Annotated in this window: 48 protein-coding genes (2 of these 48 running past the window's edge); 2 read left to right on the top strand and 46 right to left on the bottom strand. The window is 33.8% G+C overall.

The genetic code is table 11. The features are described 5' to 3' along the window. On the bottom strand, positions 1-387 hold the 5' end (the start) of the coding sequence (gene dnaE, locus AC3B6G_RS00890; RefSeq protein ID WP_489848579.1) for a DNA polymerase III subunit alpha. 2961 nt of this gene lie to the left of the window's left edge; 387 of the gene's 3348 nt are visible here — the first part of the coding sequence; its start codon is at positions 385-387; its stop codon lies beyond the left edge, outside the window. Positions 388-516: 129 nt separating this feature from the next. Here dnaE and AC3B6G_RS00895 point away from each other — a divergent pair, with 129 nt between their 5' ends. Beyond that, positions 517-702 carry a DUF2929 family protein gene (locus AC3B6G_RS00895; RefSeq protein ID WP_489848580.1) on the top strand — a complete coding sequence of 62 codons (186 nt, stop codon included), beginning with the start codon at positions 517-519 and terminating at the stop codon, positions 700-702. A 53-nt stretch (positions 703-755) separates the two neighbouring features. Here AC3B6G_RS00895 and clpB read toward each other — a convergent pair whose 3' ends face one another. From clpB to rpsU, 14 genes are all read right to left on the bottom strand, one after another. Then, positions 756-3338 (bottom strand): ATP-dependent chaperone ClpB, encoded by a 2583-nt coding sequence (clpB, locus tag AC3B6G_RS00900; protein WP_489848581.1) that lies wholly within the window; start codon positions 3336-3338, stop codon positions 756-758. 129 nt (positions 3339-3467) lie between these two features. Then, complete coding sequence (locus AC3B6G_RS00905) at positions 3468-4271, bottom strand: Nif3-like dinuclear metal center hexameric protein (RefSeq protein WP_489848582.1); 804 nt, start codon at positions 4269-4271, stop codon at positions 3468-3470. Beyond that, positions 4268-4966: a tRNA (adenine(22)-N(1))-methyltransferase gene (locus AC3B6G_RS00910; RefSeq protein ID WP_489848583.1), complete on the bottom strand. Its 699-nt coding sequence runs from the start codon at positions 4964-4966 to the stop codon at positions 4268-4270. The genes AC3B6G_RS00905 and AC3B6G_RS00910 overlap by 4 nt, the downstream gene beginning before the upstream one ends. A gap of 71 nt (positions 4967-5037) precedes the next feature. Then, positions 5038-6144, bottom strand: a complete 1107-nt coding sequence (gene rpoD / locus AC3B6G_RS00915; protein ID WP_489848584.1) for an RNA polymerase sigma factor RpoD — start codon at positions 6142-6144, stop codon at positions 5038-5040. A gap of 19 nt (positions 6145-6163) precedes the next feature. Next, complete coding sequence (dnaG, locus tag AC3B6G_RS00920) at positions 6164-7999, bottom strand: DNA primase (protein ID WP_489848585.1); 1836 nt, start codon at positions 7997-7999, stop codon at positions 6164-6166. A gap of 128 nt (positions 8000-8127) precedes the next feature. Beyond that, positions 8128-10206, bottom strand: coding sequence for a glycine--tRNA ligase subunit beta (glyS, locus tag AC3B6G_RS00925; RefSeq protein WP_489848586.1), 2079 nt, complete (start codon positions 10204-10206; stop codon positions 8128-8130). Position 10207: 1 nt separating this feature from the next. Beyond that, the gene (gene glyQ, locus AC3B6G_RS00930) at positions 10208-11134 is read right to left on the bottom strand and encodes a glycine--tRNA ligase subunit alpha (protein WP_489848587.1); all 927 of its coding nucleotides are present in this window, start codon (positions 11132-11134) and stop codon (positions 10208-10210) included. A gap of 274 nt (positions 11135-11408) precedes the next feature. Beyond that, complete coding sequence (recO, locus tag AC3B6G_RS00935; protein WP_489848588.1) at positions 11409-12167, bottom strand: DNA repair protein RecO; 759 nt, start codon at positions 12165-12167, stop codon at positions 11409-11411. Next, positions 12167-13075, bottom strand: coding sequence for a GTPase Era (gene era, locus AC3B6G_RS00940; RefSeq protein ID WP_489848589.1), 909 nt, complete (start codon positions 13073-13075; stop codon positions 12167-12169). Before era ends, recO begins: the two co-directional genes overlap by 1 nt. A 13-nt stretch (positions 13076-13088) precedes the next feature. Next, positions 13089-13478 carry a diacylglycerol kinase family protein gene (locus AC3B6G_RS00945; RefSeq protein ID WP_489848590.1) on the bottom strand — a complete coding sequence of 130 codons (390 nt, stop codon included), beginning with the start codon at positions 13476-13478 and terminating at the stop codon, positions 13089-13091. Further along, positions 13462-13941, bottom strand: coding sequence for an rRNA maturation RNase YbeY (ybeY, locus tag AC3B6G_RS00950; RefSeq protein WP_489848591.1), 480 nt, complete (start codon positions 13939-13941; stop codon positions 13462-13464). The genes AC3B6G_RS00945 and ybeY overlap by 17 nt, the downstream gene beginning before the upstream one ends. Next, positions 13941-14951, bottom strand: coding sequence for a PhoH family protein (locus AC3B6G_RS00955; protein ID WP_489848592.1), 1011 nt, complete (start codon positions 14949-14951; stop codon positions 13941-13943). The genes ybeY and AC3B6G_RS00955 overlap by 1 nt, the downstream gene beginning before the upstream one ends. 105 nt (positions 14952-15056) lie before the next feature. Further along, positions 15057-15500: a GatB/YqeY domain-containing protein gene (locus AC3B6G_RS00960; RefSeq protein WP_489848593.1), complete on the bottom strand. Its 444-nt coding sequence runs from the start codon at positions 15498-15500 to the stop codon at positions 15057-15059. Between the two features lie 66 nt (positions 15501-15566). Beyond that, a complete protein-coding gene (rpsU, locus tag AC3B6G_RS00965) occupies positions 15567-15755 on the bottom strand; it encodes a 30S ribosomal protein S21 (protein WP_260116339.1) in 189 nt (62 codons plus the stop codon). A 157-nt stretch (positions 15756-15912) separates the two neighbouring features. On the opposite strand from rpsU, the gene AC3B6G_RS00970 reads away from it, so the two are divergent. Then, the gene (locus AC3B6G_RS00970) at positions 15913-16740 is read left to right on the top strand and encodes a pyruvate, water dikinase regulatory protein (RefSeq protein ID WP_489848594.1); all 828 of its coding nucleotides are present in this window, start codon (positions 15913-15915) and stop codon (positions 16738-16740) included. On the opposite strand, the gene AC3B6G_RS00975 is transcribed toward AC3B6G_RS00970, so the two are convergent. The 31 genes from AC3B6G_RS00975 to AC3B6G_RS01125 form a co-directional block, all read right to left on the bottom strand. Further along, positions 16737-17651 (bottom strand): deoxyribonuclease IV, encoded by a 915-nt coding sequence (locus tag AC3B6G_RS00975; RefSeq protein WP_489848595.1) that lies wholly within the window; start codon positions 17649-17651, stop codon positions 16737-16739. The genes AC3B6G_RS00970 and AC3B6G_RS00975 overlap by 4 nt on opposite strands. Further along, complete coding sequence (locus AC3B6G_RS00980; protein WP_489848596.1) at positions 17644-18870, bottom strand: CDP-glycerol glycerophosphotransferase family protein; 1227 nt, start codon at positions 18868-18870, stop codon at positions 17644-17646. Before AC3B6G_RS00980 ends, AC3B6G_RS00975 begins: the two co-directional genes overlap by 8 nt. Before the next feature lie 16 nt (positions 18871-18886). Then, a complete protein-coding gene (locus tag AC3B6G_RS00985; protein ID WP_489848597.1) occupies positions 18887-19696 on the bottom strand; it encodes an ABC transporter permease in 810 nt (269 codons plus the stop codon). Positions 19697-19715: 19 nt separating this feature from the next. Further along, complete coding sequence (locus AC3B6G_RS00990; RefSeq protein WP_489848598.1) at positions 19716-20864, bottom strand: CDP-glycerol glycerophosphotransferase family protein; 1149 nt, start codon at positions 20862-20864, stop codon at positions 19716-19718. Positions 20865-20936: 72 nt separating this feature from the next. Continuing rightward, positions 20937-21815 (bottom strand): YitT family protein, encoded by an 879-nt coding sequence (locus AC3B6G_RS00995; RefSeq protein WP_489848599.1) that lies wholly within the window; start codon positions 21813-21815, stop codon positions 20937-20939. Between the two features lie 111 nt (positions 21816-21926). Next, positions 21927-23720, bottom strand: a complete 1794-nt coding sequence (aspS, locus tag AC3B6G_RS01000) for an aspartate--tRNA ligase (RefSeq protein WP_489849548.1) — start codon at positions 23718-23720, stop codon at positions 21927-21929. A gap of 8 nt (positions 23721-23728) precedes the next feature. Next, entirely contained in the window at positions 23729-25024 is a 1296-nt protein-coding gene (hisS, locus tag AC3B6G_RS01005; RefSeq protein ID WP_489848600.1) for a histidine--tRNA ligase, read from the bottom strand. A 277-nt stretch (positions 25025-25301) separates the two neighbouring features. Next, positions 25302-25934 (bottom strand): HAD hydrolase-like protein, encoded by a 633-nt coding sequence (locus AC3B6G_RS01010; protein ID WP_489848601.1) that lies wholly within the window; start codon positions 25932-25934, stop codon positions 25302-25304. A gap of 8 nt (positions 25935-25942) precedes the next feature. Continuing rightward, positions 25943-26389, bottom strand: coding sequence for a D-aminoacyl-tRNA deacylase (dtd, locus tag AC3B6G_RS01015; RefSeq protein WP_489848602.1), 447 nt, complete (start codon positions 26387-26389; stop codon positions 25943-25945). A 17-nt stretch (positions 26390-26406) separates the two neighbouring features. Further along, complete coding sequence (locus AC3B6G_RS01020; RefSeq protein WP_489848603.1) at positions 26407-28623, bottom strand: RelA/SpoT family protein; 2217 nt, start codon at positions 28621-28623, stop codon at positions 26407-26409. Between the two features lie 11 nt (positions 28624-28634). Continuing rightward, positions 28635-29375 (bottom strand): 16S rRNA (uracil(1498)-N(3))-methyltransferase, encoded by a 741-nt coding sequence (locus tag AC3B6G_RS01025; protein ID WP_489848604.1) that lies wholly within the window; start codon positions 29373-29375, stop codon positions 28635-28637. A gap of 6 nt (positions 29376-29381) precedes the next feature. After that, positions 29382-30257, bottom strand: a complete 876-nt coding sequence (gene prmA, locus AC3B6G_RS01030; RefSeq protein WP_489848605.1) for a 50S ribosomal protein L11 methyltransferase — start codon at positions 30255-30257, stop codon at positions 29382-29384. An 86-nt stretch (positions 30258-30343) separates the two neighbouring features. After that, positions 30344-30703 carry a hypothetical protein gene (locus AC3B6G_RS01035; protein WP_489848606.1) on the bottom strand — a complete coding sequence of 120 codons (360 nt, stop codon included), beginning with the start codon at positions 30701-30703 and terminating at the stop codon, positions 30344-30346. A 130-nt stretch (positions 30704-30833) separates the two neighbouring features. Next, a complete protein-coding gene (locus AC3B6G_RS01040) occupies positions 30834-31610 on the bottom strand; it encodes a DUF6198 family protein (RefSeq protein ID WP_489848607.1) in 777 nt (258 codons plus the stop codon). 127 nt (positions 31611-31737) lie between these two features. Then, positions 31738-36762 (bottom strand): CDP-glycerol glycerophosphotransferase family protein, encoded by a 5025-nt coding sequence (locus AC3B6G_RS01045; protein WP_489848608.1) that lies wholly within the window; start codon positions 36760-36762, stop codon positions 31738-31740. A gap of 12 nt (positions 36763-36774) precedes the next feature. Then, a complete protein-coding gene (locus AC3B6G_RS01050) occupies positions 36775-39078 on the bottom strand; it encodes a bifunctional glycosyltransferase/CDP-glycerol:glycerophosphate glycerophosphotransferase (RefSeq protein ID WP_489848609.1) in 2304 nt (767 codons plus the stop codon). A gap of 4 nt (positions 39079-39082) precedes the next feature. Further along, on the bottom strand, positions 39083-40039 hold the full coding sequence (locus AC3B6G_RS01055; RefSeq protein ID WP_489848610.1) for a hypothetical protein: 957 nt from the start codon (positions 40037-40039) through the stop codon (positions 39083-39085). Positions 40040-40083: 44 nt separating this feature from the next. Then, on the bottom strand, positions 40084-41922 hold the full coding sequence (gene lepA / locus AC3B6G_RS01060) for a translation elongation factor 4 (protein WP_489848611.1): 1839 nt from the start codon (positions 41920-41922) through the stop codon (positions 40084-40086). 117 nt (positions 41923-42039) lie between these two features. Next, the gene (gene dnaJ / locus AC3B6G_RS01065) at positions 42040-43221 is read right to left on the bottom strand and encodes a molecular chaperone DnaJ (RefSeq protein ID WP_489848612.1); all 1182 of its coding nucleotides are present in this window, start codon (positions 43219-43221) and stop codon (positions 42040-42042) included. Between the two features lie 112 nt (positions 43222-43333). Next, the gene (gene dnaK / locus AC3B6G_RS01070) at positions 43334-45196 is read right to left on the bottom strand and encodes a molecular chaperone DnaK (protein ID WP_489848613.1); all 1863 of its coding nucleotides are present in this window, start codon (positions 45194-45196) and stop codon (positions 43334-43336) included. 28 nt (positions 45197-45224) lie between these two features. Further along, on the bottom strand, positions 45225-45791 hold the full coding sequence (grpE, locus tag AC3B6G_RS01075) for a nucleotide exchange factor GrpE (protein WP_489848614.1): 567 nt from the start codon (positions 45789-45791) through the stop codon (positions 45225-45227). Positions 45792-45805: 14 nt separating this feature from the next. Next, positions 45806-46849, bottom strand: coding sequence for a heat-inducible transcriptional repressor HrcA (hrcA, locus tag AC3B6G_RS01080; RefSeq protein ID WP_489848615.1), 1044 nt, complete (start codon positions 46847-46849; stop codon positions 45806-45808). A gap of 88 nt (positions 46850-46937) precedes the next feature. Next, on the bottom strand, positions 46938-47876 hold the full coding sequence (gene ribF, locus AC3B6G_RS01085) for a riboflavin biosynthesis protein RibF (RefSeq protein WP_489848616.1): 939 nt from the start codon (positions 47874-47876) through the stop codon (positions 46938-46940). Between the two features lie 9 nt (positions 47877-47885). Next, positions 47886-48791 carry a tRNA pseudouridine(55) synthase TruB gene (truB, locus tag AC3B6G_RS01090; RefSeq protein ID WP_489848617.1) on the bottom strand — a complete coding sequence of 302 codons (906 nt, stop codon included), beginning with the start codon at positions 48789-48791 and terminating at the stop codon, positions 47886-47888. 67 nt (positions 48792-48858) lie between these two features. Further along, positions 48859-49215: a 30S ribosome-binding factor RbfA gene (rbfA, locus tag AC3B6G_RS01095; protein WP_489848618.1), complete on the bottom strand. Its 357-nt coding sequence runs from the start codon at positions 49213-49215 to the stop codon at positions 48859-48861. Between the two features lie 17 nt (positions 49216-49232). After that, entirely contained in the window at positions 49233-51626 is a 2394-nt protein-coding gene (infB, locus tag AC3B6G_RS01100) for a translation initiation factor IF-2 (RefSeq protein WP_489848619.1), read from the bottom strand. A 17-nt stretch (positions 51627-51643) separates the two neighbouring features. Beyond that, positions 51644-51952, bottom strand: coding sequence for a L7Ae/L30e/S12e/Gadd45 family ribosomal protein (locus AC3B6G_RS01105; protein WP_489848620.1), 309 nt, complete (start codon positions 51950-51952; stop codon positions 51644-51646). Further along, entirely contained in the window at positions 51942-52241 is a 300-nt protein-coding gene (gene rnpM, locus AC3B6G_RS01110; RefSeq protein WP_489848621.1) for an RNase P modulator RnpM, read from the bottom strand. Before rnpM ends, AC3B6G_RS01105 begins: the two co-directional genes overlap by 11 nt. Positions 52242-52264: 23 nt before the next feature. Next, positions 52265-53362, bottom strand: a complete 1098-nt coding sequence (gene nusA / locus AC3B6G_RS01115; RefSeq protein ID WP_489848622.1) for a transcription termination factor NusA — start codon at positions 53360-53362, stop codon at positions 52265-52267. 16 nt (positions 53363-53378) lie between these two features. Beyond that, complete coding sequence (rimP, locus tag AC3B6G_RS01120) at positions 53379-53852, bottom strand: ribosome maturation factor RimP (protein WP_489848623.1); 474 nt, start codon at positions 53850-53852, stop codon at positions 53379-53381. Between the two features lie 109 nt (positions 53853-53961). Next, positions 53962-57671, bottom strand: the 3' portion of a protein-coding gene (locus AC3B6G_RS01125; protein ID WP_489848624.1) for a PolC-type DNA polymerase III. 607 nt of this gene lie beyond the right edge of the window; 3710 of the gene's 4317 nt are visible here — the last part of the coding sequence; the start codon falls outside the window, past its right edge; it ends in the stop codon at positions 53962-53964.

Here is a 57671-nt window from a genome sequence, read left to right on the forward strand (position 1 = left end):
ACCATCTAGGGGTGTTATAATACTTAAACCAGCTAAAGTGTTTTTAATTTCATCCCAAATTAAAGGGCGATCTTCTTTTTTCATTTTTAACGTTGAAAGTTTAAGCAGATTATGATAACCAGTTTGATTCTGAGCAATTAAAATCAAATCAAAATCACGAGTATCAATTACTAAGCCCTGTAAAGTTAACGTTAAACCGATAATTGGATGAATACCATTTTGTATGCACTGATTATAAAATTCGACAGTTCCATACATCACATTCCGATCGGTCAAAGCAAGGGATTCATAACCTCTATCCCTAGCGATTCGTATCAAATCATAGATTGAAATGGTGCTGTGTAATAAACTATACGAACTCATAATCTGAAACGGTACATATTTCAATTTTATCATCCTTCCTTGAATGTTATTATAACAGAGTTTTTCTTAATTTGATTTATTTTAAAACTAACTCATTCAATTGTATTTTTTAATATTTGTGATAGAATTTAAGCATACTTAAGTGAGGTGGATATGATGCGTTCTATTACTTCAATTATTGTAGCTGCTGTTTGGGCATTCCTACTTGGAGTTGTCATCGGCTACATTGGTAATCAACTATTAGGCCAAAGCTATAATGTAATGACCATGGGTTGCATGGGAATTATCGTTTCATTTATTGCTATTTTTGGTACTAGATTAATTAGCAAAAACTCATAATTAAATTATTGAATATAAAAGCAATCAACCGTTTGGTTGATTGCTTTTTATTTTTATTCAACATTAAACTGTAACTTATTATCGACTAATTGAATCTTAACTGTAGAATGTGGTTTTAATTTATCCCCAACAATTAATTTTGCTAATGGTGTTTCTACATAATTAGTGACAAATCTTTGTAATGGACGAGCTCCATACTCAGGTTCATAACCATTCTTGGCAATCCAATTAGTTGCATCAGAATCAATTTTAACTTGAATTGCTTGATCATTAAGACGACTTTCGACTTGTTTGATCAATTTAACGACAATTTGTTCAACATCTTTAAGTGTTAATGGTGTGAACAAGATTTTATCATCAATTCGGTTTAAGAATTCTGGTTTAAACCTTGTCGTTAATAGTTTATTAACCTGTTCTTTTGCCTCAGGACTAATCTGGCCCTTATCATTTGTGCCCTTCAATAAAATATCAGAACCTAAATTAGAAGTCATAATTAAAATGGTATTTTTAAAGTCAACCGTTCTGCCCTGGCTATCAGTTAAACGACCATCATCTAATACTTGTAATAAAATATTAAAGACATCAGGATGAGCTTTTTCAATTTCATCAAATAACACGATTGTATAAGGATTTCGACGAACTGCTTCTGTTAATTGGCCACCTTCTTCATAACCAACATATCCAGGAGCTGCTCCAACTAATCGAGAGACAGATTCTTTTTCCATATATTCAGACATATCAATTCTTACCATATGATTCTCTGAATCAAATAAATCATCGGCTAATGCTTTTGCTAATTCTGTTTTACCAACTCCAGTTGGTCCTAAGAATAAGAATGAACCTAATGGCCGACTAGGATCTTGTAATCCAGCCCGCGAACGAATAACTGCATCAGCAACAGCGTTGACAGCTTGGTCTTGACCAATTACTCGTTTGTGGAGATTATCCGCTAAATGAAGTAATTTTTCTCGTTCACCCTTCACTAGTTTAGTAACTGGGATTCCAGTATGACGGCTAACGACCTCAGCGATTTCATTACTAGTAACAGATTCCTCAACTAACCAATCTTTAGAATTATCTTGTGATTCCAAATCAGCTAATTCCTTCTTTAACTTTGGAATAACTCCATTTTGAAGTTCACCAACTTTATCGTAATCACTTTTACTTTCAGCTTGTTGAAGATCATTCTTGGCTTGGTTCAATTGACGTTTCTTATCACCAACGGTTTTAATCGCGTCTTTTTCACGTTGCCAACGAGCTGTTAAATTATTGACCTTTTCTTTTGTTTCAGCAATTTCAGGCTGCAAATCAGTTAACCGCTTCTTAGATGCTGCATCTGTTTCATTCTTTAAAGCTTTTAATTCTACTTCTTGACGAAGTAATTGACGTTTACTTTGGTCTAATTCTGTTGGACTAGAATTCATTTCAACTTCAATCGTAGAAGATGCTTCATCAACTAAATCAATTGCTTTATCAGGTAAGAAACGATCAGTAATATAGCGATCGGATAATTTTGCTGCAGCTACTAGGGCATTATCATGAATCCGCACACCATGATGAATTTCCAAACGTTCCTTTAATCCCCGTAGAATCGTAATTGTATCGTCAACAGATGGTTCATTAACGGATACTCTTTGGAAACGTCTTTCTAAAGCTTTATCCTTTTCCAAATACTTCCGATATTCATCCCGGGTCGTAGCTCCGATTAAATGTAAATCTCCACGAGCTAGCATTGGTTTCAAGATGTTTCCAGCATCCATACTACCTTCAGTCTTTCCAGCTCCAACGATTGTATGGATTTCATCAATAAACATGATGATATCACCATTTGATTTTTGAACCTCTTTAAGAACCGCTTTTAGACGTTCTTCAAATTCTCCACGATACTTAGCTCCCGCAATTAACGAACTCATATCCAATTCAAAGATAGTCTTGTTCTTTAAATTATCAGGAACATCGTCAACCGCAATTCGTTTAGCTAATCCCTCAACAATAGCAGTTTTTCCAACTCCAGGATCACCAATTAAAATTGGATTATTCTTGGTCATGCGAGATAAGATTCGAATAACACTCAAAATTTCATTATCACGGCCGATAACTGGTCCTAATTTACCACTTCTTGCTGCTGCAACTAAGTCAGTACCATACTTCTTTAATGCTTGAAAATTATCTTCTTGATTTTTAGATGTCACTTTTTCACCTCCACGAATTTTTTCAACTTCGTTCATGACTTTTTGTTCTGTAATATCATGTTGTTTTAAATAATCAGTTAATTTAGTATCAATTTTCATTAACGCTAAAGTAAGTGTATCAATTGCAACGAATTGGTCACCTAACTTTGTTTTAATTTGGTCAGCATTTTGGAGTAATTGATATAAATCATTACTTACTCCTTGACCATATTGAACATTTCCTTCGACAGTTGGTAAACTATCAATTTCATTATCAATTTCATGTTCTAAATCATCAATATTTAATCCCAGACTAGAATAGATTTGACGAGCTAATTCACCTGGTTGAATTAAGAATTTAAATAACTGTGGAATATCGATTGATTGAATCTTTCGATTTACACATACTTTTTGTGCTTCAGCCAAAGCCTGACTAACAGCATCAGTTAAGTTTTCTGGATTCATAATTTCACTCTCTTTTATAAAAAATACTTAGTAATTAATTTATTAATTACTAAGTATAATAGCAGAAAATATTACAAATTTAAAACATTTTGACCTTTATTGACCATTAATTATCAATCTAAGTATTATTTAGATAAAAGTAAATGGATCTGTATTAACTTTTGATTCGATTACTTCAATTTTCCAGTTATTTTCTTGGGCCCATTTATCAAATAGTTGATGTAAGTGAGGAATACAAATTTTTTCAATATTATGTCCAGGGTCTACAACACTCAACCCATCAGCAAGCATATCATGACCAGTATGATAATAAACATCACCCGTAACATAAACATCGGCATGATGCTTAATTGCTTCATGGTAGAATTTTCCTCCATCACCACCTAAAATTGCTACTCTATGCACAATTTTATCTGGTTGATGAGAAACCAATCGTAACCCTTTAACATGAAACCATAACTTACATTGCTCTGCAAATTGTTTAACAGTAATTGGATTGGGTAAGTCTCCCACTCGCCCCATCGAATAAGGATTATTATTATAAACACCAAATGGCACTAACCCTTCAGGATTTAATAAGTCCATTTGTTCAACGAACCAATCATTCATACCACCATCTGCGTTATCAAGATTAGTATGGGCAGCATAGACGGTAATATGATGTTCAATTATTTTAGCATACATTCTGTTCTGAGGATTACTTAAATCTAAATTTTTAGCTGGTCGAAACATAACTGGATGATGTGCAAAAATAAAATCAACATTATTATCAATTGCTTCATCAACCACTTCAGGACGTACATCTAAAGTTGTCATGACTTTTTTCACCGGTCTAGATAAATCACCAATTTGTAATCCAACTGGGTCATTTCCCACCTTTATATCTTGTGGAGCAAATTGCTCGAATCGTTCAACTAAATCTTTTCCAATCATTGATTTAACACTCCTTTGATTGTATCAATCTGCACTTTAATTTTATTAACATTAGCTTCTGGAACATCAGCAGCCTTATTCATTTGAACCAAAACCTTGTTCAAACGTCGTAATTTATCTTCCCATTTAGCTACGAAGGTTGCTGAATGTTTTTTTAGTAGGAATGGTCCAAAAGTTAATTCTTCTTCACTATATTTTTTAGGAACATCAACGCCGTCAGCAACTAGAATTTCATAAATATGACCGTCTTCTTCCAAGATAAATTCATTACTAAGTTGATAATGATGATGAATTAACCAACTACGAATTGATTTAGCATTTACATTTGGTTGCAAAATTAAACGGGGACGATGAACTAACTTTTCTTGACCGTTTTCTAAAATAGAAGTAATCAATGTTCCACCCATTCCAGCAATTGTAATCACATCAACAGCATCGGTTTTCTTAATTGCAGCTAGTCCATCCGCCAGTCTAGGCATTAATACATTATCCAAATTAGCATTTAAAATATCCTCTTTTGCATTATCTAATGGACCAGCAGCAACTTCTCCAACAACCCCATATTGAATTTGCTTATTTTCAGCCAAATAAATTGGTAGATATGCATGATCAGAACCAATATCTGCAAGCCGACTATTAACAGGGACTTGTTTCGCAACTGCCATCAAACGTTTTGACAAATGATTTATATTCAAGATTTAAACTCCTACTCATATTAATATAAAAGAAAAGAGCGTCTTACCGCTCTTAAATGAACATATTTAGATTATAAGAAATCCTTTAATTGTTTACTTCTTGAGGGATGACGAAGTTTTCGTAATGCTTTTGCTTCGATTTGACGAATTCTTTCACGGGTAACCCCAAAGACTTTCCCGACTTCTTCTAAAGTCCGGGTTCTTCCATCATCTAATCCAAAACGAAGCCGTAAAACATTTTCTTCACGATCAGTTAAGGTATCTAATACCCCTTCTAATTGTTCCTTCAATAACTCATAAGCCGCGTGATCAGCAGGACTAGTTGCATCTTGATCCTTAATGAAATCACCAAGATGGGAATCGTCCTCTTCACCAATAGGTGTTTCCAAAGAAACGGGTTCTTGAGAAATCTTTAAGATACTACGAACTTTGGCAGTAGGCATATCCATTTCTGCCCCAATTTCTTCAGGTAAAGGTTCTCGTCCTAAATCTTGAAGCAATTGACGTTGAATTCGAATCAATTTGTTAATTGTTTCAACCATATGAACTGGAATCCGAATTGTTCGGGCTTGGTCAGCAATAGCACGCGTGATAGCTTGACGAATCCACCAAGTAGCATAGGTAGAAAATTTAAATCCCTTACGGTAATCAAATTTTTCAACAGCCTTCATTAATCCCATGTTTCCTTCTTGGATTAAATCAAGAAATTGCATTCCACGACCAACATATCTTTTAGCAATTGAAACAACCAAACGTAAATTAGCTTCTGCCAATTCTTGTTTAGCTCGTTCATCGCCCTTTTCGATTCTTAACGCTAAATCAACTTCTTGATCAGCAGTCAATAAAGGAACTCGTCCAATTTCCTTTAAGTACATCCGAACAGGATCATTAATTTTAACCCCGGTAGGAGCAGAAGCAGTATTACTAAGTTCCTTCTTAGTAACTTTCTTTGCTGCCTTTAAGGCTCTAGGATCAGGATCACCATTTTTATCAACAACACTAATTCCCGAATCTTCAATTTTTTCTAATAAATCATCCGTTTTAGTTTCATTTAATTTCAGTGGAATAATGACACTATCATTTATTTCATCATACAAAACGTGTCCCGTTTTTTTGTATTTTTTAATTAAAGCCTTTACTGAAGCCTTAATTTCAGCATTTTGTTCTTTTTTTGTCATTTAAAGTCCCCCTATTAAATTAAATCTTTAACACCATATTTTTCTGTTTATCTAATTCATTTCTAGATTTAATTAAATCCATTCCTAATTGGACTTGTCTTTCAATATCTCCAATGTGAGTAGCTACTTGAAGATCATGTTCCATTGCTTTAATTTTTTGTTTCAATGGAGCAACATACATTACTATTTTAACATAATCAGCCAGTTCTTCGTCAGAACTTTGAACTGGAATATCGATGTTTTCTAAAGACATTGCCCACTTTTGATACTTATCTTTCTTTAAAAAATCAATAAACCCAGCAACTTTATAACTATCATGGGTCTTAAAATATTCCTCAGCAAACATATATAAGGTTTGATATTCAACATCACAAAAATGAAAATTCTTTATTCCAGTGACTTTTATCCAGATATCACGATTGTGTAACATTCGATAAAGTAAATATCTTTCTGCACATTGAATTTGTGTATATTTTGGCTTTTGAGGAGCCTGTTCTTTTAAAGTGATGTTAATCCGAGGAGCTCTTCTTTTTTGATGATAATTATGCTGATTAACAAATGTAGATAGCTGAGAATTTAAACTAGCAACATCAACGTCAAATTGTTTCGATAATCGTTTTAAATAAACATCCCTTTCAACTGGCGAGTTAATCGTTGCGATTACTTTTAGGGCAGCATCAATATAAGCTAACCGCTCTTCTTCATTGTTTAAATTAAAACTCTTTTGTAAAAAGTTTAATTGAAAACTAACGGCACTCTCCTTAGCATTCTGGATTACTAAGCGGAATTTTTCTTCACCATTTTTCTGACGATATTCATCCGGATCCGTTCCATCCGGCATCTGAATAACCCCTAAATTAAGTCGACTATTTTGAGATAATAGTTTTAAAGCTCTATCAATCGCATTTTGGCCTGGTTCATCACCGTCATAACAAACATATAATTGTTTTGTAATTCGCTCAATATCATATATTTGGCCATCCGTTAAACTAGTTCCCATCGAAGCAATTCCATTTTTAACTCCAGATTGATAAGCTGATATTACATCCATAAAGCCTTCAAAAAGAATGACATTTCCAGTCTCGTTAATTGCTTTACGGGCTAAATCATAGTTAAAAATCGTTTTTCCTTTATTAAAAATCAAAGTTTCTGGACTATTTAAATATTTAGCTTGAACTTTTTTCTTTGTTAAAACTCTTCCTGAGAATGCAATTGTATGACCACTTTTATTTCTTATTGGATACATAATCCGATCAAAAAAGCGATCTGTTAAATCCCCATCCTTTTTTTCAGCTACTAAACCAGAATGACGAATCTTTTGATAGTCAACGTTCTGCTGTTTTAGAAATGGAATCAGAACTCCTGATGGTGCATATCCTAAATTAAAAGTTTCAATTATTTCATCAGTTAAACCACGTTCATGTAGATAATCAAGTGCCTTTTCACCAACTTGAGTATTTATCAAAATATGATGATAAAGTTTGGAGACTTTATCGTACAAATTAATTAAATTATTTTTCTCTACCTGTTGAGGACTGGCAACTCTTTCAGCAGTATATTGCTTGGGAATTTTAATGTCCTGTTCCTTTGCAACTTCTTTTACTGCTTCTGGAAATGAAATTCCCTTTAAATCCATTAAAAATTTAAAAACATTGCCACCACGCCCACAACTAAAACAATGAAAAATTTGTTTATCTTCTGATACTGAAAAAGATGGTGTTTTTTCAGATTGAAATGGACATTTTCCAAATAGGTTTTTTCCCTCTTTTTTTAATTGAACATACTGAGCAATAACATCAACAATATTAACTTTTTGTCTAATATCATCAATGACCGACTCTGGAATCATTACCATCTCAATCACCTTCTTCATTAACTTGTAAAAGTCGCACTTTTCCAAAAGAGAAGTGCGACTTTTAATTTTCGATTCAAATAACTATTACTTATCTTAACACAAGCTAATTATTTATCAAAGATATTTAATTATTTAACGATTAATTGATCTAAATCACCGAACCAGTGAATCATATTAGAAATCGTCACCATTTGACGAAGATGGTTATCACGAACAGCTTCATCCTTAGCCATTACCATCGTAGCATCAAAATACTTGGCAATTGGTTCTTGAAGAGTTAATAATCGTCGAAGAGTTTCTTTAGCTGGTTGTTCATAATAAGCAGGTGTGATATCAGCAACCGCATCAAACAACTTTCTTTCAGATCCATTTTCAAATAACTTAACATTCACATCTAAGTCGTCTGACTTAAAATCAGCTTTTTCAGAAATTCTCATGACTCGAGTTAATTCTTCAACAGCTTCCTTAAAATTAGGTTGCTTCTTTTCATTAATTAATGTCTTTGCTCCATCAATAATGAAAGTAACATTATTGTTCTTAGAAGCAATCATCGTATCAATAATATCGTGATCAATTTTTTCAGCTTGAAGTTCTGTAGAGATTCTATCCTTAATAAAGTCAGTTACTTTAGAAATAACTTTATTTTGATCAACCTTAGGAGCAACATTATTTTGGTCCTCATCCTTAACCATCGTTTCCATTGATGATTTAAGTGGGAGACTCCAATTACGGGCTGCCAAAATTCTAACGATACCGATTGCTTGTCTACGCAACGCATATGGATCATTAGAACCACTAGGAATCATACCAGCAGCAAAGAACGTCATTACACTATCGAACTTATCAGCTAACGAAAGAACAGCCCCAATTATCGAACCAGGAAGTTCACCATCAGAAGTCGTTGGCATGTAGTGTTCACGGATAGCTGTTGCTACATCAGGTTTTTCTCCTTTCAACAAGGCGTACTTTTCACCCATTACCCCTTGAAGTTCTGCAAATTCGCCGACCATTTCAGTCACTAAATCAAATTTATAAATCTCAGCTGCTCTTTTTACATCAGCTAATTCTGTTTCGCTTAATCCAACTTGTTTCCCGATAATTTGAGTAATCAATTGAACTCGTTGCATTTTTTCGTATTCAGTCGAAATCTTATCATGGAAGCTAACCTTCTTCAAACGGTTGACAAAGTAATCGATTGAATGTTTACTATCTTCTTCATAGAAGAACTTAGCATCATCCAAACGAGCGGTTAATACCTTCTCATTTCCACGAATAACATTGTCTAATTTGTAATCATTCCCATTTCTTACCGATACGAAGTGTGGTAATAAATTCCCTAATTCATCTTCAACATAAAAGAATCGTTGATTATCACGCATGGAAGTAATTAAAACCTCCGCTGGTAATGATAGGAATGTCTTATCAAAGTTACCCGCAAAAGCAGTTGGCCATTCAACTAAGTTGTTAACTTCTTCTAATAAATTAGCATCAACCTTAACAACCCAATCATTATCCTTAGCAATCTTGGCAACTTGTTTTTGAATTAACGCTTTTCTTTCTTTTGCATCAACAATTACAAATTGATCATAAAGATCTTTCTTATAATCCTTAGCACTAGCAATACTGATTGTCTTACCTAAGAAACGATGTCCACGAGTCTTACGATCAGCTTTAACATCCAAAATTTGGAATGGCACAACTTCATCATCAAGCAATGAAACTAACCATCGAATTGGACGAATGTATTCCAAGTTGTAAACATTCCACTTCATCCGGGTAGGAAAAGTCATACTTAAAATAACGTCTTTAATTTGTGGTAAAACTTCAGCAGCTGTTTTACCAGCAACGTGCTTATTCAAAAATACGTATTCAGTACCCTTTACTTCTTTAAATTCAATATCATCAGGAGTCATTCCTTGACCGCGAGAGAATCCAATGGCTGCTTTTGTCCAATTGCCATCGGCATCTTGAGCAATTTTTTTAGCTGGTCCCTTAACAGATTCATCGATATCTGTTTGTTTATCAGCTAATCCATTGATTTGAATTGTTAAACGACGAGGAGTGGAGTAATTAATAATTTCATCATAATTTAAACGTTCTTCTTTTAAAAAGTCTTTCGTTCTTTTTACTAATTGCTTAATACTAGGAGTTACCACATGGGCAGGCATTTCTTCTAATCCAATTTCAAATAAATAAGTATGTGTCATTTTATTTATCCTCCTTGTCATCTTTTAATAATTCTGCACGTTTTTTTTCATCTTTGATCAATGGGAAACCGAGCTTCTTTCTTTCAGCAATGAATGCTTTAGAAACTGCTCGAGCCATATTTCTAATTCGTGCTAAGTAGCCAGCTCTTTCAGTAACAGAAACTGCTCCACGCGCATCCAATAAGTTAAAGGTATGGCTACATTTCAAAATATAATCATAGGCAGGATGAACAAGACCATTGGCAATTTGTTTTTTAGCTTCTTCTTCATAAGTATCAAAGAGTTTCATCAGCATGTCTTGATTACTTTCTTCAAATGAATACTTGGAATGTTCATATTCTGGTTCCTTAAAAATGTCCCCGTATTTAACGCCGTAACCCCATTCCAAATCAAAGACGTTATTAACGTCTTGAATGTACGAGGCTAATCTTTCAAGTCCATAGGTAATTTCGGAGGCAACTGGATCCATTTCTTGCCCACCGACAACTTGGAAGTAAGTAAATTGCGTAACTTCCATTCCATCAAGCCAAATTTCCCAACCAACACCTGCACAACCCATGGAAGGATTTGCCCAGTTATCTTCAACGAATCGAATATCATGTTCCAATGGATCAATTCCTAGTGCCTTCAAACTATCCAAATATAGTTCTTGAATGTTTTCTGGTGAAGGTTTCATCAATACTTGAAATTGATGGTGTTGATACAAACGGTTAGGGTTTTCACCATACCGACCATCAGCAGGTCGACGTGATGGTTCCACGTATGCTGCATGCCAAGGTTCTGGTCCGATTGCACGTAAGAACGTGTATGGACTCATTGTTCCAGCTCCCTTTTCGGTATCGTAAGCTTGCATTAATAAACAACCTTGCTTGGCCCAATATTCTTGAAGCGTTAAAATAATTTCTTGCATTGATAATTTTTTGGCCATTATTAGTTCCTCCCAAAATAAAATAAAAAAGCCCCAATGTAAACAATCTTAGATTGCTCACATAGGGACGATAAAACCGCGGTTCCACCCTAATTCTAATCATATGGATTAGCAACTTAATTTAGGTTTCGATTCCAAAAGTGCCAACTGAATTTAATTATTGATCAGCTTTCACTAACCTGATCTCGCTGGATACAATTAAAAGCAGCCCTCTTTTTTCACTATCGATTAATTTAGCTTAATAATAATTTAATTCACCTTAATTGTCAATTATTTAAGACAAACGATTAATTTGTTTTAAAAATTCCTTACTCTTCAAGTGTAACCCAACACCGTCTTCATAGATAACATCTAGCAGTTGGCGTAATCTAGCTTTAGTCGTGGGATTAATATCAATCGTATGAATCCTTTTTAAGTCAACTTTTGCAAATAATTGTAAGTAGTAGACAGTTTTTTTATCTAAATGAAAACGACGAGGATCTAAATGCCAATGTTTTTTACACAACATCCCACCATAATTTTCTGAATAATCTAGTGGCAACGTATCATTGTGACAAACAACGCATTCATTCCATTCTGGAGCTATCCCTAAAATTGGTAATAATTGAATTTCGAAAATATTAGTAACAACTGCTGGGTCAATTTTTTTATCAATTAATTGTAACGCATAGTATAACTTATTGAACCATTTTAGCTCTGGCTCATTCTCAGAAAGAGCCGCATCAATCAATCCCATTAGATAAGTTGCATATGCATTTAAAATGATATCTTCACTAATGTTCAAATAGTGATGGGTATCAATTGGTGTTTTTATATAAGAAAGGCCAGTATCAGAAATACTTCCTAAATACTGACCATAAGTGAACGGGAGAATATCAGCACGCATTTTAAAGTTCGAGCGTCTTGCTCCTCGAATGATAAACATTTTAGTACCGAATTCAGCAGTAAAAAATTTTACAAGCATGTCTTTTTCACGATAGTTTTGACGATATAATATAATCCCGTGGAAATTAGCTTCTTTATGAGCGGCCATTAATAATCATTCTTTCGATACCCATATTCATTTAAAAGCGAATTATTATCTCGCCATCCATTTTGAACATGGACCCACAATTCAAGATAAACTTTACTTCCTAACAAATCTTCAATATCTTTTCGGGCTAAAGTTCCAATTTTCTTCAACATAGAACCACCCTTACCAATGACAATCCCCTTTTGACCATCACGATCAACAATGATGGAAGCTTGGATGTGGACTTGCCCATTATCACGTTTAGCAATTTTTTCAACATCAATTGCCGTTGAATATGGAATCTCTTGTCGTGTTAATTCAAATACTTTTTCCCGAATCAATTCAGAAATAATAAAACGTTCAGGATGATCAGTAATTTGATCCTCTGGATAATACTGAGGGCCTTCTGGTAAATGTTGGGTCAATTCATTTAAAAATTCTTCAACATTATTTCCCTGTAATGCTGAGATTGGGACAATTCCTGCCCAATCAAGTTCATTTTTATAAGGAGCCACAATTGCTGGTAATGAATTTGGACTAACATCATCAATCTTATTTACCAATAAGTAAATTGGTTTATCAATTGTCTTTAATCGATCAATAATATATTGATCCCCAGGACCCTTTTTTTCGGTTGCACTAATCATCATAATGACCGCATCAATTTCTTTTAATGCTGAAAGTGCAGATTTTTCCATGAAAGTCCCTAATTTACTCATTGGTTTTTGAATTCCTGGAGTATCTAAAAATACAATTTGACTACTATCAGTTGTGTAAACTCCTTGGATTTTATTTCTGGTCGTTTGGGCTTTATTACTCATGATTGCAATCTTTTGACCAACGACTCGATTTAGAAAAGTTGATTTTCCAACATTTGGACGTCCTAAAATTGCAACAAAACCAGAACGAAATTCTTTATTTTTTGGCATATTATCATTTCCTTTAAATTAGCATTAAATGTGGAATAAAAATAATTCCTCCAACAATCAACGCAAGAATAGCCGTACAAACAACCATTCCTGCTGCCATATCCTTAACATTTTTAGCAATTAAGTCAAATTTTTTCCCAACAACACGATCAACGAGTTGTTCCAAAGCTGTATTAATGATTTCTGTAACAAGAACTAATGTAATTACAATTAATAATGAAATCCATTCAAAATTAGATATCTTAAAATAAAAGCCACACAATATCACTATAAGGGTAGCTAATAAATGAAATCTAAAATTTCGCTCAGTTTTAATAATTTCTATTAAACCGTTAAGAGCATTGAAAAAAGATTGATAAAAATGATGATTTCGTTGGTAGGACTTTTTATCTCTTAAGTCCATATTCGTCCATTATCTTTCGTTGAAGTGGAAACATAACAGCCTCATCTTCTGGTTTCATATGGTCGTATCCATTTAAATGTAAGAATCCATGAACTACTAAAAAGCCTAATTCTCTTTCATATGAATGGTCTAGAAATTCTGCCTGTTCCCCAACCTTATCAACAGAAACAAAAATATCACCTATATTTTCAGGGATATCCTCTTTCATTTCTTCGCTCATTTGAACAGGAAAATCATCATCATTATCCTCAATTGCAAAACTGATAACGTCAGTAGCACGATCAACGCCGCGGTATTTTTTATTGATTTCTCTAATTTTATCATTATTAACAAGCGTCACAGACATTTCAGTATTATCAGCTAAATTAAGCTTTTCACCAGCAAATTGTAAAACGTCTTTTATTAATTGAATATGATCTTTTGAAACCCCATTCTTAGTTTTATCATAAATCTCTAAATCCATTACTTATCCTCCACTTGACGCTTTTTTGACCCTTGGCTTTTTGCATCGGCTTCAAAAGTATCATAAGCATTTATAATTCTAGCAACAACTGGATGTCTAACAACGTCCGCTGAATTGAATTTAACAAAACCAATTTTCTTAACGTCCTTTAAAATCCGTTCAGCCAAAATTAAACCACTTTGTGTATGGCGAGGTAAATCAATTTGCGAGATGTCACCATTTACAATCATTTTAGATCCAAAACCAAGTCTAGTAATAAACATTTTCATTTGAGCATTAGTGGTATTTTGAGCCTCATCAAGAATGGCAAAAGCAGAATCTAAGGTCCGTCCCCGCATATAAGCTAATGGTGCAATTTCAATTACACCACGTTCTAACAAACGTCCAGTATGCTCACGACCTAAAATATCAAATAAAGCATCGTAAATTGGTCTTAAATATGGATCGACCTTTTCCTTTAAATCACCTGGTAAAAATCCTAAACTTTCTCCAGCTTCAACTGCTGGACGTGTTAAGACAATTCGATCAACCTCACCCTTTTTAAGAGCCGCAATTGCCATTACAACAGCAAGATATGTCTTCCCAGTTCCAGCTGGTCCAATTCCAAAAGTAATATCATTATTTTTAATCGTTTGAACATATTGACGTTGTCCAAAATTTTTAACACGAATCGAATTCCCCTTCAAGTCTTTCATAAGAACTTGATTGTATAAATCCTGAAAGTACTTTAAAGTTTCATTTTTAGCCATTTTCATGGCACTTACAAAATCACTATCGTGTAATGTAATTCCACCATGAATTAAATCGAGCATATTGTTCAGTATCTGGATTCCATATTCTGAATTAGTGGCATCTCCACTAATCTTAATTGTTGTTCCAAAAGCATTAATGGAAATTGAGAGACCCTCTTCTAGAATCTCCAAAAAACGATTTTGGGGTCCCAAAAGCGCTGGTTCATCATCTAAATTTTGTAAAATTAATTTTCTGGTAACAATTTCTTTATCAGTCAATCCACATTGGCTCCTTTACTGAATTTACTACTCAAATAGTAGCATAATTAACGTAAAGAAAAAAGCAAAACTATGTACAAAAGTGCTGAATAGCACTTTATTTTATTATTTTAAAGCATCCTTAACTGCTTTTTGAACAAGTGAGCCATCGGCTTTACCCTTAAGCTTACCCATTACAGCTCCCATTACCTTACCAAAGTCACCCATGTTGGATGCTCCAGTCGCAGTAATTGTTTCCTTAACTACCTTATTAACTTCATCTTCAGACATTTGGGCTGGTGCATACTTATTTAAAATATCTAATTCAGCTTGCTGACCAGCAACTAAATCATCACGACCACCTTTTTTAAAATCTTCGATCGATTCTTTATGTTGTTTTACTTCTTTAGCGATAACAGCTAATTCTTCATCTTCGGTCAAATCACGATTTACCTTGACCTTAGCATTCATTAAGTCTGCTTTTAACATTCTAATTACAGTCAAAGCAACTTTATCATGTGCCTTCATAGCAGTTTTTAAATCCTGCATTAATTTATCATTCATACTCATAATTAAATCAATCCTTTCAAATTAATCTAAATAAAAACGCTCCTAAAAATAGGAACGTTTTTTCAATTAGAAGCGACGCTTTTTACTATTACGCTTTCTAGCTGCTTCAGATTTTAATTTACGCTTTACACTTGGTTTTTCGTAGAATTCACGCTTACGGTATTCTCTCAAAGTACCACTTTTGGATACTGTACGTTTGAAACGTCGAAGAGCATCATCAAGAGATTCGTTTTTACGAACGACTGTTTTTGACATATGAAAATTCCCTCCCTCCGACTTTAAAAATAGTATTGTAAAACATTTAAATTACAATACTTCATAATTATACCTAAATAATAAATCGGAGTCAATAAATCTTCTCAATTTATTGTGTGCTACAATAAAACCAGATTTAATCAAGGAGGAATTATCAATGGCTGAAAATCAAAAAGAAATTAATGTTTTTATTATTTCTGACTCTAGCGGTGAAACGGCACTTGCTGTTGCTAGAATTTCTGTCTCTCAATTTCAAAATATAAAAGTAAATTATCAACGGTTCCCATTTATTCAAACTGAATCAATTCTAGCTGGCACTTTAAAATTGGCACGGGAAAAAGATGCTATTATTTTCCACACACTTGTTGATAACCACTTAAGTGAACAAATCAAACGCTTTACTGATGAAAATAACATGTACAGTTGCGACTGCTTACAATCTGCATTGGATTTAATTGAAAAAGCCGTGGACGAAAAACCAGCTCGAATTCCGGGACTCGTTCACGACTTAAACGAAACGTACTTTGATCGTATATCCGCAATGGAATTTGCTGTTTCACACGATGATGGTAAAAGTCCTCAAGATCTTACAAAAGCAGATATTGTTATTTTAGGAGTATCAAGAACTTCTAAAACGCCATTATCACTTTATCTTGCAAATAAAAATTTAAAAGTTGCTAATGTTCCTATTTCACCAGAAACTCAATTACCAAAAGAAATTTTCGATGTTGAGAAAAAACGGATCTTTGGATTAACTAATTCAGTTACTGCCCTAAAGAAAATCAGAAGGGCTAGAATGATTTCCTATGGTCTTGATCCTGATACACCTTATTCGGATTCGAACAACATCAAAAAAGAATTGGATTATGCTAAGGACCTTTATAAAAAACTGGGATGTTTAAGCATCAACGTTTACAACAAGTCAATTGAGGAAACTGCTACCATTATCATGGAAAGTCTAAATATCGATCGTTCATCCAATTAAAATGGAGCGTGGTTCTTCATATCTTCAATTAAATTATCATCAAATTTTTGTTCTCTTAACATTTTCACCTCATAGCCATGGGGTGAAATTTTTTGTTTTGTCCCTTCTACAGCCAAACTAGGTGTTTCCATAATTTTAGGAACATCCACTAACGCTTCATGATGAGCAACATAATTTAATGCATCAAAACCAATTGTTCCTAAACCAATGATCTGATGACGGTCTTTATGGCTTCCTTGTGGGTTCTTGGAATCATTTAAATGAACGACCTTAAGACGATCTAATCCAATCACATCATCAAAGTGTTTCAAGACTCCATCAAAATCATTTTTAATATCGTATCCTGCATCACTAGTATGGCAAGTATCAAAAGTAACTGACAATTTATCGTTGTTTTGCACCCCATCAATAATTGATGCTAATTCTTCAAATGTTCTTCCAACTTCAGTCCCCTTTCCTGCCATTGTTTCTAACGCAATTTGAGCTTTTTGATCTGGTGAAATAACTTGATTTAACCCCTTAACAATTTGGGCAATTCCAGCTTCTGCACCTGCTCCAACGTGTGAACCAGGATGAAGAACAATTTGTTCAGCTCCCATCGCTTCTGAACGTTCAATTTCTTTTTTTAGAAATTCCATTGCAAATTCAAAACTTGTTGCTTTTTTAGTATTTGCTAAATTAATGATATATGGAGCATGAATAACGACTGGATGCAATCGATGTTCTTTAATATAAGGCAAAGCCTCGTCAATTTTCAATTCACTAATTGGTTTTCGGCGACTATTTTGGGGAGCACCGGTATAAGTCATAAAAACATTTTCTTTATAACTAACCGCTTCTTCGGCTGATCCTAAAAACATCTTAGGGGCTTTCATACTAACATGTGATCCAATTAAAAATTCTTTACTCATTTTCTTCACTACTCCTTAATTTATTAATAATGTCTTCTGCTGAATGACCTGATTCCCAACTACAATACTTATCATAAAAAGCGTTCATTTTATCACTGTATTCAGACCAATTACCATCTTTTTTATATTTATCTAACCACATATAAAAATGTTGAGCATCGGTTGCTAGTGGTCCCGGAATTTCCTTTTCATAATTAAAATAGAAGCCCCGAAGTTGATCTTGATAATGTTTTAAATCATAAGCATAAAATAAAATTGGTCGTTTTAGATTTGCAAAATCAAACATTACTGATGAATAATCGGTAATCAGCATATCACTTATTAAATATAATGAACTAATATCTTCATTGACCATTATTTTAATGCGGTCTTCAAATCCCTTAATATTAATTTTATCCTTAACCAAATAATGAGGTCGTAAAATTAGAATCGTATTGTCGGCTACATTTTCAAAAAACTTACCAAGATCAAACGGTAATTCGAAATTATACTGTCCCTGTTTAACATAATCATCATCACGCCATGTTGGAGCATATAAAATAACTTTAACATCATTACGACCCAATAACTCATTCTTTAAGTTATTAATTGATTCAATATTATTATCTACATACAAAACATCATTTCTTGGATATCCAAAATCTAAAAATTGATTATGAAATTGAAACGCTGTTTTAAAAATATTTTTTGAATACTGATTGGGTGCAATTAAATAATCCCAACGATTAGCTTCTTTTACAAACTGCTTATGGTATTTTTCAGTATTCGTTCCTGGAATTTCGACATTATTGATATCAACACCAAGTTTTTTCAATGGTGTTCCATGCCAAGTTTGTAAATATTTCGTTCGATGATTCTTCAACCACCAATTAGGCATTCGAGAATTAAAGACCCAAAACTCAGCCCTCGCAACATACCAAACCCACTTTGGCATGAAGCGTTTCAATAGCTTAATATCTGGATATTGAGCATGAAGTTTATTATAGTACGCTGGTTTAACACTAAAATAGCAATTCTTTTTCATATATGGGTAATCATGAACCAACTGTTCGTAAATCGCTGCTGGATTATCATTAATGTCTTTTCCGTTAAAACTTTCAAAAATAACAATTCTCTTTTTTATCGGTAAACAAATAAACCCATCGTTAATCACGATGAGTCCACAGCGAATTAAAAATTTAATCAACTTTGTTAAACGTACCTTTAATTGATTGAACATTTTAATCCTCCTAATATTAGATTAAATCAACAAAACGAGCTCTAAACTTATAGTGAAGATGTGATCCAACTAATAAGAAGAAAAGTACAAAAAGCCAAAAAATAATTGTCAATAATGGTTTTTGCCAGAACCATGTCTGAGAGAACATGGATTCACGGAAACCAGAAACAATATAGAAGAATGGATTTAATTGTAAAATTCTAACAAAAGCAGGTGGGAATGCGTTAGTTTCAAAATTAAATAACACTCCAGACATGTAAAAAAGCATTCTCATAACTGATTGTAAAAGAATCCGCCAATCACGAACCAGAACGGACATTGTAGAATTAAAAATGCCAAATGCCACTAGCCACATAATCATTGCAAAGAAGTAATATATCCATTGAATCCAATAGATATTAGGTAAGATACCACCTTTAAAGTAACCAATTGCAATTGAGAAAATTAACATTGTCCAAAACGAACTTAAATTACTAATAATCTTAATTGAAGGTAACACGCTAACTGGGAATTTCATTTTTGAAACCATCCCAACCTGCATATAGATACTTTTTGACGCATCCAAAGTAACACTGTTCATAAAGAACCATGGGGTGATTCCAATTACCATCCAAGATAGATAATCAATTCCACTTGTAGCACCCTTTTTTAATCCAATTCCGAACACTAACCAGTAAATACCAATTTGAATTAATGGATATAAGTATTCCCAAACTAAACCTAAGTAATGACTTTGGTAGTCTGATTTATCTTGATACTTAGAAATTCGGAACATAATTCCCAAGTTACCAACTTGTTCCTTTAATAAAGTTATAACGTCTTTCAAAACTTACACTTCCTTATTATCAATCAATATAACGTTTTATGACTCTTTTAGTAGCATTTCCATCATTATAAGTGTTCCATTTCTGATTAAATGTTGTAAAATCAGTTTTTTTATCGCTTATAATCGCTTTTCTTAACTCATTTAATTTAGTTATCGGCCGATTGGGTAACCATTTTAAAAGATTGGGTTGTAAGCCTGGTTTCTTTTGGTATTCATCAAGATCATACATGTAAAACAGCATCGAATTGGCATTCGGTAATAAACTAAAATCAAAAGCCACAGAAGAATAATCTGTTATTAAAGTATCAGTGACCGTTAGCAAATCTGCTGTCGTAATTTGTTCATAAAAATAAATGCGGTCACCACTGATTTGATGAAGATGATTCGACAAGTTATTTAAAAGTGGATGTAACTTAACAACTACTACAGAATTAGGATCTGCCATTAATGCTTGACCTAAATTATCAGGTGGATTGAAATTAACTTCATCACCATCTCGATAAGTGGGTGCATATAAAATAACCCTTTTATTCCTTAATTCTGGAGCAACACGATAGACACGTTTTCGTGCTGAATTGATCCATTTAGAATTAAAGAAACGATCAGAACGTGGATAACCTAAGTATTCCATTTTCTTTTCACTAACGTGATAACTGTTTGAAAAAACTGTTCCCATTAAATGTGATGCTACTACGTACTCATCAAAGGAGTTATAAACTTCTTGAAACCGTTTCTTATCACTTTTAGAACGTTGAATCGTAGTTGGGTCTCCCCATCCAAATTCTTTTATTGCTCCATTGGCGTGCCAGAGTTGGACAATTTTCATTTTTTTAGAATGAATCATCCCACCTAAAAATGCGAAATAATTATCACAGAAAACTAATTTACCTGATAATACAATCGGTAGTAAACGAAACACGAGATGCAAGCCATCATGAAACGGGTATGTTGTTACCCCATATGCTGCTAAATCAGTTGCTGCTGCTTCTATTCTCTTATCATATAAAACAATCATTTGACGATTATCACTTAAACTAGACGCCATTTCTTTAATTAAGTGTAGATTACTGCCAAAACTCATAATATAGATAACATTCGTTTTCTTTTTAAAAAAGCAAAAGCATGAAACAAGCCGAATTAACCATAAATATAATACTTTCAAAATCATTCCCCATTAAAATTTAAATTAAGAAAATTACTAAATAATTATAACACACTCATTAATGCGTTTTCAGGGACATTATTTAATCTTTGGTTCATAAAAACGACCTAAAACTTTAGTTGTTGCAGAAATTGTTACGAAAGCATGTTGATCAGACTCCGCCATTGCTGTTTCAAATTCATTCATCTCTGCTCTAGAAATAACGGTAAATAAAATCGTTTTTTTGTTATGATTATAAGCCCCTTCAGCATCATGAACAATTGTAATCCCTCGTCGGAGATGATTTTGAACACTATCAGTTACCATATGTGGATATTCAGTAACGATCATAACTTGAAGCAATTGTTGGCGAGTATACGTAAGATCAATCACCTTTGCATTAATAAAAATACCAATTGCGGAATAAAAAGCATATGGCCAACCATAAATAACTCCAGCGGCTACAACAATAAAAGCATTGAAAATGATGTTAACAGTTCCAATTGATTTCCCTGTTTTTCGTCGAACAACAATTCCAAGGATATCTAAACCACCAGTAGAAATTCCATTCTTTAAAGCCAATCCAGTTCCATATCCATTAACGATTCCCCCGAAAATTGCACATATTAAAGGATCACTAGTTAAAACAACTGGATGTAGCATTTTAATCATGAAACTGGCCAAAAACACAGAAAGAACTGTGAAAATTGTAAATAAATGGCCAATCTGTTTCCAAGCCAAAATAAATGTCGGAATATTAACAGCAAACAATGCTACAGCCGTAGGAATTACGAACGGAAAATATCTTTTGGTAACCGTTTCTATCAATTGTGATAAACCAGTATATCCTGAAGAATAAATATGTCCTGGCGTCCAAAAATAATTCATTGCTACTGAAACCGCGATTGCATAAATCAAAGACATTGATGCCCGTGATAAATACTGATGGCGTTTAAACAGCTTCTGTACATCATCCATAAATTCGTAATATCTCCTTATTAAAAAATCATGAATAATTATAACACAGCCCGACTGGCATTACATAAAACAAAAAAGACTGAACTTGATCAGTCTTTTTCATCAATTTAATTATTGTTTGTCGTCTAATTCATCTTCATTTGGAACGATCAAACCTAAATCATTTAATTGTTTCTTAGATACACGACCAGGAGCACCAGTAAGTGGTTCAGTAGCCTTAGAAGTCTTAGGGAATGCAATCACATCACGAATGTTCCCACGTTGAGCAACTAATCTAGCAAAACGATCCAACCCGATTGCTAAACCACCATGAGGTGGAAAACCATAATCCAAAGCATTTAAGAAGTAACCAAACCGTTTTTCAGCCCGTTCTTTTGTAAAGCCAAGTGCTTTAAACATTTTTTCTTGTAAGTCACGTTTGTGAATCCGGATAGAACCTCCACCTAATTCCAAACCGTTCAAGATAATATCATAACTTTGTGCATGTGCCTTATGAGGGTCTTCACCATCATTTAAGTAGTGTTCGTCACCTTCGTTTGGCATGGTGAATGGATGATGGGCTGGAACCCAACGATCAATTCCTTCATCGTATTCAAATAATGGCCAATCAACGACCCATAAGAAATCAAAGACATTCTTTGGAATCATATTTTGTTCTTCAGCAATTGCACAACGTAAATAACCTAATGTATCAGCAACAACTTTTGAACGGTCAGCTGCAAATAAGATCAAGTCGCCTGTTTTGGCGCCAGTACGATCTAAAATTTGTTTATCAATACTTTCGTCTTTAAAGAACTTCGCAATTGGACCGGTAAATCCATCATCTGTAACCTTAACCCATGCTAAACCTTTTGCACCAAAACGTTCAACATGTTCAGTGTACTTATCGATATCCTTACGTGAATACTTGTCAGCACCGCCGGGAACAGCAATTGCTTTAACTTGTCCGCCATTTTTAACAGCATTAGCAAAAACTTTGAAATCAACATCTTTAACAATATCAGAAAGATCTTTTAATTCCATTCCAAAACGAACATCTGGTTGATCTGTTCCGAAACGATCCATTGATTCTTGCCAGGTAATCCGCTTAAATGGACGTTTAACATCAACATTAATGGCATCCTTCATTACCTTAGCAATCAAACCTTCAGTAATGTCTTGGATTTGTTTAGCTGAAAGGAAAGTTGTTTCCATATCAATTTGTGTAAATTCAGGTTGACGATCACCACGTAAATCTTCATCTCGGAAACAACGCGCGATTTGATAGTAACGATCAAAACCGGCCCCCATTAATAATTGCTTGAACAATTGTGGTGATTGTGGCAATGCATAAAATGAACCCTTGTATAAACGAGAAGGAACTAAGTAATCACGGGCCCCTTCAGGAGTAGAAATGGTTAAATCAGGAGTTTCAATATCAATAAATCCATTCTTATCAAAGTAACTATGAACAGACTGCATGATTCGATTTCTAATCATTAAACCCTTTTGCATTTCAGGACGACGTAAGTCTAAGTAACGATACTTAAGCTTTAAGTCTTCTGAAACGTTAATGTTATCTTGAATGTAAAAAGGAGGCGTTTTAGCAGTATTTAAAATTTTAGCTTCAGTAATATCAACTTCAACTTTTCCAGTCTTCATATCAGAGTTAACTTCGTTCTTAGCACGAGGAACAACTTTTCCACGAACTTGAACAACATATTCACTCCGTAACTTTTCTGCTACCTTAAGAGCTTCTGAACTTGTGTCTTCGCTAAATACTAATTGAACGATTCCTTCACGATCACGTAAATCAACGAAAATTAATTTTCCTAAATCACGGCGTTTTTGAACCCAACCATCTAGAACAACTTCTTTTCCTAAATAGTCTTCATTTACTAATCCTGCATAAGTCGTACGTTCCATTTTCATCACTATCCTTCATCAAAGTTATTATCTACAACACTACTAAAGTTATTCATCACGTCATCAAGGGGAACGGTGATTTCTTCACCAGATTCCATCGACTTAACATGAACAGTATGATCAGCCATTTCCTGGTCACCAATCGTTAAGGTATAATTGGCACCTAATTTATTAGCCATCTTAAATTGAGCTTTAGGTTTTTTAGCCATATAATCACGTTCAGCGGCTAATCCAGAATGCCGAAGCGCTTGTACAACTTTAGAAACGACAACATCAGTATCATCACCAATACCGACAACATAAGCATCAAGGGAATTAAATTTAGGAAACATGAGTCCCTCTGCTTCCATTAATAAAACAAGTCGTTCAACACCCAATCCAAATCCAACTCCCGGAATCTCTGGACCACCTAATTCTTGAACTAAACCATTGTAACGACCCCCAGCACAAACTGTAGTATAGCCTTTACCAAATGCTTTTGATTGAACCATAATTTCAAAAATGGTGTGTGTATAATAATCCAATCCACGAACGATATCAGGATCAACAACATATTCAATTCCCAACGAATCAAGCATTGAAGTAACTTTATCAAAATGTTTCTTAGAATCTTCTGATAAATAGTCCAAAATAGATGGGGCATTTGATACGAATTCTTGATCTTCTGGTGCTTTACTATCCAAAACTCGCAACGGGTTCTTGTGAAGACGAACTTGAGAATCCTTACTTAATTCATCAAAATGTGGTTCTAGATAATCTAACAATGCTTGGCGATAATTCTTTCTAGTTTCTTCATCACCCAAAGTATTGATTGCCACACGCATTCCTTTGACCCCTAATTGATCAAGAAAATCTAATGCCATTGCAATCACTTCAACATCTAATTCTGGTGCATCACTTCCAAAGGCTTCTGCACCGATCTGATGAAATTCACGTTGCCGACCAGATTGAGGCCGTTCATATCTAAACATTGAACCCATATAGTATAGCTTTACAGGCTTGGGATAATCAGGTCCATAAAATTTGTTTTCGATAAAAGCACGAACTACTCCTGCCGTTCCCTCTGGACGTAAAGCAATATGCCGATCACCCTTATCTTTAAAATCGTACATTTCCTTTGTTACAATATCTGAAGTGTCCCCAGATGTCCGGGAATATACCTCATAATTTTCAAACATTGGTGTTCGAATTTCATGGTAACAATAATCAGAAAATAACATTCGTGCTGTATCTTCTATATATTGCCATTTTTCAGAATCACCAGGTAAAATATCCGCAGTCCCCTTTGGGCGTTGGTATTTCATAGTGCTAACCTCCTAATTATACAAAAAAGCCCTTGTCAAATATTTTGACAAGGGCGCAAAAAGCACGGTACCACCTTTTTTGGTTCTCTAGATAACGTCATTAAATGACGAGCGTTAAAAAACGCTACCTCCAGAAGTGTCTTCTGAAACATCAGAACGTCATCTTTTCACCAACCAGATGCTCTCTAAGCTACTGACTTTTCCTACTAATCTTCTTTGTACGGTTTTATATATAACACGTTTAGAATAGTTGAATTAGCAAAAAAAGTCAAGCTAATTAACTTTTTAATTTTGATTCAATATCATCGATCGAAAAACAAACTTCATCATTTGAAATATTAGTTCTAACCATTCCATTTGGATCAAAAAGATATGTTTGAAGATTTAATTCTTGACCGACTTGAACTCCAATTTCATCACTAACAATAAAGTAAGTTCCTTGATCATTACTTTTGATTTTGGTTAATAAATTATTCAAGGCCGTTCTTTCGTTATTATTACTGTTATACTCACTATTAATCGTAATCAATTCGAAATAGCCATCTTTTTTCAATCCATTTATTGATTCGTTAATAGGTGGTACGTCGAACCCAAATAAATAATTTGTCGATCCACTGGAATTCATTTTTTGCAAAAGATTTTTCATTCCAGGCATCAATTGAACATTATCGTAATTCTCAGCTAAATTAGATTGAAAACGTTTCTCAAATTTTGAAAAATTAAAACCAAAATTTGCACTAATTTGTTTTAATAAACTCAATAATGAATTATTTTTTAAAACGCTTAATTCGGATTCTGGATCAAACTCTAATTCATCAATATCAAAATCAGTTAATGTCGCTTCTAAAGAATCAATAATCAAATCATCCGTATTAAAAACTAAACCGTTTAATTGCCAAATAATATTCACAATCTCACCTATTTATTATCTGTATCAAAAATAATTGTATCTGGACCATCGTTTTCTAATTCGACCTGCATATCAGCACCAAAAACACCAGTTTTAACGTCATTTCCATTTGCTACTAAAGCTGCATTAAAATCATCATAAACTTTTTTTGCATAATCAGGTTTTCCTGCCTTAGTGAAGGATGGCCGGTTTCCATGCCGCGTATCAGCATAAAGTGTAAATTGAGAAACGGATAAGATGCTTCCGTTAATTTTATCAATGGATAAGTTCATCTTCCCGTTTTCGTCTTCAAATAGTCGTAAATTGGAAATTTTGCGGACTAAATAGTCAATTTCCTCTTTTCCATCACTATCTTGAATTCCCACTAATAATAAATAACCACGATCAATTTGGCTATGAAGTTCCCCATCAATCGTAACTTGAGCATGATTAACTCGTTGTAAAATAATTCGCATTTCTGTCTCCCATCTAATTATTTGAACAGACGTTTAATTGCATAAATATTATGAATATTCTTTAAATGATTCATCAATAATTCTACCTGTTGAGCATTGGCAATCATAATTTCAACTGTAACTAAGACCAGTTTGCCATCATGATCGGTCTTAGCTTCAATTGAGATCACTTCACGACCTTGAGAATTAATTGCTTGTAAAACGTCGTTAATAAAACCATCTCTATTGTATCCTTGGACTTCTAACGATGATTTATAAACCGCCTTTAAATTATGGTCATTAGCCCATTTTACGCTAATGATCCGATCATTCGTCTCAACTGCTCTTCTAATATTAGGACAATCAATCCGATGGACAGATACTCCCCGCCCCTGCGTAATGTATCCAACAATTTTATCTCCAGGAATTGGTGAACAACAGTGACTAAGATGGACTAATAAGTTGTCGACTCCTTCAACAATCACACCTTCACTCGATGCCTTTTGATTGCTCTTGTTTTCAACCCGTTGATGATTTTCTAGTAAATTCTTTTGTTCATTGGCTTGACGCTCTTTTTCAGCATTTTCACGCTGCTTAGAAGTCAATTGATGAATAATTCCGTCAGTTTGCAAATCACTAAAACCGATTCCAGCATATAATTGTTCTTCACTGTTGCAATGCAACTTTTTTACGACTTTATCAATGTTTTCTCTAGTTAAAACATCATGAAAATCATAGCCAGCTTCAGTAATATCTTTTTCTAGTTGTTGACGCCCGTGTTCAATTGCTTGATCTCGATCTTGTTTACGGAAAAATTGCTTGATTTTATGCCGTGCTTTACTAGTTGAAACTAACTTAACCCAGTCTCGACTTGGTTCTGCCGAATTAGACGTCATAATATCAACGATATTTCCATTTTGAATTTGATAATCTAGTGGAACAATTTTACCGTTTACCCTCGCTCCAGTTGTATGATTACCAACGTCGGTATGGATAGTATACGCCATATCTAAGGGGCCAGCTCCCTTAGGAAGTTCTAGAACATCACCCATTGGTGTAAAGGCGTAAACATGATCACCAAATAATTCCCCTTTAACACTGTCCATAAACTCAGAGGCATCTTTGTTTTCTTCCTGCAGTTCAATAATCTTTTTGAACCAATTCAAACGATTATTATCTTCACCGCTTTCAATATCACTGGATACGCCTTCTTTGTAAGCCCAATGTGCAGCAATCCCATATTCGGCGATTTGATGCATTTTTACAGTTCGAATTTGAATTTCCAGAAGTCTACCTTCAGGGCCAATAACTGTTGTATGCAGAGATTGATACATATTTGACTTTGGCATTGCAATATAATCTTTAAAACGGCCAGGAAGTGGCTTCCAATTAGCATGGATTGCCCCTAGAACAGCATAACAATCTTTCACACTATCTACAATTACCCGAATGGCAAATAAATCATAGATTTCTTTAAATTGTTTGTGCTTATCATGCATCTTATGATAGATAGAATAAAGGTGTTTAGGCCGACCATAAACGTCTTCATATGGAATCTTTAATTTATCAAGTTCTTTTTTTGTAATATCAACAGCTTCTTTAATGTACTCTACACGATAATTTCGCTTAGTGTTCATTAATTTAGCAATTTTATAATAATCCTCGGGTTCTAAATACCGCAAAGAAAGATCTTCTAATTCCCATTTGATTGCTCCAATTCCTAATCGATCAGCTAATGGGGCATAAATTTCCATTGTTTCGTTTGCAATTCTTTTTTGTTTTTCAGGCGGCAAATATTTTAACGTTCGCATATTATTCAAACGATCCGCTAATTTAACAATCATCACTCGGATATCCTTACACATTGCCAATAATAATTTACGATGATTTTCTGCCAATTGCTCTTTATGTGATTTATACCTAAATTGACCAAGTTTTGTTACTCCATCAACAATCATTGCAACGGTTTCACCAAACTCTTTTTGAATATCTTCTAACGTATATGGGGTATCTTCAACAACATCGTGCAAAAAACCAGAACTCACGGTTTCAGCATCCATATGCAAATCAGCTAAAATCTTAGCAACTTGAATAGGATGAACGATATAAGGTTCACCTGATTTACGGCGTTGATCTTTATGTGCATCAGCGGCAAATTCATATGCTTTTTTAACCATCTGAAAATCTTGATCATTCATATAACCCTTAACAATTTTTAAAACATCCTGCGAAGTTGATTCTGGTGTTTCTGACACGTTCTCATCCCCTAACTTAATTCACTAAATGCAGAAACTGCTGATAATAAATATAATGGTGCAGTTTCAGTTCTTAATATTCTTGGACCTAATCCAACTTTTTTTACGTTTTCAAATTCCATTGTTTGAATTTCATTTGGGGAAATTCCACCCTCTGGGCCAAAAATAGCTAATAACGATTGACCAGTTCTCATTGTGTCAATCACCTGTCTAAACGCACTTTTTTCACCTTGTTTAGCTGATTCTTCATAAGCAACGATTCTTTGATCAAAAGGTAATTCTAAAATATCCTTTAATGATTTTAAATATTTTACTTCTGGAACTATCGTTCGATGTGACTGTTGGGCTGCATTAACTGCAATCGTTTCTAAACGGGTTAATTTCTTATTGATTCGATTTCCATTCCACTTTGCAATGGACCAATCAGCTGGGAAAAAAATAATTTGATCAACACCTAGTTCAGTTGCTTTCATTGTAATTAATTCGGCTTTATCCTTTTTAGGTAATCCACATGCAATCGTTACTTTTATTGGAAGTTCTACATTATTATTTAATTCTTTCTGGATCTTCATTTTAGGTTGATCATCATTTTGAACTAATTTTGCAATATAAACATTGTGATTAGAATCAACAAACTCAGCTTGATCATCAATTTGAGCACGCATCACTTTTAACCAATGTTGTTTAATTTCATTTGGAACTGGAATCGTTTCATTAGTTGATAACGGTTCATTAAGAAAATAACGTTGCATCTAAATTTATCCTTCCTCTTTAACTGCAATCAATGAGCACCAATCTTTCATTAAGAAAATCTGGGTTACTTTAAAATGATTATCTTTTAGATGTTGTTTGATAAGTGGTAATTTGTCTTGAATAATTCCACCTAAAATTATTTTACTATCCTTTGCTAAACATTTTGACGCTTGGGGAATCATTGGAACCAAAACATCTGGAAGCATATTCGCAACTACAACATCCACTTTATCAGTTATTCCATCTAATAAGTTGTTTGCTTTTACCTCAACGTCTCGGCTAACTGGATTCATTTTAAGATTTAAAAGGGCAGAATCAACAGCAACTTGATCCACATCAAAAGCATTAATTTTGCCTGCTCCCATCCATTTCGCAGCAATACTTAACACTCCAGAACCAGTTCCAACATCATAAATTGACTCCCCACCTAAAAGAGTCGATTCTAATGCTTGAATAGTTAAAATTGTTGTAGGATGAGTCCCGGTTCCAAACGCCATTCCTGGATCTAATTCAATAATATGTTCATCTTTCGAGGTTGGTTTATAATTTTCCCACTTTGGCACAATAGTTAGATAATGGGTAATTCTAGTTGGATGATAATATTTTTCCCACGCCGTTTGCCAACTATTATCAGTAATTTGATGTGGAATAACTTTTGCAGGTGCCGGATTCAGACCATATTGTTTCAAAGAATCAACATGCATTTTTAATTTATCAATAATCTTATCTAATGAAACCGTTTCCGGAAAAAATCCATGAATTTGAATTGGTGCTTGTTGATCATCGATTTGAATACCACTAGCTCCAAATTCCATTAACATATTATTCACAGCTGCTTGAGCTTCATTACTTGTTACAACAATTATTTCTTGCCATTTCATTGCTTAGTATTCCTCCATCACTTTTATGTAAAAAGGCGCGAGTTGATTTAATTATATCAACTTGCGCCTTATTCTGCTATTTTTACCTATTCAGTCATTTCACCCTGTACTTTAGCTTGATTCAATTCACGTTCATTGGCTGCTTTTGCTCTTTTCTTTGCCAACTTCCGTTCATGTTGAAGTAAATGAGTCTTTAAATAAGTTAATAACTCATATTCATTTTTAAAAACTCGTGGATGTTTTTGTTTATGGAGGCGTAAATCGATTTCATTAATTTTTTGACGACCTGTCCAACGATGACCATATCTAACAATTAGACGGTTCTTTAACCGTTTTCGACCAAAATGAAAGACATATACATTATCTGGAACCATCATTGGTCTAATATAACTTTTTTTATAGTAATAACCATTTTCTCTTAAAAATTGTTTTGTTTGTCCTAACATCTAATCCACCTCCTCTTTATTTTAGAATATAGTTGTTAATATCATAATTGAAATTTTAAAAAAAGGCAAATCTTCTCAATATAATAATAAAAAGTCCTGAAAGAACTCCTCCAGGACTTTTCATTGTTAATTATTTTGCTTCAGAATCTTTTTTCTTAAGATCATCAGTAACTTCACCAACATTACCAACATCAATTGCTTGGTGTTTCAAACTTGGGAAGATCTTCTTATCGGACCAACCAGTAATTGCTCCTTGGAATAAGAAAGCAAAAATGGTTCCAATTCCAAAGTTCATTAATCCAAATTGGAATGCGGCAATAATAGCCATAATTGTAGGTGGAATATATGATAACCACATCGCTTTTACGGCATTACCGTTACAATACTTAAAACGTAAAATTTGCATTAAATCATCGGCTGGATGCAATGCGATATTTACACGTTGGTAAATAGAAATTGCAACCCCAATAAATGTGACTCCTAAGAAGTTCAAGAAAATATAGAAAATTATCATTCCAATTCCATGAGCTGTAGGAAAATGACTATCAAATATATTGAAGAAGAATTGAATCAATAGAGAGAAAGGTCCTAAGAAACAAATGTTTCCAATAAGGCGTTTCCAACTAAATTTACCAACTAAGATCATATTAACGAAGGTAATGATAAGACCTAATCCAAAGAATGCCCAAAATAAGGCTGCTGGATTATTCATACCAAAGATCATATGCCCTAAATTACTTTCAGCTGCAGTCCAGTAAGCTGAACCTAAGAATGCTGGATGAACCTTTGAACTTGAAACAAGGGTTAAAACGTTACCAGCAGAATTAATAATTAATGAAATGACAAAGTACACGATTGCACTTGTCATAGAAATGGTACGTGTAGACTTTGTACTACCATTTTTCATTTATGAATCACCCGTCCTCACTTTGTGAAGTTTTGTTTAATCAATCTTTTTTTAATGATTAACTTTATATCTATTATTATATATCATTGTGAAAATAATAACAAATAAATCTTTAATCTTTTTAAAATTATCTATTGATATCATTCAAATAGACCCAGGCAATTAAATGATCTTTTCTTACTAGAACATACTTTAATCCTAATGGTTCATTAAATGATGTCGACCTAATTTGCATTCCCTTTAGGACTTCGAACCATTCTTCTTTTTCATTATAGTTCTTGATGAAACCAGCTGAATCAGAATTTGTAAAGTCTTTATCACGTTTCCACAATATAGCTCCATCATGCAATTTAACCTTATCTTCAAGTCCCCATTGTTTCCAGTTAACATCTGTATCAGCATATACATTATCATCATTCAATAATTGTTCAACGACCCGTTGCGTTGCGTGACCATCCATCCATTGATCGTACTTATTAATAAATGATAAGTATTTTTCATTTAATTGCCAATTATCAAAGACATTATCTAAAGCACTAATAACTTCATCGTTTGTTTTAACAATTGGACCTGGAGCTTCTTTCCTAAAATCAAAATAGAACCCTCGGGTATTGTTAGCATACTTATCAAAGTCATAAGCAAAAAATATCATTGGCCGTTTTAAAATTGAGTAATCAAACATTACTGATGAATAATCTGTAATCAAAACATCACTAATTAAATATAAATCAGAGATATCTGGATAATCACTACAATCAATTGCAACACTATCATCAGACAAATCCAATTGATTAGAAATTAAATAATGAGCCCTAATCAGTACCTTCACTTTATTACCAAAGTGTTGCTTAATTTTATTTAAATCTAGATGTAATTTAGCAACAAATTCATCGTTTCGAATGAATTCATTATCACGCCAAGTTGGCGCATATAAAATTACTTTTTTGTTAGGAGAAATATTCAAGCGTTGTTTGATTCGATCAATATATTCCTGATCAGCATTAACTAAAATATCATTTCTTGGATAACCGGTTAGTAACATCTGATTAGCATCCATTTGAAAAGTTCTTTGCATAATTTGATTGGAATATTCATTAGGTGCAATTAAATAATTCCAACGTTTCGCATCACGATACACTTGTTGATGGTACTTAATCGCATTACTACCTGGCATCGTTACTAATGAAACATCTGTCCCAATTTTTTTCAATGGTGTTCCATGCCAAGTTTGAAGAACTTTTGAACCCTGTGGCACTTTCCAACGAAATGGTCGCCGAACATTAGTAACAAAATACTTAGCTTGTGCTTGTTTGAATATCCCCCGATACCCAAATCTCTTAATATAAGGTAGCTTCTGTTCTTTAAAATAATCAACTTTTTCAGGATTGGCATCCCAATATAATTTATATTCAGGATGGTTATCCCGCATATATTGATAAATAGCTTTTGGATTATCAGAATATTGCATCCCAAAGAAACTATCAAAAATAACAATTTTTCGTTTTGGAAGGTGTCTACCTAAATATTTTAATACTTTAGCTTGCAAGTCTTTGATCTTAAATAAATGCCAAAATTTATTAAAGATAATACTAGTTTCAATTTCTTGGTCTAATTCATTGTTATGGGTGTTTATAACGGTTTCAACTACTTGTTGTGTAGCATCCCCATTATTACCATATTCAGCATAAAGGTCATGGAATTTTTGTAATTTATCATGATAATCAGCTGTCAACTGATCAAAATTAGATAACCACTTAATTAACTCAGAATTTGTTTTAACGATTGGTCCAGGCATTTGACGTTCGTAATCAAGATAAACACCTCGATTGTGATTATCTAAATACCAATCTTTATCATATGCAAAGAAAATCATTGGTCTTTGTAAATGTGCATAATCAAACATTACAGATGAATAATCTGTGATTAAAACATCACTGATTAAATATAAATCATTAATATTGTTATAATCACTTACATCATAAACAAAGTTAGGTAGATTGTAAAAATGATTGGAATGAGCAACGAAATAATGAAGGCGAACCAAAATAACGTATTCGTCAGATAAATTCTGTTTCATTTTTTCTAAATCTAATTCAAAATCAAAGCCTCCATCATTTCGATAAGTAGGTGCATATAATACAACTTTTTTATCTACTGGAACGTTTAATTTATGTTTGATAGATTCAATATACTTTGAGTTATTATTTGTGTACAGTTCATCATTTCTAGGGAATCCAGAGCGAATAATTTTTTGATGATAATCAAAAGCATTCGCTGCAGTTTTAGCCATATAATCTGATGGAACAACCAAATAATCCCATCGTCGGTTTCGGCGAGCAAACGCCATTTGAATTTTACGGGGCGAGTTTCTAAAGTGGGGTTCATCAAATCCCATATGCTTTAAAAACGTTCCATGCAAAGTTTCGACTTCAATTTGATTCTTCCGTTTTAAATATTCATTTGGGAAGTTAGTATTTTGAAATAAATATTTAGCAGTAGCTAAATAATACCAATACTTTAATGTTCCAGTTCGAACTCGTTGTCCACCATGATCAATCGGGATTTGACGATTATTAAAGAACCAAACCGTTTTAATTGACGGATCATAGTTTTGCAAATATTCATAAATTGCCTTTTCATTACTACTGAACTGTGAAGCCCAGTAAGAATCAAAGACTGCCACTTTTTTCAAAGGTAAGTGACGCATTAGTGGATACAATAATGAAAATGATAATGCTCGCCGACTTCTCTTTTTATCAGCAAAGCCATAGAACGGTTGTTGAATTTTCAAATGCAATGATCCCTTACGATCACTTTCGACAGCATATTTAATAATATCCTTGTCTGCAAATGTTAAATCCTTTTTACCATGAATAAGTTCATTATCTATTTTAATTGATAATGCTCTCACATGACCATTTATCTTTGCATAAGCAGTTAATAAATAATTACCTGCTAAAACATTCAATTGTTTCTTTTTCTTATCAGTTAATTTAATTACAAAATTAATTTTATTATGATTTAATTTTATTTCATTATCTTCAGTTGTTAATAAGTATCGTCGTGATTTACTTTTATTAATTAATTCAATTTTAAAGCTATTTACACCAATGTTTAAAGGAACTACGTTAAAATCAAAACTAGCATTAAACGTCAAAACGTTATTTTTCATTTTATAATGTTGAATTTTAATTGGCCTGTAATTTTTAATTACATGAATTCCATCCTTCAAATTATAAATGAAATTGAACTGTTGGCTTTTATCAATTGGTAACGTTTCTTGAGCTTGTGTTTTGTCATAAAGATACTCGACTGTTTTATTCGTTGGTTTATGACGAAGAACGACCGTTAAATTTTGATCTAATAACTCTTCATTATCAATTTCAGATAAATCAAAATCAAGAGTTTTATCAATTCGAAAATTACCAACTATTGACATCTGTGCATTTTTTAAAATTGGTAAAATATTATTAGCATCAAGAACATTTGCATTAAAAATTAAATGCCCAGCATTTATTTTAGGAGCATTAATCCAGTTAACATTATCTGATCCAACGATACTAAGTGGAAATACACCAAAAGTTAATTCATTATTAGTGTTAAAATCTGTCTTAATTCGATATTTATCGGTATGAAGACCGTCAAATTTAGCACTTAATTGACGAGCAAAATCTCCAACAAATCGGCTAGCTTTAAACTTATTTGCAATGTTCCCATTCATTTTAATCATCCAAATTCCTGCTCCTAATTTATCAGCAGCCTTTTTGTAATTAAAATTAAAACGATAACGTGAATTGGTCCATAACCCATTTGGTTTTAAAACTCTTTTATATAATGGTGTCGTTTTCCGAGCAAAATCAATCTTAATTGCTTTATTATTTTCAATATTAATCAATTTAGCGGAAATTTTTTCATTATAGTTTTCATTTGTGCCAATCTTTTTTGTCATTGGCAGTCTACTAATCCGAAACATTCCATTTCCGTTTATTTCTTCAGATTTTAAATTAACATTAAGACGATTTAAAATCTGTTCATTTGGGAACATATTATCACAATAAGAAAGTGAATTTAAAACATCTGCATGCTTCATTGTTGGAAAGAAAAATTTAGGATGATGATTAAATAGTCCTTGTTTAAATTTACCAACATTTTTAACATAGGTGTACTTAGTCAATAATTGAAAATCACCGTGTTTGATTGCATAGTATTGAAGTTGTTGTTTTAAGGGAACTTCTTTAATCAAGGGTGAGTCCCATAAATTCCAATATCTTAAAAATAAATAAGTTAATTCTTGAACCTTATAAACATAATCTTCCTCAGCATTCCCAATTTCATCCAAAAAGATTGCTAAATCAAGAGTTAGAACTTTCTTTTCTAAAGTTTTATACACTTTTGAATCAACATCGTAACCTGATGTAATCAATAACTGACTACATTGATTCAAAGCATTCAAACGGTTTTGATAATTATTCAAGGCATTACGACTTTGAGTAATTGAATCACTTGTCTCACGCCAACGCCATTGATAAACGACATTTTTAATGGTTGATGTATTTTGAGATGCTAAATGAACCTCCAGCGTAAATGGAATATCTTCATAAATAATTCCAACTTTAAATTTAATCTGATGATCAATTAAGAATTGCCGATTGTACACTTTGTTCCAAACTGTCGTATCATATAACAACTCTGGAGCTCGGTCTAAAGTTAAATGATTACGATTATCCTTAATTGCAAAAGAATGTAAGTATGATGGAATGTCTTGTTTTAACGAATTAAAACGATTTACAAATCCAGCAACTACATCCGCATGGTTAACTTCAGCTGTATACATTAAATTAGTATATGCATCAGCTGGGACAATATCATCACCATCTACAAATGCAATATACTTTCCTGTTGCTTTTTCCATCCCATAATTTCTGGTGGTACTAATCCCCCCATTTTCTTTATGGTATGCATGAAAATAATCATATTTTTCAGCATATTGATCAATAATATCGCTGGTCCCATCTGTCGAACCATCATCAACCAAAATAACTTCTAAGCGATCTTTTGGAAAAGCTGTCATTTGAACTGAATCCAAACAATCTCTCAAAAAATGAGAGACATTATAACAAGCTATAATTACACTTAAATCGATTGATTCCATTAGCTCACTCCATTACTTATTTTCATCATTTTTAAACATTTTATTTACCACTCTTGCTGAAGCATGACCATCATCCCAGGCGTTAAACCTTTGATTAAACTTCTCATATTTTTCTTTATATTCTTTCTTAACGTTATCAATTCCCTGAAGAGCATTTAAAACATCATCATTAGTCTTCAATAAAGGTCCTGGTAAATCGGTCTTCATATCAATATAAAAGCCTCGCAAAGCACTTGCGTATTGATCATAATCATAAACATAGTACAAAATTGGTCGTTTCAAAATCGCATAGTCAAAGAAAACACTAGAATAATCAGTAATCAAAACATCTGAAATTAAATACAATTCAGCAATATCATCATAGTTAGATTCATTATAAACAAAATCACCAAATGAAGATGTATCAAGATGATTAGTAATAAAGTAGTGAGTTCTCAAAACCATTACATAGTCATCACTTAAATGTTTTCTAAGATTAGCAATATCTAAAGTTAAACTAAACTTATAATGTCCAGGAGAGAAGAATTGGTTGTCACGCCAAGTAGGTGCATATAAAATTACCTTCTTATCTAGTGGAATTCCTAGCTTTTGCTTAATTCGCTTAGCAATTTCATCACGATTAGGATCATTTAAAATATCATTTCTAGGATATCCAGATTTTAGCATCTTAGATTGGGGATACATAAATGCATGTTCAAAAATATCATACGAATATTGATTTGCAGTAACTAAATTATCCCATTGTCTAGATTGATTATAGAATGTTTTCTTGTATAAATGAGAAGCACTTGCAACATTATCCATATCAAATACCAATCGTTTCAAAGGTGTCCCATGCCATGTTTCTAAGAAATACATTCCTGGACGTTTAACGAACCATTCTGGTTGGCGCATATTAAATACAAAATACTTAGCTGTTGCTAAATATTCCATATATTTAAACCCAAATCTTTTTACAACAATCGTATTCGGTTGATCCTTTAAATCGTTTTTAACAGTGTCCATGTGTTCTTCATCAGCAATCCAAACACATTTAAAACGATTTGGATAATGCTTTTGAATATACTCATAAATATACTTTGGACTATCAGAATAATTTCGACCTAAAAATGATTCGAATAAAATCACATTATTTTTAACTTCACGTTTGGTGTATATCTTTTCATACATTGCTCGTGGTAGATTTTTACCCCGCTTTTTAACAATCTTATGAACTTGGCGAGTTGCAATAAGTGATTTCATTAATTTCTTAGCCTTAGGGAAATTCCCCTTTTCAATTGATTTCATAATACTACGACTAATTGGATTAATTTCACTAAATGCTTCACTATCTAATAATTGTAAATACTCTTGCAATAATTCAAACTCTTTATCATCATTATTACTAATATTATCTGAATCCTCAATTACAGCTTTATAAAAGAAACGATGAAGTGTTCTAATCGAATGTTGACCGAACATTAACTTTAACTGGGCATTTTTCAAATTTGAATAAGCCATAATCCAAGAACTAATCATTTTAATCCAACGATCTGATCTCTTAACTTGCGATAACGAAGGATCATTAATTGGGTCATTATGCAAAGTTAAAATATATTTATAGTCAGCTAGTCGAATAATCTGTTTGGATAAATCTAAAACTGAAAGCATGAACATCAAATCTGCATATAAGTCATTTTCAGCATCAAATATCAAATTAAATCGTTCAATTAAAGAACTAGCAATTACTTTTCCAGAAACGATTAAATCTGCATACATTCTATCAAAATGATTATTACCGCTATATACCCAATAACGATTGTTCAACCAATTTTGATACAATAGGTCATCAGTCATCTTATTAACATCTTGACTTAGATAATTAAAGTTTCTAGTCGTAGGGCGAGCTTTCTTCTTACCACCCCAATCAGGCAAGACATCATTGGCATGTTTGCCTAATTTTAGCTCATTAAAATAAGCATTTTCAGTTTCATAAGTATAATAATAATTCAAATCGATTATTGAATCATCAGATTGAGGTAATATTTTACTAACTGCATCGATTGCATCTTCAGTTAAGAAATCATCAGCATCAACAAAAACAAAATAATCTCCACTAGCGATTTTCATTGCCTTATTACGTGCATCAGCAACTGTATTCCCAGTGAATTTAACTACTTTAGTAGTAAAATTAGTTTTAGGTAAGTTTAATTTATCATTATTAGATGCAATAATCCATTCAAAGTCCAAATTTGTTTGATCATTCAAATTCTGAGCTAATAATGTCAATTTATTAGCATCACGTTCACTGCATGGTGTGATTATACTAAATTTCATTAGATTAATCCCTTCCTAAGTATTGATTAATAATCGAAAATGGCTTTTTTAAAGTTAGTTGGCGCTTTTCAGCAGCAGATAAATTATTAACAATGTTTTTTAGCTTTTTTTTCAATTCAACATTATTCAATTTATTAGTCATTTTAACCGCAATTGCCAATTCAGATATAGCAAAAGAATTATACTCACTCAATAAATTTTCATCCATAATGATAGGTTTATCATTAAATAATTTAATAATTTCTTTAATGAATTCTTGATGATCATCTGGACTTAAAATTAAAGTTGGCATTTTAACTTGAATCCAAGATGGAATATTAACAAGTTTGTCCACCATATACTTAGTAATCCCATTGTCCATTTGGTCTAAATCATTTGTTTTTACATGAAATAAGACATTTTTTCCTAAGAAATCAATCATTGTAAAAGCTAAAGCATGGCGTTTAACGGTATCTCTAAGTTGATATTGTTGTAATCCTAATATCATTTTTAATTCTAAATTCAAAGGAATATCAAATACTTCCGTATTAAGTGATATCCCCAATAAAGACTTCATTGTATCAATATAAACTTCATTTACTAAAATTAATTTATCTCCTAATTGAGATTGGAGATCTTGTTGATTATTTAAATAATCAGATATCAATAACTCTGCTGGATGACGATGAATAATTGTTTTCCATTGAAGCATTGCATTAGGTAAAAGTGCATCTCCAACACTTAAATTTAACCAGTAAGTTTTTTCATTCTGATTTAATTGAACATCTGAATAGTTATTAACCACTTGTATTAAAGAATCTTTTTTAACTACTTCATCTAAAATGGAACCATTAATTGAACTATTTTTCTTCAAAACTAATTGATATTTAACACCATTTTGTTCTTTAATATTTTTAAGAAAAGAACTTAAATTATGTTGATTTAAGTAATCATCGACTAAAACATTAATTATAAATTTCATTATGACCCCCACAATTTCTATTCCGTAATTGTAGTACTAATGTACTATTTATCGCCTTTTTCATCTTCATCTGTTTTTAAAACCGCCATAAATGCTTCTTGTGGAATATCAACTTTTCCAACAGCTTTCATTCGTTTTTTACCGGCTTTTTGTTTTTCCAGTAACTTCATTCGTCTAGTTCTGTCACCACCATATAACTTAGCAGTAACATCCTTACGATATGCTTTCACATTGCTTCTGGCAATAACTTTAGCACCAATTGTTGCTTGAATTGGAATTTCAAAATTTTGACGTGGAATAATGTTCTTTAACTTTCCAACAATGTCTCTGGCACGATTAGCTGCAAACGAACGATGGGAAATAAAACTTAACGCATCCACTTTTTCTCCATTTAGCAAGATATCAATCTTAACTAAATCACTAGGAACATATCCATCTAGTTCATAATCAAAAGAAGCATATCCACGGGTACTTGATTTCAACTTATCAAAGAAGTCAAAAATGATTTCAGAAAGTGGCATTTTGTAAATAACGTTAACTCGAATATCATCTAAATAATCCATTGTGACGAATTTACCACGACGATTCTGACAAAGATCCATTACCGGTCCAACATAATCATTTGGTACCATCACTGTTGCTTTAACGAACGGTTCTTTAATTTCTTTAATTGAACTGGCATCTGGCATTTCAGAAGGATTATGAACATCATGTTCTTCACCATCAGTAGTATAAGCATGGTAAGTTACAGACGGTGCCGTTGTAATTAAATCTAAATTGAATTCACGCTCTAAACGTTCTTGAACAACGTCCATATGCAAAAGACCTAGAAATCCACAACGAAATCCAAATCCTAAGGCTTTAGATACTTCTGGTTCAAACTCTAAAGCAGCATCATTCAACTTTAATTTTTCAAGTGCTTCTCTTAAATTATCAAACTTAGCATTATCAGTTGGGTATAACCCGGCATAAACCGTTGGATTCATTTCACGATAACCAGGTAATGCCTTATCAGCAGGATGAACTGCACTGGTAATCGTATCCCCAACTCGTGTCTTAGTAATATCTTTGATTGCCGCAGTAATGTATCCAACATCACCAGCCATTAAGTAATCTCTTTTAACTGGATGTGGTGAGTTAACCCCGACTTCATCTACTTCATAATCTGCATTTCCATTCATTAAATGAATCTTATCACCAGGTTTAACGATTCCTTCATAAATACGAACACTTAGAACCACACCTCGATAATCATCATAAATTGAATCAAATATTAACCCCTTAAGCGGTTTATCAAGATCTCCATCAGGAGCTGGAATTACTTTTACAATTTGTTCTAATAAGTCAGAAACTCCTAATCCTGTTTTAGCACTTACTAAACTAGCATCATTGGCATCTAAACCAATTTCATCTTCAATTTCTTTTTTAGTCCCATCAACTTGAGCTGAAGGAAGATCGATCTTATTGATGACTGGTAAAATTGTTAAATCATCATCAATCGCTAAATAAACGTTAGCAATCGTTTGGGCTTCAACTCCTTGAGTTGCATCAACAACTAACAATGCTCCTTCACAAGCCGCTAAACTTCTAGACACTTCATATGCAAAATCAACGTGGCCTGGAGTATCAATTAAATGGAACTCATAGTCATGACCATCTTTAGCATGATACGTTAATTTAACTGCATTTAATTTAATCGTAATTCCACGTTCACGTTCCAATTCCATATTATCTAACAATTGGTTTCGCATATCACGTTTAGCAACCGTATCAGTTAATTCCAAAATTCGATCAGCTAATGTTGACTTTCCATGATCGATATGGGCAACAATTGAAAAATTACGGATGTATTTTTGACGTTCTTTTAATTCATTTAAATCCATGTCATTGCCTACCTTTATTCGTATTATTCCTTTTACCATTATAACAACAAATTAACTTAAATAAAAACGAGTGTTAGATAGTTTAACATTATCCAACACTCGTTAATTATTTTTTAACTATTTCTTATCGAAAGCATCTTTCATTTTATCAAAGAAGCTATTTGTCTTATTAACGTCATCGCCACCCGCTTTAGCATATGCTTGAAGAGCTTCCCTTTGTTTCTTGTTCAAACTCTTAGGGGTAACAACAGTTACTTCAACTTTTTCGTCTCCGCGACCACTGCGGTTAATATTAGGAATTCCTTTACCACGTAACTTGAACTTAGTTCCAGTTTGAGTTCCGGCAGGAATCGTTAACTTCAATTTACCATCTTCGCTCTTATTATCATCGTCCAAAGCATGAACAATAACTTCACTTCCTAAAGCAGCTTGAGCAAATGAAATTGGTTGCTTATAAATGATTGTAGTTCCTTCACGTTCAAAGTACTTACTTCTTCTTACAGAAAAGACAATGAACAAATCACCATGAGGTCCACCATTATCACCAACTTCACCTTCACCCTGAAGACGCATTTGTTGACCATCATCAACACCAGCTGGAACAGAAACAGAAACTTCATGAGTTTGAGAAGTTTTACCAGTTCCATGACAAGTAGGACACTTATCAGGAATTTCTTTTCCAGTTCCATGACATACTGGACAAGTTTGTTGACTTTGCATCCGACCAAGTGGGGTATTGGTTTCAGTAATGATAACTCCTTGACCATGACAACGAGAACATGTCTTAGCCTTAGTTCCCGGTTTAGCCCCAGTTCCATGACAAGTTAGACATTCACTATCACGACTGTACTTAATTGTAGTCGTTTTACCATATACCGCTTCAGCAAATGTTAAATCCATTTGGTATTGTAAATCTCTTCCAGGACGAGGTTGATTTGGATTGGTTCGACGACCACCACCAGCTCCGCCACCGAAGAAAGAACTGAAGATGTCATCAAAACCACCAGCACCACCACCGAAGCCACCAAAGCCACCGGCACCGCCGCCATAACCACCAGCGCCGCCACCAAAACCTTGTGGGCCATCAGCAGAACCATATTGATCATAGTTAGAACGTTTTTGTTTATTACCTAATACTTCATACGCTTCAGTAATTTGCTTGAATTTTTCTTCTGCACCAGGTGCTTTATTAACATCAGGATGATACTTGGCTGCTAAACGACGATAAGCATGCTTAATATCACTATCACTGGCGTTTCGATCGACACCTAGGACTTTATAATAATCTTCTTGAGCCATAAATTAACCCCCTAATAAAAATGATTATAACATACTAAATTAACATAAAAAGCCAAAGTCTAACAACAGCAGACCTTGACTTTTTATACTGTGCCAAATAATCACTATTTAATTATTTGTCGTTTTTCTTATCGTCATTAACGTCGTGGAAATCACCATTAACAGTGTTGTCGTCATCCTTCTTATCGGAAGCATCACCATTAGCTTGTCCTTGTGCGCCTTGACCTGGTTGACCTTGTTGTTGTTGATATAATTTAACTGCTAATTCTTGAACTTTCTTGTTAAGATCATCCTTCTTAGCCTTCATATCATCAAGATTACCAGACTTCTTAGCTTCCTTTAATGCATCTTCTGCATCTTTAGCAGCCTTGATTTCATCATCTGAAACTTTACCTTCAACTTCTTTCAAAGTCTTATCAGTTTGGAAAATAGCTTGGTCAACTTCATTCTTCAAGTCAACTTCTTCTTTACGCTTGTTATCAGCATCGGCATTTTCCTTAGCTTCATTCATCATCTTATTGATTTCATCGTCAGAAAGACCATTGGAATCCTTAATAGTAATCTTTTGTTCCTTACCAGTACCCTTATCCTTAGCGGATACGTTAACGATACCGTTCTTATCAATATCGAAAGTAACTTCGATTTGAGGAACACCACGAGGTGCAGGTGGAATATCCGTTAATTGGAATTGACCAAGGGTCTTATTATCAGCAGCCATTGGACGTTCACCTTGTAGAACATGGATATCAACAGCTGGTTGATTATCAGCAGCAGTTGAGAACGTTTGACTCTTAGAAGTAGGAATGGTTGTATTACGATCAATTAACTTAGTGAAGACACCACCCATTGTTTCAATACCAAGGGATAATGGAGTAACATCAAGTAAAACAACATCCTTAACATCACCAGTCAAGACACCACCTTGAACAGCAGCACCTAAAGCAACAGCTTCATCAGGATTGATTGAATGGTTTGGTTCTTTACCAGTCCAGTTCTTAACAGCTTCTTGAACTGCAGGAATCCGAGTAGAACCACCATTTAAGATAACAGTATCAATATCAGATGCAGATAAACCAGCATCCTTTAATGCGTTATCAACAGGTGCCTTAGTCTTATCAACTAAGTCAGATGTTAATTCATTGAACTTAGTCCGAGTTAACTTCATGTTCAAGTGAAGTGGGCCTTGGTCTCCAGATGCAATAAATGGAAGGCTGATTTCAGTTTCAGTAACACCTGATAAATCCTTCTTAGCTTTTTCAGCAGCATCCTTTAGACGTTGTAAAGCCATCTTATCCTTAGATAAGTCAATACCATTTTCCTTCTTGAAACCATCTACTAACCAGTCCATGATTCTCTTATCGAAGTCATCCCCACCTAAATGGGTATCACCATTAGTAGAAAGTACTTGGAATACTCCATCACCTAATTCAAGGATAGAAACATCAAAAGTACCACCACCAAGGTCATAAACAAGAATCTTTTGATCCTTATCTTTTTTATTTAAACCATAAGCTAATGCAGCTGCAGTAGGTTCATTAATAATTCTCTTAACGTCTAATCCAGCAATTTTACCAGCATCTTTAGTTGCTTGACGTTGGGCATCATTAAAGTAAGCAGGAACAGTAATAACTGCTTTATCAACAGTATCACCAATGTAAGCTTCAGCATACTTCTTGATGTATTGTAAAATCATTGCTGAAATTTGTTGAGGAGTGTATTTCTTACCATCAACATCAACACGATAATTGTTATCACCCATGTGACTCTTGATTGAAACAACCGTGTTTGGGTTAGTGATCATTTGACGTTTTGCAACTTCACCAACTTGGACTTCACCGTCTTTAAATGCAACAACTGATGGTGTAGTTCTTGAACCTTCTGGATTAGGAATAATCTTTGGTTCGTTACCTTCAAGAACTCCAACGGCGGAGTTCGTAGTACCTAAATCAATACCAATAATTTTATTACTTGCCATTATAAAATCCCTCGTTTCTTAAATTTATTTATTGAGCAACGATTACCATTGCTGGACGTAAAACACGTCCTGACAATGTATAACCGTTCTGTAAGACTTCAACAACTGTATCAGCAGGATGTTCATCATCTGATGGTACAGTTTGAACAGCCTGGTATAATGTTGGATCAAACTTTTGTCCCTTTGGTTTCATTTCTTCAACTTTGTTTTCCACCAAAGCTTTATCAAGATGTTTTGTAACCATCTCAACTCCAGACTTAAGTTTTTTACCAGCCTCATCGTTAACTTCAACTGCTAAAGCCCGTTTTAAGTTATCAACAACTGGAATAATACTAGTTGCTAACTTTTGTCCATCATACTTCAACAAGTTCGCTTGATCTTGTTGTGCATGTCGTTGAACATTCTTAACTTCAGCTTCAGCTCGCAAGTAACTGTCTTCCATTTTGTCTAGTTTAGCTTTCAAATCAGCAATTTCTTGCTTTAAAGCTTTATCACTAGATTTATCAGATTTAACTTGCTTCTTTGAGGTTTCCTTAGCTTCATCAGATTTAGTATGAACATCTTTTTGTTCAGAATGCTTTTTCTTATCTGCCAAGTCAATTCCTCCTTTTATTTATTTTCATCGTAATAACCGAGTAGCTTATCAGCCAACTCCTTACGAAATGCCCCAACCAAACCAATAATTCTAGAATACGGCATTCGTGTTGGACCTAATACAGCGATTACGCCACGACCATGTGCACCAACATCATAAGAACCAGTAATTAAACTATAATTCTTCAGTAGCTTATTATTAGACTCACTACCAATTTTAACGGATATTGGTTGATCTGAATTACCAATAAAATCCCTAACATCATTGCTATCTTTAAGGAATGAATATAAAGGCTTAAGATAACTCACATCATCATGTTTAACAAAGTCCAATAAATTGTACTCACCACTGACATATAAATTATCATTAAAAGATTGAGCTAATACTTCATCAAACGTTTTAATAAAACCAGCAGGAGTATGTAAGTATTTCTGAATTTCGGATGTGATTTCTGACTTCAAAATCTTCATTACATCTGAAATCGATTTTCCAACCAATTTATCATTGATCAATTTTGTAACGGCTTCTAATTGCTCACCCGTAACAGTTTTATCAACTTGAAATGTTTGGTTTTCCACATCTCCATCATCAGTAATAATAATTGCAATTACGCGATGATTACCAAGTGGAACTAATCTAAAACCAGATAACTTACGTTCACCAATTTGTTCCGGCTTAAAAGTAATTGTTGTATAATCAGTCAACTGAGAAAGAATATTTGCAGACTCTTTAACAATTTCATCAATATGATCAAAATGAACATCAAATGATTTATGAATCAACGATAAATCCTGTGGAGTTACCGTTAAATCATGTTTAAGATGATCCACATAGTATCGATATCCCTTGATTGAAGGTACCCGACCAGAAGATAAATGAGTTTTTGTAATCAAACCTTGTTTTTCTAAATATGCCATCTCATTCCTGATAGTCGCAGAACTAACATGAATTGGTAGTTGACTAGTCAACACTTTAGAGCCGACTGGCTGACCAGAGGTCGTATAACCTTGAATAATCGCTTTTAAAATAATCGCTTGACGATCGGTCAACATAATCAATCACCCCTTTTTTAGCACTCATAATGGTCAAGTGCTAAGGCACATATATAATATACCAAAATTCCCATTTAAAAGTCAAAGAAAAGACTCATTTTAAATTAAAATATTTTCTAGTCTCATTTTCATCTATTTTAAGTTGTTTGATCAATGGCTTAACACCAGTATATTTTACTTCTCCACGTAACCATTTCAACCACTTAACATTTACAACTTCACCATAAATATTTTGATTAAAATCTAATAAGTTGATTTCAATCGTTACTGGATTATTATTTCCAAACGTTATGTTGCGACCGATTTGAGCCATCCCAGGATACCAATTTTCTCCGATTTGCATCGAAACGATGTATACCCCTTCTTTTGGTAACCATTGATATGCACTTGTTTCAACGTTAGCAGTTGGAAAACCAAGTTCTCTCCCGCGTGCTAATCCATGAACAATCGTCCCTTTGATTTCAAAAGATCGAGTAAGTAATTCATTTACATTTTCTACTTTACCTTCATCTAATAACTTACGAATTAAAGTTGAACTAATTTTTTGATTGTTGATTTTAATTTCCGGAACAGTAACTACATCAATCTGACCATGTGTATATTCATTCAAACGAACCATCGTTGCTAGTTTACCTGATCCATAAGTATGGTCAAATCCTGCTACTACCGTGTCAGCTTTTAATTGAATTAAATAGTTATCAACAAATTCTTGAGGTGTTTGTTCTTGAAACATTCCTGTATAACTAACTTGATAAACGATATCAACACCTAATTCTTCAAATAGTTCCATCTTTTTTTCATTCAAAGTTAAATATCGACGGTCTTGGATATTTAATTGTTTATATACTAATTGAGGATGATGATCATAAGTTAAAACAGATAATGGGAGCTGCTTTTCTTTTGAGATCTTAGCTGCAGATTTAATAACATTTTGGTGTCCTAAATGAACACCATCAAAAAATCCCATTGCCATCACTGATTTTACTGACGGTTGATAATTATTAATTGGATGTCTTAATTTAACAATTTTCATCATAATTCCTCACTTATTACTAAACATTTTTAATGGTCGGTATTGTTCATTCTTGATTTGATATAACGCCTTTGCTTGTCTATCATACTTTAACACAACTTGACTGGGTTGTTGAGCGACTTTATTCAAATTTAAGAAACCACCGTTTTGAACTATTTTCCATTCTTTTTCTGATAAATTATGAACAGGATAATCAACAAGGGCATGGTCAATCGGATATATAAACTTATTTAAATCATTATTTTTAGCAGCCTCTTTTAGCTGCTCTAAAGTACAAGTTTGATCTAACGTAAAATGACCACTTTCAATTCTAGTTAAACTAGTCATCGTCGCTGGAACTTCTAATAACTGACCTAACATTATTGCTAAAGTTCTAACGTATGTGCCTTTTCCACAACTCACTTCAAATAAGAATTTTTGTGTTTTCTGTTTAGAATTATATTCACTTTTAGAAGTCATTTTAAATTCATTAACTTTAACATAGCGGACGGGACGTTCCACTTTTTCACCAGCTCTTGCATATTCATAAAGCCTTCTTCCATTAACTTTAACTGCTGAATACATGGGCGGAATTTGTTTTAACTTGGGTGATTCGAGTTGATGCATTTTATCCTGAATCTCTGAATCAAGGAATGGTTCTTTAATTTCTTGTTTATCCACAACCTCGCCATCCAGGTCTTCAGTAGTTGTGGAAAAACCGAATGTAATTTCTCCTCGGTACTTTTTTCCAGACATCATTAAAAAGTCAACCACCTTCGTCCCACTACCTAAACATATTGGTAAGACACCGTCTACGTTCGGGTCTAATGTCCCACTGTGCCCCACTTTTTTCATGTGAACAATTTTTCTGATTTTACTTACACAATCAAAACTTGTCATTCCACGATCTTTATTTAACGGAATAATTCCATCCATAATTTCACCTCATTATAAAAAAAAGACGAAATTGCTTTCGTCTCCATTTTTAAATATTAATAATATTTTAACGATCTTCACGTTCCAACTTATTGATCAAACTATCAATCTTACTTCCATATTGAATTGATGGATCTAATTTAAACTGAATCGTTGGAACCTTGTAAATATGTCTTAAACGTGAACCTAACTCACTTCGAATTAAACCAGTTGCATGATCTAATCCAGATTGAGTCCGTTTTTCATCCTTTTCCTGATCGGATAAAATGCTGTAGTAAATCGTGGCTTGTTGTAAATCACCAGTTACTTCAACACCTGTAATGGTTACTCCTTGGACGCGAGGATCACGAATGCGCTTTAATAAGACATCGTTAACTTCTCTTTGAATTTCTTGTTGTAATCTTCCAACTCGATATTGAGCCATAATTAAACGCTCCTTTTTTAATCTCTAGGAACTTCTTTCATAACATAAGCTTCAATGACGTCGCCTTGCTTAATGTCATTGTAGTCTTCGATAGTTAAACCACATTCAAATCCTTGCTTAACTTCTTTAGCATCGTCCTTGAAACGCTTCAAACTACCTAATTCACCATTGTAAACAACAACTCCATCACGGATCAAGCGAACTTTACTATCACGGTTAACAACACCAGTAGTGACCATTCCACCAGCAATCGTTCCAACTTTAGAAGCTTTGTAAATTTGACGAACTTCAATTTCACCAGTAACTTCTTCTTTGTACTTAGGTGCAAGCATCCCTTTCATAGCAGATTCTACTTCATCAATTGCATCATAAATAACCTGGTGTAAACGAATATCAACTTTATCACTTTCAGCTTGTGATTTAGCTTGTGGTGTTGGACGAACATTGAAACCAATGATAATCGCATTACTTGCTTCAGCTAAAGCAACATCACTTTCGTTAATTGCTCCAACTCCAGTATGAATAATGTTAACGTTAACCCCTTCAACATCAATTTTTTCTAGACTTGATGAAAGAGCTTCAACAGATCCTTGAACATCAGCCTTGATAATGATATCAACTTGCTTGTTTTCTTGATCCTTTAAAGAATCGAACAAGTTATCCAATGTAACACGATTAGTTTTCCGACGATCTTGAACTTGGGCTTCCTCAGCTCTTTCTTCACCAGCAGCTCGAGCAGTTTTTTCATCTTTGAAGACTACGAACCGATCTCCTGCTTCAGGAACATCACTTAACCCAGTAATTTCAACAGGTTCAGAAGGTTTAGCATTATCAACAGGTTTATGATTTTCATTGGTCATTGTTCTTACTCGACCAAAAGTATCACCAACAACAATTGGATCTCCAACATGAAGTGTTCCTTGTTGAACTAGTAATGCAGCAACAGGTCCTAATCCTTTGTCCAAACGTGCTTCAATAACAGAACCTGCAGCACGTTGATCAGGGTTGGCCTTTAATTCCATTACTTCTGCTTGAAGAAGAATCATGTCTAATAATTCTTCAACATTTGTTCCTTTCTTAGCAGAAATCTTAACAAAAATCGTATCTCCACCCCAATCTTCAGGAATTAAACCGTAACGGTTCAATTCTTCGATTGTATGTTCTGGATTAGCGTCTGGCTTATCAATTTTGTTAACAGCAACAATAATCGGGGTCTTAGCAGCTTTCGCATGATTAATTGCTTCAACGGTTTGAGGTTTAACACCATCATCAGCTGCAACAACTAAGACCGTGATATCGGTAATATCAGCACCACGAGCCCGCATTGCAGTAAATGCAGCATGTCCTGGAGTATCTAAGAACGTAATACTCTTACCATCATGTTTAACTTGGTAGGCACCAATTGCCTGAGTGATTCCACCTGCTTCACCAGCAGTAATATTGGAATGACGAAGATAATCAAGTAACGTCGTTTTACCATGGTCAACGTGTCCCATAATAGTAACAACTGGAGCTCTTGTCACTTCATGTGCTTTGTTGTTTTCAGCTTCTTCAAAGAACTTATCGATATCTGAAACATTAACAACTTGTTTTTCTTTTGCATCAATTCCATAATCGGCAGCTAATAATTCGATCGTATCTTTATCAAGTGATTGATTTTGATTTACCATAATGCCTAGTAAGAATAACTTTTTAACAATTTCAGCTGGTTCGCGATGCAATGCTTTTCCAATTTCTTGGGCATTCATTCCATCGGTATAAACTAGCGTATTAGGCAATGGACGATTCTTCCGTTTTGGAGCATCCTTATGCTTATGCATTTGTCTAATTCTTTGATTCTTCGTATAGAAGGTGCTGTTGTTATTTCGGCGACCCTTCTTTTTGTTATTTCGACGACTGAAACGATTATTTCCAAAATTATTAGGACGACTATTGCGGCCGCTTGTATTGTTATTCCGATTGTTCGAATTATTATTATTATTGTTGTTATTACTACGATTATTATTATTTTGAGTAGTATTATGATTTTGATGGTTATTGCCATTTGAATGGCTATTATGATTATTTGAAGTTACTTTTTTATGATTGTTGTTATCATTTGAGCGTGGTTTCCCATTACTTTTATTCATTTGTTGTTTACCATTATTGTTTGATTGATGATTTTGATTAGCATGTGTTCCGTTACTATGTTTCTGATGATTAGAATTTGTTGATTGAGGTTTAGCAGAACTTTTTTTAACTGATGTTTTCCCCTTATTAAATGAAGCTTTTATTTTGCTTTCTTCTCCTGCATCTACAGTTGACATGTGATTATGTTTAACTTTTAAGCCTAATTCATTGGCTCGACTAATTAAACTTTTACTAGTAACGTTTAGTTCTCTCGCTAATTCGTAAATTCTTTTCTTACCCATGTAATCACTATCCTTTTCTAGCTATCTTGGGTCAACTCAACGAACTTTTTTGAGAATCCAGCATCTGTAATCCCTATCATCGTTCGACTTAAACCAATAGACTCACTAATTTGGTCCTTAGTAAATCTTTTACAAATTGGAATTTGATAGGAATTAGCCTTGTCGGTAAATTTCTTATAACTAGCGCTACCTGTATCTTTAGCAATTACTAAAAATGTAATTTGATTGTTCTTAATCCCATTTAAAAGATTATTTTCACCGCTAATTATCTTACCAGCTCGTTTTGCAAGCCCTAATAAGCTTAAAATTTGTTTGTTATTTTTCATTATTAAATAATTGTTTTCTGGCTTGTTCATGATCAGTATAATTAATCAATTCATCATAAAATTGATCATCTAATTTAATTCCAAATGCTTTTTCAAAAGTATGTTGTTGTTTTGCTTGTTTAGCAATTTCAACATCCATCATAATGTAAGCACCTCGACCAGATTTTTTACCAGTTTTATCAATTGATACATTATTTTCTTTATCTTTTACGACCCGAATTAATTCTTTTTTGGGGGCCATTTTTCCAGTTACAATGTCTTTACGCATTGGGACTTTTCTTGTCTTCATGAATAAAGCCTCCTAACTATTAATTAATCCTCATTATCATCGTTGTCAGAATCATCATTATCTTTGGCAGCTGAATAATTTACTTGATCAGCTTCTGATTCTGGCTTAATATCAATCTTAAAATTAGTTAATTTAGCAGCTAAACGAGCATTTTGACCACGTTTACCAATTGCTAATGACAATTGATAATCTGGCACGATGACAGTGCATGCTTGATCATTATTTGGATCAAAAATGACATCTTCCACTTCAGCTGGATTCAATGCATTTGCAATGTATTTAGCCTTATCATCTGTCCATTGAACAATATCCATGTTCTCACCATCCAGCTCGTTAACAATTCTTTGAACCCGTTGTCCCTTAGGACCAACTGTCGTCCCAACAGGATCAACATCTGGATTATTTGAGCGAACAGCAATCTTAGCTCTATCGCCAGCTTCTCTGGCAATCGAAACAATTTCAACAGTTCCATCATAAATTTCTGGAACTTCTTGTTCAAATAATCGTTTCAATAATCCAGGAGCGGTTCGACTAACAAATACTTGAGGCCCTTTGGAAGCATTTTCGACTTTCGTTACATAAACTTGAATTTTATCTTGCGGATTGTATTCTTCACTATCCATTCTATTGCCACGAGGCATAACAGCTTCAACTTTCCCCAAATTAATGTAAACGAATTTACTGTCTTCACGTTCCACAATTCCAGTAATTAATTCATCTTGATATTTGCTGTATTCATCAAAAATCATTTGCCGTTCAGCTTCTCGAACCCGTTGCATAATGACTTGCTTTGCAGTTTGAGCAGCAATTCGACCAAAGTTCTTGGGTGTAACTTCAATTTTGATATCATCGCCAACTTCATATCCATGACTGATATTCATAGCATCTTTAATATCATATTCTTGTTGTGGATTTGTAACGTCATCCACAATTTTCTTAACAGAATAGACATGAATATCACCCTTTTTAGCATCAAAGTTAACCTCAACATTTTGAGCTTGACCATAATTTCTTTTATAAGCAGATACTAAAGCTGCTTCAAGAGCATCGATTAAATCTTCTTTTTTGATTCCTTTATCTTTTTCAATGGCATTCAAAGCGCCAACTAATTCTTTACTCATGGTGATTCTCCTTCAATTAAAACTTAATTGCTAATCGAGCCTTAGCAATTGCTTTTTTCGGAACGACAATTTTTCTCATGACACTCATATCATTATATTCAATTGTTAATTCATTGCCGTCATAATTCAATAATGTTCCCTCATAAATTTTGTTTCCCTTCATTGGGGCATATAAAGAAACGTGAACATATTTATCAACTGCTGATTTAAAATCTTGGTCCTTCTTTAAAGGCCGTTCAGCTCCTGGAGATGATACCTCTAAATAATACGCTTGCGGAATTGGATCTGGGTCAGCAGCATCTAACTTTTCACCCAATTCATCACTAATTAATGCACAATCATCAACAGTGATTCCAGAAGGTTTGTCAATATATACTCGTAAATACCAACTACCGCCTTCGGAAACAAACTCTAAATCATATAAATCAAAATGATGTTCTAATAAAATAGGGTCTAACAATTCACCTACAGTATCTAAAACCTTGCTCAAAGAAAGTCCATCCTCCTTTACCAATAAAAAGAGTGAGCATCTCTGCTCACTCCCTACTCGAGTTATTTAACGTACCTTAACTATAGCATAATTAAGGAGTTAAAACAAATTATAGACTATCGAACAGACTAAGTTGGTTCTCATCTGGTAAACCAGACAAAACTCCATTATCAGTCATAAATTCAATAATTGTTTTTGAAACTTTACCACGATTAGATAAATCCTCTTTCGATAAGAATGGTTTATCGGCTCTAGCAGCTACGATCTGTTTAGCAACATTTAAGCCTAATCCGGGGACCGAATTAAAAGGAGCAATTAAAGTATCACCATCAATCAACCATTCTTCAGCATCAGATTTATCTAAATCGACCATTTTAAACTTAAAACCTCGTTGAATCATTTCATTTGATAATTCTAACACGGTTAAAAGATTCTTATCTTTAGCTGAAGAACTATCCGATTGTTTAAGCGTATCCATTGCAGCTTTAACTGCTTCACTCCCCTTACACATTGCAACGATATCAAAATCATCCGCTCTAATCGAGAAGTAAGCTGAATAGTATACCAATGGAAAATAGACCTTGAAATAGGCTACCCGTAATGCCATCAAAACATAAGCGGCAGCATGAGCTCGAGGAAACATATATTTGATCTTCAAGCAGGAGTCAATATACCATTGTGGAATATCAACATCATGCATTTTCTTCTGCCATTCTTCAGGAATTCCCCGACCGTGACGAACTGATTCCATAATTTGGAAAGATGTTTCAGAATCGAGTCCCCAGTTAATCAAATCGGTCATAATGTTATCACGACATCCAATCACGTTCGCAATCGTTGCTGTCTTATTTTGAATCAACTCTTCAGCATTCCCTAACCACACATCAGTCCCATGTGATAATCCAGAAATTTGTAGAAGTTGAGAAAAGTTCTTTGGATGTGTTTTATCTAACATTCCTCTAACGAAGTGAGTTCCAAATTCAGGCACTCCAAGTGTTCCAGTTGCAGATTGAATAGATTCAGGTGTTACCCCAATCGTTTTCGTTCCTGAGAACAATCCCATCACTCCAGGATCATCCATTGGAATGGACTTTGGATTAATTCCTGACAAATCTTGTAGCCGACGAATCATCGTTGGATCATCATGACCCAAAATATCCATTTTAAGCATATTATCATGAATAGAATGGAAATCAAAATGAGTTGTCTCCCATTCAGCATTTTGATCATTAGCCGGATATTGAATTGGGGTAAAATCATAAATACTCATATCATCCGGAACAATAATAATTCCCGCAGGATGTTGACCAGTAGTTCGTTTAACTCCTGTATTTCCCTGGGCTAAACGATCCTCTTCGGCCCCACGGAAAACCTGACCACTATCACGTTCATAGGCCTTTACATAACCATAAGCAGTTTTATCAGCAACCGTTCCAATCGTTCCAGCTCGATAAACATTCTTTTCACCAAACAAGACTTTCATATAATTATGTGCAATAGGTTGATAATCCCCAGAAAAGTTCAAATCAATATCGGGAACTTTATTTCCCTTAAAACCTAAGAAAGTTTCGAATGGAATATTATGACCATCACCAATTAACTTAGCCCCACATTTCGGACAATTTTTAATTGGCAAATCAAATCCAGAACTATATTCACCCTTTGTATAAAAATGTGAATATTTACATTTGGGACATCTATAGTGAGGAGGTAACGGATTAATTTCAGTAATTCCCGCTAATGTTGCAACTAAACTTGATCCAACAGAACCACGAGATCCAACTAAATATCCATCTTTATTACTCTTAAATACTAACTTTTGGGCAATCAAGTAAATTACTGAGAATCCATTCCCAATGATACTCTTTAATTCCCGTTTTACACGATGTTCAACTAGTTCAGGTAAATCGTCACCATATAATTCATGGGCTTTATTGTAGGTTAATCGTTTAATTTCATCTTCAGCCCCATCAATATGTGGTGGGTACAACTTATCTTTGACTGGTTTAACATCGCCAATTGATTTAGCAATTGCTTGTGTATTATCAACAACAATTTTCTTTGCAACATCTTCTTCTAAAAACTTAAAGTTACCTAGCATCTCATCAGTTGTTAGGAAATGTAAATCTGGTAAAGTTTGGCGATTAAGGGGGTTAGCTCCTCCCTGAGACCGAATTAATATTTTACGATAAATTGCATCATGTTTATCTAAGAAATGGGTATCTCCAGTCGCTATAACCTTTTTATCTAATTCTTCACCAATCTGAATCATCTGTTTGATCAATTTCTTCAAATGATCCTTACCATGAATTAATTCAGAATCTAGTAGTGGTTGATAAGCAGCCAGTGGTTGAACTTCTAAATAATCATAAAATTTAGCCTTTTTACGTGCTACATCTCCACCTTTTTGCATCAAAGCTGTAAATACTTCACCACCAGAACAAGCTGAGCCAACTAATAATCCCTCCCGATACTGGTTTAAAATACTTCGGGGAATTCTCGGAACCCGGTAAAAATACTTAACGTTTGATAATGATACTAACTTGAATAAATTCTTTAGTCCAACTTGAGTTTGAGCTAAGAGGATTACATGAAAGGGGCGGGCATGTTTATATGCATCATGTTCATCCATATGATCATTTAATTGATCATGATATTGAATTCCGTATTTTTCTTCGGCTTCTTTTAAGAACAGATAATTTAAATGGCCAGTACTTTCAGCATCATACACAGCTCTATGATGATGTTCCAAACTAACTCCGAATTTCTTTGCAAGGCGATTCAACCGATAACTTTTCAGAGTTGGGTATAAGAATCTAGCTAATGGGAGAGTATCAATAATTGGATTCTGAATTTCTCCCATTCCATGACGTTTATAACCTGCATTCATAAACCCAACATCAAATGTAACGTTATGGCCGACAACAATCGCATCACCACAAAATTCTCGGAACAGTTTAAATACCTCTTCTTCACTTTTTGAACCATGAACCATTTCATCAGTAATTGAAGTTAAATTAGTCGTTTGTTCCGATAAATGAAAACCTGGATCAATAAATTCCTCAAATTGTTCAACAACGTTGTTATGAACCATCTTAACTGCAGATAATTCAATCACTCGATCATAAATAGCTGATAGTCCAGTTGTTTCAACATCGAAAACAACGTAAGTTGCTCCTAATAGTTTTTCATGTTTATCATTAAAACCAATCGCCATTCCATCATCAACAACATTAGCTTCCATTCCATAAATCATTTTAATTTCATTTTTTTTAGCTGCTTTATTCGCCGCTGGAAATCCCTGAACTGCTGCATGATCAGTAATTGCAATTGCATCTTGTCCCCACTGTTTTGCTCTTTTTGCATATTCATCAATACCATTAGTTGCGTCCATCTTACTCATGGTCGTATGCAAATGTAATTCGACACGTTTTTCACCATTTGGAGCTTTATCAACTTTTTCTTCATGATGAGCTTTATTGATATCATAAGCGTTTAAAGTTAACTCATGATCATAACTATCCTCTCGAACACTTCCTCTGACTTTTATCCAATCACCTTCATTAATTGAGTTAAAAGCCGCTTCATCTTTTTCATTATTAGAGAATTTTTTAACCTTTATTGATGAAGTATAATCCGTCATTTCAATCGTTAGCAATTGGCGTCCGGAACGAAGTTTACGAACTTCTTTTTTAAAAACATATCCTTGGACAATGACAGACTTTTCTTCTTGTTCAATATCAATCATCTTCATCGCATCAGCAGCAATTTTCTTTCCCAATAAAACTGGACCACTAATTTTAGCTGAACCACTATTTT

This window comes from Nicoliella sp. ESL1149, assembly GCF_058107265.1.

What these genes read in the sequence shown, in the direction of transcription:
- AC3B6G_RS00895 (WP_489848580.1), top strand. Translation starts at nt 517, where the DNA reads ATGATGCGTTCTATTACTTCAATTATTGTAGCTGCTGTTTGGGCATTC.
- clpB (WP_489848581.1), bottom strand. Translation starts at nt 3,338, where the DNA reads ATGAATCCAGAAAACTTAACTGATGCTGTTAGTCAGGCTTTGGCTGAA.
- AC3B6G_RS00905 (WP_489848582.1), bottom strand. Translation starts at nt 4,271, where the DNA reads ATGATTGGAAAAGATTTAGTTGAACGATTCGAGCAATTTGCTCCACAA.
- rpoD (WP_489848584.1), bottom strand. Translation starts at nt 6,144, where the DNA reads ATGACAAAAAAAGAACAAAATGCTGAAATTAAGGCTTCAGTAAAGGCT.
- dnaG (WP_489848585.1), bottom strand. Translation starts at nt 7,999, where the DNA reads ATGGTAATGATTCCAGAGTCGGTCATTGATGATATTAGACAAAAAGTT.
- glyS (WP_489848586.1), bottom strand. Translation starts at nt 10,206, where the DNA reads ATGACACATACTTATTTATTTGAAATTGGATTAGAAGAAATGCCTGCC.
- glyQ (WP_489848587.1), bottom strand. Translation starts at nt 11,134, where the DNA reads ATGGCCAAAAAATTATCAATGCAAGAAATTATTTTAACGCTTCAAGAA.
- recO (WP_489848588.1), bottom strand. Translation starts at nt 12,167, where the DNA reads ATGGCCGCTCATAAAGAAGCTAATTTCCACGGGATTATATTATATCGT.
- era (WP_489848589.1), bottom strand. Translation starts at nt 13,075, where the DNA reads ATGCCAAAAAATAAAGAATTTCGTTCTGGTTTTGTTGCAATTTTAGGA.
- AC3B6G_RS00945 (WP_489848590.1), bottom strand. Translation starts at nt 13,478, where the DNA reads ATGGACTTAAGAGATAAAAAGTCCTACCAACGAAATCATCATTTTTAT.
- ybeY (WP_489848591.1), bottom strand. Translation starts at nt 13,941, where the DNA reads ATGGATTTAGAGATTTATGATAAAACTAAGAATGGGGTTTCAAAAGAT.
- AC3B6G_RS00960 (WP_489848593.1), bottom strand. Translation starts at nt 15,500, where the DNA reads ATGAGTATGAATGATAAATTAATGCAGGATTTAAAAACTGCTATGAAG.
- rpsU (WP_260116339.1), bottom strand. Translation starts at nt 15,755, where the DNA reads ATGTCAAAAACAGTCGTTCGTAAAAACGAATCTCTTGATGATGCTCTT.
- AC3B6G_RS00970 (WP_489848594.1), top strand. Translation starts at nt 15,913, where the DNA reads ATGGCTGAAAATCAAAAAGAAATTAATGTTTTTATTATTTCTGACTCT.
- AC3B6G_RS00975 (WP_489848595.1), bottom strand. Translation starts at nt 17,651, where the DNA reads ATGAGTAAAGAATTTTTAATTGGATCACATGTTAGTATGAAAGCCCCT.
- AC3B6G_RS00980 (WP_489848596.1), bottom strand. Translation starts at nt 18,870, where the DNA reads ATGTTCAATCAATTAAAGGTACGTTTAACAAAGTTGATTAAATTTTTA.
- AC3B6G_RS00990 (WP_489848598.1), bottom strand. Translation starts at nt 20,864, where the DNA reads ATGATTTTGAAAGTATTATATTTATGGTTAATTCGGCTTGTTTCATGC.
- AC3B6G_RS00995 (WP_489848599.1), bottom strand. Translation starts at nt 21,815, where the DNA reads ATGGATGATGTACAGAAGCTGTTTAAACGCCATCAGTATTTATCACGG.
- aspS (WP_489849548.1), bottom strand. Translation starts at nt 23,720, where the DNA reads ATGGAACGTACGACTTATGCAGGATTAGTAAATGAAGACTATTTAGGA.
- hisS (WP_489848600.1), bottom strand. Translation starts at nt 25,024, where the DNA reads ATGAAATACCAACGCCCAAAGGGGACTGCGGATATTTTACCTGGTGAT.
- dtd (WP_489848602.1), bottom strand. Translation starts at nt 26,389, where the DNA reads ATGCGAATTATTTTACAACGAGTTAATCATGCTCAAGTTACGATTGAT.
- AC3B6G_RS01025 (WP_489848604.1), bottom strand. Translation starts at nt 29,375, where the DNA reads ATGCAACGTTATTTTCTTAATGAACCGTTATCAACTAATGAAACGATT.
- prmA (WP_489848605.1), bottom strand. Translation starts at nt 30,257, where the DNA reads ATGAAATGGCAAGAAATAATTGTTGTAACAAGTAATGAAGCTCAAGCA.
- AC3B6G_RS01035 (WP_489848606.1), bottom strand. Translation starts at nt 30,703, where the DNA reads ATGTTAGGACAAACAAAACAATTTTTAAGAGAAAATGGTTATTACTAT.
- AC3B6G_RS01040 (WP_489848607.1), bottom strand. Translation starts at nt 31,610, where the DNA reads ATGAAAAATGGTAGTACAAAGTCTACACGTACCATTTCTATGACAAGT.
- AC3B6G_RS01045 (WP_489848608.1), bottom strand. Translation starts at nt 36,762, where the DNA reads ATGGAATCAATCGATTTAAGTGTAATTATAGCTTGTTATAATGTCTCT.
- AC3B6G_RS01050 (WP_489848609.1), bottom strand. Translation starts at nt 39,078, where the DNA reads ATGAAATTTAGTATAATCACACCATGCAGTGAACGTGATGCTAATAAA.
- AC3B6G_RS01055 (WP_489848610.1), bottom strand. Translation starts at nt 40,039, where the DNA reads ATGAAATTTATAATTAATGTTTTAGTCGATGATTACTTAAATCAACAT.
- lepA (WP_489848611.1), bottom strand. Translation starts at nt 41,922, where the DNA reads ATGGATTTAAATGAATTAAAAGAACGTCAAAAATACATCCGTAATTTT.
- dnaJ (WP_489848612.1), bottom strand. Translation starts at nt 43,221, where the DNA reads ATGGCTCAAGAAGATTATTATAAAGTCCTAGGTGTCGATCGAAACGCC.
- dnaK (WP_489848613.1), bottom strand. Translation starts at nt 45,196, where the DNA reads ATGGCAAGTAATAAAATTATTGGTATTGATTTAGGTACTACGAACTCC.
- ribF (WP_489848616.1), bottom strand. Translation starts at nt 47,876, where the DNA reads ATGAAAATTGTTAAATTAAGACATCCAATTAATAATTATCAACCGTCA.
- truB (WP_489848617.1), bottom strand. Translation starts at nt 48,791, where the DNA reads ATGGATGGAATTATTCCGTTAAATAAAGATCGTGGAATGACAAGTTTT.
- rbfA (WP_489848618.1), bottom strand. Translation starts at nt 49,215, where the DNA reads ATGGCTCAATATCGAGTTGGAAGATTACAACAAGAAATTCAAAGAGAA.
- infB (WP_489848619.1), bottom strand. Translation starts at nt 51,626, where the DNA reads ATGGGTAAGAAAAGAATTTACGAATTAGCGAGAGAACTAAACGTTACT.
- AC3B6G_RS01105 (WP_489848620.1), bottom strand. Translation starts at nt 51,952, where the DNA reads ATGAAAAATAACAAACAAATTTTAAGCTTATTAGGGCTTGCAAAACGA.
- rnpM (WP_489848621.1), bottom strand. Translation starts at nt 52,241, where the DNA reads ATGAAGACAAGAAAAGTCCCAATGCGTAAAGACATTGTAACTGGAAAA.
- nusA (WP_489848622.1), bottom strand. Translation starts at nt 53,362, where the DNA reads ATGAGTAAAGAATTAGTTGGCGCTTTGAATGCCATTGAAAAAGATAAA.